Annotated in this window: 48 protein-coding genes and 1 pseudogene (1 of these 49 running past the window's edge); 29 read left to right on the forward strand and 20 right to left on the reverse strand. The window is 70.7% G+C overall.

From position 1 onward, the window contains the following. Positions 1–64: 64 nt before the first annotated feature. Positions 65–895: an ammonia-dependent NAD(+) synthetase gene (nadE, locus tag ETD85_RS10985; RefSeq protein ID WP_138689545.1), complete on the forward strand. Its 831-nt coding sequence runs from the start codon at positions 65–67 to the stop codon at positions 893–895. A gap of 253 nt (positions 896–1148) precedes the next feature. On the opposite strand, the pseudogene ETD85_RS67465 reads toward nadE, so the two are convergent. Then, a pseudogene (locus ETD85_RS67465) lies at positions 1149–1732 on the reverse strand (hypothetical protein). A gap of 124 nt (positions 1733–1856) precedes the next feature. On the opposite strand from ETD85_RS67465, the gene ETD85_RS10995 reads away from it, so the two are divergent. The 3 genes from ETD85_RS10995 to ETD85_RS11005 all read left to right on the forward strand — a co-directional run bounded on the left by ETD85_RS10995 (position 1857) and on the right by ETD85_RS11005 (position 4508). Then, positions 1857–2246, forward strand: coding sequence for a hypothetical protein (locus tag ETD85_RS10995; RefSeq protein ID WP_170246621.1), 390 nt, complete (start codon positions 1857–1859; stop codon positions 2244–2246). A 617-nt stretch (positions 2247–2863) separates the two neighbouring features. After that, positions 2864–3379, forward strand: a complete 516-nt coding sequence (locus ETD85_RS11000) for an RNA polymerase sigma factor (RefSeq protein ID WP_138689547.1) — start codon at positions 2864–2866, stop codon at positions 3377–3379. Positions 3380–3428: 49 nt separating this feature from the next. Next, a complete protein-coding gene (locus tag ETD85_RS11005; protein WP_138689548.1) occupies positions 3429–4508 on the forward strand; it encodes a Crp/Fnr family transcriptional regulator in 1080 nt (359 codons plus the stop codon). Positions 4509–5024: 516 nt separating this feature from the next. Here ETD85_RS11005 and ETD85_RS67470 read toward each other — a convergent pair. Both ETD85_RS67470 and ETD85_RS11015 read right to left on the reverse strand, forming a co-directional pair. Continuing rightward, positions 5025–5486, reverse strand: a complete 462-nt coding sequence (locus tag ETD85_RS67470) for an ATP-binding protein (protein WP_420847247.1) — start codon at positions 5484–5486, stop codon at positions 5025–5027. 751 nt (positions 5487–6237) lie between these two features. After that, positions 6238–6726 carry a hypothetical protein gene (locus ETD85_RS11015; RefSeq protein ID WP_138689549.1) on the reverse strand — a complete coding sequence of 163 codons (489 nt, stop codon included), beginning with the start codon at positions 6724–6726 and terminating at the stop codon, positions 6238–6240. Between the two features lie 410 nt (positions 6727–7136). Here ETD85_RS11015 and ETD85_RS11020 point away from each other — a divergent pair, with 410 nt between their 5' ends. The 3 genes from ETD85_RS11020 to ETD85_RS11030 all read left to right on the forward strand — a co-directional run bounded on the left by ETD85_RS11020 (position 7137) and on the right by ETD85_RS11030 (position 10795). Continuing rightward, the gene (locus ETD85_RS11020; protein WP_338087134.1) at positions 7137–8312 is read left to right on the forward strand and encodes a trypsin-like serine peptidase; all 1176 of its coding nucleotides are present in this window, start codon (positions 7137–7139) and stop codon (positions 8310–8312) included. A gap of 157 nt (positions 8313–8469) precedes the next feature. After that, on the forward strand, positions 8470–9210 hold the full coding sequence (locus tag ETD85_RS11025; protein ID WP_138689550.1) for a response regulator transcription factor: 741 nt from the start codon (positions 8470–8472) through the stop codon (positions 9208–9210). 28 nt (positions 9211–9238) lie between these two features. Further along, positions 9239–10795 (forward strand): sensor histidine kinase, encoded by a 1557-nt coding sequence (locus tag ETD85_RS11030; protein ID WP_138689551.1) that lies wholly within the window; start codon positions 9239–9241, stop codon positions 10793–10795. Here ETD85_RS11030 and ETD85_RS11035 read toward each other — a convergent pair. Together ETD85_RS11035 and ETD85_RS11040 are read right to left on the reverse strand one after the other, a co-directional pair. Beyond that, positions 10697–12262 (reverse strand): hypothetical protein, encoded by a 1566-nt coding sequence (locus tag ETD85_RS11035; protein ID WP_138689552.1) that lies wholly within the window; start codon positions 12260–12262, stop codon positions 10697–10699. The genes ETD85_RS11030 and ETD85_RS11035 overlap by 99 nt on opposite strands. Before the next feature lie 29 nt (positions 12263–12291). Beyond that, entirely contained in the window at positions 12292–13197 is a 906-nt protein-coding gene (locus tag ETD85_RS11040; RefSeq protein WP_138689553.1) for an ABC transporter ATP-binding protein, read from the reverse strand. Between the two features lie 64 nt (positions 13198–13261). On the opposite strand from ETD85_RS11040, the gene ETD85_RS64575 reads away from it, so the two are divergent. The 4 genes from ETD85_RS64575 (at position 13262) to ETD85_RS11060 (ending at position 16322) form a co-directional block, all read left to right on the forward strand. Beyond that, positions 13262–13840 carry a TetR/AcrR family transcriptional regulator gene (locus tag ETD85_RS64575; RefSeq protein ID WP_206058233.1) on the forward strand — a complete coding sequence of 193 codons (579 nt, stop codon included), beginning with the start codon at positions 13262–13264 and terminating at the stop codon, positions 13838–13840. 68 nt (positions 13841–13908) lie between these two features. After that, a complete protein-coding gene (locus tag ETD85_RS11050) occupies positions 13909–14487 on the forward strand; it encodes an NADPH-dependent FMN reductase (protein WP_138689554.1) in 579 nt (192 codons plus the stop codon). 21 nt (positions 14488–14508) lie between these two features. Next, positions 14509–15483 (forward strand): ATP-binding cassette domain-containing protein, encoded by a 975-nt coding sequence (locus ETD85_RS11055; RefSeq protein WP_138689555.1) that lies wholly within the window; start codon positions 14509–14511, stop codon positions 15481–15483. Beyond that, on the forward strand, positions 15480–16322 hold the full coding sequence (locus tag ETD85_RS11060) for an ABC transporter permease (protein WP_138689556.1): 843 nt from the start codon (positions 15480–15482) through the stop codon (positions 16320–16322). The genes ETD85_RS11055 and ETD85_RS11060 overlap by 4 nt, the downstream gene beginning before the upstream one ends. 72 nt (positions 16323–16394) lie before the next feature. On the opposite strand, the gene ETD85_RS11065 is transcribed toward ETD85_RS11060, so the two are convergent. From ETD85_RS11065 to ETD85_RS11085, 5 genes are all read right to left on the reverse strand, one after another. Further along, positions 16395–17024, reverse strand: coding sequence for a DNA topoisomerase subunit B (locus tag ETD85_RS11065; RefSeq protein WP_138689557.1), 630 nt, complete (start codon positions 17022–17024; stop codon positions 16395–16397). 145 nt (positions 17025–17169) lie between these two features. Further along, a complete protein-coding gene (locus ETD85_RS11070) occupies positions 17170–17943 on the reverse strand; it encodes an alpha/beta hydrolase (protein ID WP_138689558.1) in 774 nt (257 codons plus the stop codon). A 239-nt stretch (positions 17944–18182) separates the two neighbouring features. Beyond that, positions 18183–21683, reverse strand: coding sequence for an ATP-binding protein (locus tag ETD85_RS11075; RefSeq protein WP_138689559.1), 3501 nt, complete (start codon positions 21681–21683; stop codon positions 18183–18185). A 120-nt stretch (positions 21684–21803) separates the two neighbouring features. Next, the gene (locus tag ETD85_RS11080) at positions 21804–22994 is read right to left on the reverse strand and encodes a cytochrome P450 (protein ID WP_138689560.1); all 1191 of its coding nucleotides are present in this window, start codon (positions 22992–22994) and stop codon (positions 21804–21806) included. A gap of 141 nt (positions 22995–23135) precedes the next feature. Then, a complete protein-coding gene (locus ETD85_RS11085) occupies positions 23136–23342 on the reverse strand; it encodes a cold-shock protein (RefSeq protein WP_138689561.1) in 207 nt (68 codons plus the stop codon). Between the two features lie 296 nt (positions 23343–23638). On the opposite strand from ETD85_RS11085, the gene ETD85_RS11090 reads away from it, so the two are divergent. After that, positions 23639–25165 carry an FAD-dependent monooxygenase gene (locus tag ETD85_RS11090; RefSeq protein WP_138689562.1) on the forward strand — a complete coding sequence of 509 codons (1527 nt, stop codon included), beginning with the start codon at positions 23639–23641 and terminating at the stop codon, positions 25163–25165. An 8-nt stretch (positions 25166–25173) separates the two neighbouring features. Here ETD85_RS11090 and ETD85_RS11095 read toward each other — a convergent pair whose 3' ends face one another. Continuing rightward, complete coding sequence (locus tag ETD85_RS11095; protein WP_138689563.1) at positions 25174–26097, reverse strand: AEC family transporter; 924 nt, start codon at positions 26095–26097, stop codon at positions 25174–25176. Positions 26098–26176: 79 nt separating this feature from the next. Between ETD85_RS11095 and ETD85_RS11100 the strand changes: the two genes are divergently transcribed. After that, the gene (locus ETD85_RS11100) at positions 26177–27130 is read left to right on the forward strand and encodes an NAD-dependent epimerase/dehydratase family protein (RefSeq protein WP_138689564.1); all 954 of its coding nucleotides are present in this window, start codon (positions 26177–26179) and stop codon (positions 27128–27130) included. Between the two features lie 27 nt (positions 27131–27157). Here ETD85_RS11100 and ETD85_RS11105 read toward each other — a convergent pair whose 3' ends face one another. The 5 genes from ETD85_RS11105 to ETD85_RS11125 are packed head-to-tail and all read right to left on the reverse strand — an operon-like array spanning position 27158 to position 31866. Then, positions 27158–28426, reverse strand: coding sequence for an ABC transporter substrate-binding protein (locus ETD85_RS11105; RefSeq protein ID WP_138689565.1), 1269 nt, complete (start codon positions 28424–28426; stop codon positions 27158–27160). Between the two features lie 5 nt (positions 28427–28431). Further along, complete coding sequence (locus ETD85_RS11110) at positions 28432–29445, reverse strand: branched-chain amino acid ABC transporter permease (protein ID WP_138689566.1); 1014 nt, start codon at positions 29443–29445, stop codon at positions 28432–28434. Next, a complete protein-coding gene (locus ETD85_RS11115) occupies positions 29442–30323 on the reverse strand; it encodes a branched-chain amino acid ABC transporter permease (RefSeq protein ID WP_138689567.1) in 882 nt (293 codons plus the stop codon). Before ETD85_RS11115 ends, ETD85_RS11110 begins: the two co-directional genes overlap by 4 nt. Positions 30324–30325: 2 nt before the next feature. Next, complete coding sequence (locus ETD85_RS11120) at positions 30326–31042, reverse strand: ABC transporter ATP-binding protein (RefSeq protein WP_138689568.1); 717 nt, start codon at positions 31040–31042, stop codon at positions 30326–30328. Beyond that, on the reverse strand, positions 31039–31866 hold the full coding sequence (locus ETD85_RS11125) for an ABC transporter ATP-binding protein (RefSeq protein WP_138689569.1): 828 nt from the start codon (positions 31864–31866) through the stop codon (positions 31039–31041). Before ETD85_RS11125 ends, ETD85_RS11120 begins: the two co-directional genes overlap by 4 nt. A gap of 178 nt (positions 31867–32044) precedes the next feature. Between ETD85_RS11125 and ETD85_RS11130 the strand changes: the two genes are divergently transcribed. Then, entirely contained in the window at positions 32045–33358 is a 1314-nt protein-coding gene (locus ETD85_RS11130; RefSeq protein ID WP_138689570.1) for a PucR family transcriptional regulator, read from the forward strand. Between the two features lie 61 nt (positions 33359–33419). Beyond that, positions 33420–34916: a long-chain-fatty-acid--CoA ligase gene (locus ETD85_RS11135; RefSeq protein WP_138689571.1), complete on the forward strand. Its 1497-nt coding sequence runs from the start codon at positions 33420–33422 to the stop codon at positions 34914–34916. Here ETD85_RS11135 and ETD85_RS11140 read toward each other — a convergent pair. Further along, entirely contained in the window at positions 34894–37203 is a 2310-nt protein-coding gene (locus tag ETD85_RS11140) for a M28 family peptidase (protein WP_138689572.1), read from the reverse strand. The genes ETD85_RS11135 and ETD85_RS11140 overlap by 23 nt on opposite strands. A gap of 76 nt (positions 37204–37279) precedes the next feature. After that, a complete protein-coding gene (locus tag ETD85_RS11145) occupies positions 37280–39652 on the reverse strand; it encodes a glycoside hydrolase family 2 protein (protein ID WP_206058234.1) in 2373 nt (790 codons plus the stop codon). Between the two features lie 288 nt (positions 39653–39940). On the opposite strand from ETD85_RS11145, the gene ETD85_RS11150 reads away from it, so the two are divergent. From ETD85_RS11150 to ETD85_RS11195, 10 genes are all read left to right on the forward strand, one after another. Next, complete coding sequence (locus tag ETD85_RS11150; RefSeq protein WP_138689574.1) at positions 39941–41263, forward strand: ABC transporter substrate-binding protein; 1323 nt, start codon at positions 39941–39943, stop codon at positions 41261–41263. Between the two features lie 59 nt (positions 41264–41322). Then, positions 41323–42246 carry a carbohydrate ABC transporter permease gene (locus ETD85_RS11155; RefSeq protein ID WP_138689575.1) on the forward strand — a complete coding sequence of 308 codons (924 nt, stop codon included), beginning with the start codon at positions 41323–41325 and terminating at the stop codon, positions 42244–42246. After that, positions 42243–43091: a carbohydrate ABC transporter permease gene (locus ETD85_RS11160; protein ID WP_138689576.1), complete on the forward strand. Its 849-nt coding sequence runs from the start codon at positions 42243–42245 to the stop codon at positions 43089–43091. The genes ETD85_RS11155 and ETD85_RS11160 overlap by 4 nt, the downstream gene beginning before the upstream one ends. Before the next feature lie 30 nt (positions 43092–43121). Beyond that, positions 43122–44144, forward strand: coding sequence for a LacI family DNA-binding transcriptional regulator (locus ETD85_RS11165; RefSeq protein WP_138689577.1), 1023 nt, complete (start codon positions 43122–43124; stop codon positions 44142–44144). 62 nt (positions 44145–44206) lie between these two features. Continuing rightward, positions 44207–44956, forward strand: a complete 750-nt coding sequence (locus tag ETD85_RS11170) for a sulfite exporter TauE/SafE family protein (protein WP_138689578.1) — start codon at positions 44207–44209, stop codon at positions 44954–44956. 45 nt (positions 44957–45001) lie between these two features. Continuing rightward, positions 45002–46528: an ABC transporter substrate-binding protein gene (locus ETD85_RS11175; RefSeq protein WP_138689579.1), complete on the forward strand. Its 1527-nt coding sequence runs from the start codon at positions 45002–45004 to the stop codon at positions 46526–46528. Beyond that, positions 46525–47475 carry an ABC transporter permease gene (locus ETD85_RS11180; RefSeq protein ID WP_138689580.1) on the forward strand — a complete coding sequence of 317 codons (951 nt, stop codon included), beginning with the start codon at positions 46525–46527 and terminating at the stop codon, positions 47473–47475. Before ETD85_RS11175 ends, ETD85_RS11180 begins: the two co-directional genes overlap by 4 nt. Before the next feature lie 20 nt (positions 47476–47495). Then, on the forward strand, positions 47496–48269 hold the full coding sequence (locus tag ETD85_RS11185; RefSeq protein ID WP_240779085.1) for an ABC transporter permease: 774 nt from the start codon (positions 47496–47498) through the stop codon (positions 48267–48269). After that, on the forward strand, positions 48266–49726 hold the full coding sequence (locus ETD85_RS11190; protein WP_240779086.1) for an ABC transporter ATP-binding protein: 1461 nt from the start codon (positions 48266–48268) through the stop codon (positions 49724–49726). Before ETD85_RS11185 ends, ETD85_RS11190 begins: the two co-directional genes overlap by 4 nt. Beyond that, positions 49723–50301 (forward strand): GNAT family N-acetyltransferase, encoded by a 579-nt coding sequence (locus ETD85_RS11195; protein ID WP_240779087.1) that lies wholly within the window; start codon positions 49723–49725, stop codon positions 50299–50301. Before ETD85_RS11190 ends, ETD85_RS11195 begins: the two co-directional genes overlap by 4 nt. Here ETD85_RS11195 and ETD85_RS11200 read toward each other — a convergent pair. Then, a complete protein-coding gene (locus ETD85_RS11200; protein ID WP_138689582.1) occupies positions 50252–50953 on the reverse strand; it encodes a hypothetical protein in 702 nt (233 codons plus the stop codon). The genes ETD85_RS11195 and ETD85_RS11200 overlap by 50 nt on opposite strands. Positions 50954–51071: 118 nt before the next feature. Further along, the gene (locus tag ETD85_RS11205; protein ID WP_138689583.1) at positions 51072–52085 is read right to left on the reverse strand and encodes a LacI family DNA-binding transcriptional regulator; all 1014 of its coding nucleotides are present in this window, start codon (positions 52083–52085) and stop codon (positions 51072–51074) included. Positions 52086–52215: 130 nt separating this feature from the next. Here ETD85_RS11205 and ETD85_RS11210 point away from each other — a divergent pair, with 130 nt between their 5' ends. The 4 genes in view from ETD85_RS11210 to ETD85_RS11225 are tightly spaced (at most 25 nt apart) and all read left to right on the forward strand, a layout consistent with a single transcriptional unit that may run on beyond the window. Next, entirely contained in the window at positions 52216–53580 is a 1365-nt protein-coding gene (locus tag ETD85_RS11210) for an ABC transporter substrate-binding protein (protein ID WP_138689584.1), read from the forward strand. Next, on the forward strand, positions 53577–54494 hold the full coding sequence (locus ETD85_RS11215; protein ID WP_138689585.1) for a carbohydrate ABC transporter permease: 918 nt from the start codon (positions 53577–53579) through the stop codon (positions 54492–54494). Before ETD85_RS11210 ends, ETD85_RS11215 begins: the two co-directional genes overlap by 4 nt. After that, the gene (locus ETD85_RS11220) at positions 54491–55333 is read left to right on the forward strand and encodes a carbohydrate ABC transporter permease (protein WP_138689586.1); all 843 of its coding nucleotides are present in this window, start codon (positions 54491–54493) and stop codon (positions 55331–55333) included. Before ETD85_RS11215 ends, ETD85_RS11220 begins: the two co-directional genes overlap by 4 nt. A 25-nt stretch (positions 55334–55358) precedes the next feature. Continuing rightward, a protein-coding gene (locus tag ETD85_RS11225) for a glycoside hydrolase family 2 protein (protein ID WP_138689587.1) crosses the window boundary here: on the forward strand, positions 55359–57347 show its 5' portion. Its footprint extends 51 nt past the window's final position; only the first 1989 of its 2040 coding nucleotides appear in the window; its start codon is at positions 55359–55361; the stop codon falls past the right edge of the window.

The raw sequence follows: 57347 nt of genomic DNA on the forward strand, positions 1-57347 counted from the left end.
CGGCATACGAGATGTCTTAGGGTCTCGTGGGCTCGGAGATGTGTATACGAGACAGGGAGCAACCGTGACCGACCTGGCGTCCACTTCCCTGCAGCAGGAGATCGCCCGGGATCTCCAGGTGAGCGCGTCCTTCGACGCCGAGCAGGAGATCGAGCGCCGGGTGGCCTTCCTCGCCGGCCAGCTGACCTCCACGGGCCTGCGCTCGCTGGTGCTGGGCATCAGCGGCGGCGTGGACTCCATGACGGCGGGCCGCCTGTGCCAGCTCGCGGTCGAGCGGGTCCGTGCCACCGGGCGGGACTCGACTTTCTACGCGATGCGGCTCCCGTACGGCACCCAGGCCGACGAGCGGGACGCGCAGCTGGCGCTGGAGTTCATCCGCCCCGACCAGATCCTGACCGTCGACGTGAAGTCCGCCAGCGACGCCGCACTGGCGGCGCTGCTGGCCGGTGGCATGGTCTTCCGCGACGCGCACCAGCAGGACTTCGTGCACGGCAACATCAAGGCCAGGCAGCGCATGATCGCCCAGTTCGCGGTGGCGGGCGCGCATGAGGGGCTGGTGGTGGGCACCGACCACGCCGCCGAAGCGGTCTCCGGCTTCTTCACCAAGTTCGGCGACGGCGCGGCCGACGTGACCCCGCTCACCGGCCTCACCAAGCGCCGCGTACGCGCCATGGCGCAGGCGCTGGGCGCGCCGACCGCGCTGGTCCTGAAGACTCCGACCGCAGACCTGGAGTCCCTGAACCCGGGCAAGCCCGACGAGGAGGCGCTCGGCGTCACCTACGACGACATCGACGACCTCCTGGAAGGCAAGCCGGTCGACGAGGCCGCCTTCACGGCCATCGTCCGCCGCTACCGGCTCACCGAGCACAAGCGGCAACTGCCGATCGCTCCCTGAGCGCACCTCTCGCACGCTCTCGGATCGAGCAGGGCCTCTCGCACGAACTTCCATCGAGCAGGCCCCCAGCTCGACCTTTCATCGAGCGGCCACGCTCCGCCGGACGGCCACGGCCAGACACATGAGAGGGTGCTGGCCTCGAACCCGGCGAGCATGGACACGGTCTCTGGTGATGCACCCGCCTTCGTGCCTCCGGGGACACGACCGGCTGGAGGACCGTCACGGACTCCACCCGAAGCCGCTACCTCTGCGGCTACCCTCGCGCCTCTAGATGAGCTATTCCAAGGGGCCAGTGATCGTAGGCGATCAGTGAGCGTAGGACGGTCTGTCCGGTCGCGTCGTTGTGCCAGATCACGGCGGTCAGCGCGAGGATGCGTTGCTGACGCGGGCTATGACACCTCCGGGTGTGCGCCCTCGGTGCCGTTCGAGGTCAAGCTGCCCCCTTGAAGGTCTCGTTGATTCGATGACCTGCCTCAGCGGCTTGAACAGAGCGGCACCAGGCCGTTCCCGTTCACCGTTACGGGCAGGCCGCAGCAACCGGACTCTCATGCTCAGACAGTTCGCGTTCGAAACCACGGCCGAAGTAGTTCTTGTCGCCGAAGAGAGTCTGTCGGGGGCGCTCTCGCAAGCTCGCGTTCGGCGGTCAGGAGGTCGAGGAGGGTCTCGCGGGAGCGGCCGCATTCCACCCGGGTGGAGTCCACGACCCATACGTCGTCGCTCCACCCCGAGGTGGTGGCGGTCAGGATCCGATTGACGCTTCGCATCAGACCGGCGGCCTTGCGCGGCCGCTTGTCGTAGCCGGGCTGCTGGGGCCAGCCCAGGATGCTCCTTCAGGATGTCGTCGGTCGTTGCATAGAGTGCTGTCGCGAGGGTGTCCACGTCGTTCGTCACAAAACGATCTTGGACGCCCTTGTTCTCGTCTCCGCAGGCACCCCTTGGACCACATCACCAGGAGGAACCAGTGTCATACCCGCAGGTGCTCACCCCGGAGGAGAGGCTCGCCGACGCGAAGAAGCAGCTGAGCCTTCCGCGTATCGTCGTGATCTGCGGCTCCACCCGCTTCATGACCGAGATGACCGAGGCCGATCTGCGGGAGACCAAAGCCGGAAAGATTGTCGTCAAACCGGGCTGTGACATGAAGTCGCCGCACGAACTTTGGTCAGATCCTGTCGAGGCCGAGGCGCTGAAGGTTCGCCTGGACGATCTGCACCGGGCGAAGATCCGGCTCGCTGATGAGGTGCTCGTAGTCGGCGACTACATCGGAGACAGCACCCGAGCCGAAATCGCCTACGCCCGGTCGCTGGGCAAGCCCGTGCGGTTCACGCACCCCGAAGTCACCCCTGACGCCTGACCGCCCGCTTCGCCCGCTGCCACCTCGACAACCAGGGCCGGCAGCCTGCCGCCTGACCGTCTCGCGGTGGCTTCGGCCGCCGCGCACCCCACACCCTCCGCAGACATCCCCTGGAATTGATCATCTAGGCAAGGCGTTCCCGGACCGAAGCTGACGTACGGACGCTCGGGGTCACTAGTGCGACAGCGAAGCTGCCCTCTCTCAAAGAGGTAGACGTACGCGCAGTCGCAAGCCTGACGTGACCAATCGGAACTGAAACAAGATCATGTTCGAGACCAGGCCTGACCTGCGAACTCACTGCTTCACCCTTACGTATTGAAGCGTCTACGGGCGATCTGCGCCGATATGCCTCCCGTAGCGTAAAAAATCATGAAGAATGCTCTGAACCCTGGCCTCCACATCGTGCAATACAAGTCGAGCGCCAACATCGGGGACATGCGCCGACAGGACCAAGCCGATTCGTCCTCGTCGACCACGAGCACCAGTCAGGTCGACACCGCCGCACTCCATACCATCGGCCGGCCTGCCGCTTGCCACCTCGGAGCTCTCAGACAGTCGTATTCGCCGGAGGCTCACCCCCTCCCCCTAACCATCTGAAGGCGTTGGTGAAGCATCAAATGGCAGTGGAGCCATATTCGCCACTCGGCAGCGACTGGTCGGGAGCGATGGAGCTGGCCGAGCGGATGAAACCGAAGATCACCGCTTATGTCCGCGCCAAGTGGCCTGACCCCACCGTAGCGGACGATGTGTATCAGGAGGTGTTCGTAGTGCTCACCAAGAAGTGGGACAGAGTCAAAGATCATCCGAATCCCGATGCTTGGATCATGACAACTGCTAAAAAGGTGTTCTGGGGGATCATCCGCAAGGAATTGCAAAGCAATAAGGTTGTTGCAAAACTGGAACAAGCCCAGAGTTTTACGTCCACCCAGAGCTCGGAAAGCACTATTTGCGACAGGTTGGATGTGACACGGGAGCTACACAAGCTGACCTCTCGACAGTTGCACATGATATACCTACACTATTTTGCTGACTATTCAATTGAAGCGATCGCGCGACAACTGGGCGTCCGCAACGGCACAGTGAAATCTACGTTGCACGAAGCACGCAACGTGCTGGCCAGAACCTTCCGATGAACATCACAGAAAGAATGCCTCTCCCTCTGCCAGAAGGTAAGTGATCCAAATGAGCATCCGCGACTACTGGGATTCCTACCCGATTTCCGACGGCGAAAATCGCAAGAAGCTCTTCTCACGCCTGGTCGGGAGCGATGATTTTGACATCGAGCTGGATGAAGACGTCGAAGATGAGATCGCCAAGGCAATCGATCGCGCACACCTGCGCCGCGTCGCACGTACGATCACGGTGTACCGCATTGGCGAACCCGGTGACATCTCGGCCGTCAACACTCCGGGAGGAACGCCCGCCCCGCTTGTGCGCGGCAGCTTCTGGCAACGCCTGGATGAGGTCACCAAGTCCGAGTTGCTTGCTCTAGGAGAGGTACGTCATATTCGGGAGGGCGAGAACCTTTTCCAGGCGGGCGATGAGTCCTCTTGCACCTACATCATCCTGTCCGGATGGGTCAAGGTGTTCTCTCAGCCGCAGTGCGAGAAATACGAGGTCACGGTGGCCCTGCGCGGGCGAGGCGACATCGTCGGAGAGGTCGGGGCGCTGTGCGGAACCCCACGATCAACCACCGCCGTGGTCCTGCAAGATTTGTCGGCGTTAGTGATTCACGCAGATCTGTTCAACGCTCTGCTCATGGCGAACCCCTACGTCGTCAAGGAACTCGAGAACATAGCGAACCAGCGACTCAAGGATTCCAGAAATTTCGAGTTGAGCCTGGGAAAGCCAGGGGCACAGCGCTTGGCATGCATCATACTCACTATCGTCGAGCGGTATGGGCAGCACATATCTTCGGACAGCAGGCCGGCCAGCCGAGCCTATGTCCCTCTGAGCTTCGAAGATGTCGCCAGCATGGCCGTGGTTCCAGAGTTGATTGTGACGGACATCATGAAACTGTGGAGCGCAGGCAACATCGCACAGTTAGACGCCGGATCGTTTGTTAGCGTTCTCGACCGCCAACTGATGCGTTCCATCGCGAGGGGGGAATGCCTACAGTCCGCCCCCCGTAGAATGATTCAGCAAAGGGCCTGCCGAAATTGGCGTTTCGATCATGCCAGTTATGCCTGGGAGCAGTTTCGCGAGACGCAGGTGAAACTCTTGGACGAGCTCGAGCATCTTCCGCAGGTATTATCGGGCTAACAGGTGACACAGAGTTGAGGACGGGTGAGGGAGATGCATTGCCATCTTCCTCACCCTCCCATCACGGCTTACACGACAGCCAGAATCAGTGCGGCCACCGCTGATGCGACGATCAACATCGTGCAGAGCCGCCCCGTTTCTGCCCAGCTTCGCAATGCCAGACGCACTATCCGGGCCGTCTCAACGATGAGGCGGTTAAAGTACGGCATCCCTGTTCCCTCCGTTCACCCTGTTACGTTAGTGAAATGCGCGTTCACCGCCGATCGGTTCAGCCCGAGTTGGATTTTGTTCATCTCTTTCCTGTGGCTGCCCGGTCAGGTGCGGGTCAGCGTTACAGCTCCGTATTCCTTCGGGCCTTAAGGTCGAGGGAGGTCTCTCGGGGTCTGAACGGCGTTGCAGCCCGAATTTGCCCGCCAGCTCCCCACCACGGGCCTCGGACCGTCCAGGTCGCCGCATGCGCACGTGTTGGTCGAGGTACCTCCGCGTGCCGCCCTCCACGTGTCTGGGAGTGGTCGCCTACGTTCGGGCCCAGTGAGCGTCCAGGTAGTGACTGTTCAGTGCAGTTGGACAATGACACACCGAATGCGGCGTGCCAGCCCAGTCGGCCTGTCGTGCCTCCAACATGGCAACCGACGATTCCGGCGCAGCGGCGGACGGCGAGTCCTCCAGCGTGAGCACCTCGGCCCACACCGTGCTTCCGATGGAGCCCCGTCGCCCACCCCAGCGGACGGAGACCGCCTCGACCAGCAACCCCCGGCCGTGGTCGTCCTCGCTGTTCGGCCGACGGGAATGGGGGAAGGTCCGTGATCCCGCGTCCGTGACCGCAATGCGCAACAGCCTGTCGCTGATCTCGGCCACCTCCAAGGCGACGAGTCCGCCATGCCGGCCAGAGCGGCTGTGCACCGCAGCGTTGCTCACCAACTCCGAAAACACGAGACGCACGTCATCCAGGTTCCTGTGTCCGGCCGACGTCAGCACCAATGGGAGTGGTCGAACGATTTCTCGCCGAGGTGGTGGTGCCAGGGGACGTGTCCTCAGTGACGCTGCTTCGGCAGTACGTCACCGTATCGACTCCAAGATCATCCCGATGGAGAGTGCTGTACCCGCTTCTTCGGGGCTTGTCCCCAACCCGGCAGACCTGTCCGGTCACAGCACTGGAGGCTGCTGACGGCGCGTCGCCATGGGCCGCATCCCGCCGCGAGGGCCATCGACACCACATTGGGCATCGGCCGCATCCTGCTGTGAAGCGAGGTCGAGCGGGCCATCGCGGCGTGACCAGGTGGCCGCGTCAACCCGGATCCAGTCTCCATGCTGTACCTGGCAACAAGGGTCAAAGCCGGAGAGACCGGGCAACGCAGATGGCCAGGGCGCTGGAGGGACCCGGCCGGCCCTTTCTACTCAGGTTCACAAGGTTGCGGATCGCGGGCCGGTCGGTGGTGGGCATCGAACGGCCCACCACCCAACCGGTCAACGGGCGGGCCCGCGCTGGCGCCGAAGGCGCGGGAGGTGCACGATAGCGCCGAAAGGCCCGGGGGTGCACGACAGCGCCGGAGGCGCGTGGGGTGCGCCGGAGGCGCGTGGGGTGCGCCGGAGGCGCCCCGATGTGGGCGCCTGAGCGCTCGCGCGCGAAGCGCTCTCCGGCGAAGCCCGTTGTGAGGGGCGGGCATCAGCAGGCCCACCGCTCAGACGGGCAAGGGGAGGGCGCCCGCCGGCCCACCTACCTAACTGCCTACTTGGCGACGTGGCGACGGTCGTCGTGCTTCCGGTCCTTGCCGGCCACCACGGTGAACGAAGCGGTGGCGACCTTGTTGCCGACCTTGACGCTCACGGTCTTGCTGCCGGCCTTGGCCCTGGCGGGCACGGACAGGGTCTTGGTGGCCCGGCCGCCCGAGAGCGAGACGCGGTAGCTCTTGCCCTCGGGGCTCGTCACGGTGGCCGTACCGGTGGAGGAGCCCTTCACGACGATCGTCACGCCATAAGAGGAGCCCGCGCGCACGCGGCTCGGGTTGACCGCCACCTTGAGCGAAACCTCCTGGTGCCTGGCGTCCTTGCCGGGCCGGTCCTGGGTCTTGGCGGGAGCCGAGTGCGTCGGCTGCGGGGCCTTCACGGTCGCCGTCGGCTGCGGCCTGGCGCCATCGGCCAGTGCGGAGCCCGCGAAGGGGAGGGCGACGAGGGCCGCGCTGGCGAGGGTCACGGTCAAAGGCTTGGCGAAGCGCATCAGTAGAGCATCCAATCCGCGGCAGACCTGGCCGAACCTCTGAATTCGGCCCCGAAGGTCATCCGCTTGACCTGAACTCTGCCGACCGAATCTTAAAACCGCCTGATTTGCGGTTATGTATTGGATAAGTGCAGGTAGGAGCACCAGTGGCAGCGGAGTGATCTGCAACACATAGGTTCTCTTACGTAATTCTCAGCGTTTTATCGGCTGCGCTCTCAGGATCCATTCCGGCCTCGGAGAACGCGTACGACGAAATGATCTTCCCCGGATCACGGCGCGATCACGGCCCGCTGTGTGCCAGCTAATACCGGACAAAGGGGACATAAAGCCAAGGTCAAGAGGGATAGCTTCCTGCCTCATAGACGCACCGAACGCTCATGGCGTTCCCGCGACGACCAAGGAGTACCCCCTTGAAGATCAAGCACACCCTCGTTCCCCTCGGTGGCGGCCTGGCCGCCACGGCGCTGCTCGGCGCCTCGCTGGCCGGCGCCGCGCAGGCGGCCCCACACGTGAAGCCGTCCGAGAGCGTCAGCATCACCAGCGCGAAGGGGATCGCCGCCTACTGGCTGGAGAGCAACGGCGCGGCCCTGAAGGCCGCCACCTACGTCGAGGAGGACACCACCGACGTCGACAAGCTCACCTCCACGGGCACGCCCTCCACCGACACCAAGGCCGGCTCGGTCGCGCCGACCGGCACCACCACGACGACCACCAAGTCGAAGAACGTGAACCTGCCGAAGACCATCGGCAAGGTCTTCTTCGTCGACTCGGCGGGCAAGAACCGCTGGTGCTCCGCCTCGTCCATCCAGGGCAAGTACGCCAACGTGGTCGCCACCGCCGGCCACTGCGTGTACGACACCTCCAACGACGAGCAGCTCCTGGACAACTGGGTCTTCGTGCCCGGCTACTACCAGGGCAAGACCCCGTGGGGCATCTACGTCGGCAAGCAGGCGTTCGTCCACTACGACTACAGCGTCTACGAGGACTACGACCGCGACTATGGCTTCGTCTCGGTCTACAACGGCGTCACGGTCAAGGACTCGACCGTGACCAGGTCCGAGTACGACACCGACCGCGCCAAGTCCGGCACCGACACCACCAAGGGCGACCACGGCTACTACGACCGCGACTCGAACACCTACCACGTGCTCGAGGCCTCGGACGCGGGCCGCCTGGGCGACAACGTCGGCGGCCAGGGCATCGCCTGGAACCAGCCGCTGAAGAAGGCGCACTACGTCTTCGGCTACCCGCAGGCCGCGCAGCCCGACGGCAACAAGCCGTTCACGGGCGTCACGCCGAAGTGGTGCTACGGCACGACGACGGCCAAGACCGTGGGCTCGGCCGCCAAGAAGATCGAGGAGCACGTCGGGCTCAAGTGCTCCATGACCGCCGGCGCCGACGGCGGGCCGTGGCTGCTGAAGTACAGCAGCGCCAAGCGGCTCGGCTACCTGAACGGCGTCACCAGCGCCTTCTACGACCAGGACGAGAACGACCGCGTGGACTACATCAGCTCGCCGTACTTCGACGCCGAGACCTACAGCGTCTACGCGTCCGCCGCCAACGTCTGGTCCGGAAAGCTGTTCTGAAAGGCGATTCAAGGGAAGGGGGATGCCCTTGGGTAGCGCTGACAGCGTCTTAAAGGGATAGGAAGGGCCCGGCCTCGGCCGGGCCCTTCCGCTGCTCATAGCCGATTCATACGCAGGCATCATCAAACACTCATCAAGGCACGTCATCGTCACGAACATGCACACGACCCGCCCGAGCTTCCGGTCCGAGCCCGTGCGCCGGCCGGACGGCAGCTCCATCAACATCCTCGTCGTGGACGACGAGCCTCCGCTGACCGAGCTGCTGTCCATGGTCATGCGCCAGGAGTACTGGGACGTCCGCAGCGCGCACAACGGCACGGAGGCCATCCGCGCGGCCCGCGGCTTCCGCCCCGACGCCATCGTCCTGGACGTCATGTTGCCCGACATGGACGGGATCCAGCTCCTGCCCAGGTTGCGGGCGGTGCTGCCGGGGGTGCCGATCCTGTTCCTGACCGCGCTGGACTCGGTCCAGGACCGGCTCACCGGCCTGCGCGCGGGCGCCGACGACTACGTCACCAAGCCGTTCAGCCTGGAGGAGGTCGTCATCCGGCTGCGCGGCCTGCTGCGCCGCTCGGGCGCGGCACAGGCACGGCCCGACGCCGGGCTCGTGGTCGGCGATCTCGTGATGGACCAGGAGACCCACGAGGTGAGCAGGGACGGCAAGGAGATCAGGCTGACGCCCACCGAGTTCGAGCTGTTGCGCTTCCTCATGCACAATCCCGGCCGGGTGCTGAGCAAGACGCAGATCCTCGACCGGGTGTGGGCCTACGACTTCGGCGGCCAGAGCAACGTCGTCGAGCTGTACATCTCCTACCTGCGCCGCAAGATCGACGCGCACCGCAAGCCGATGATCCACACCGTGCGCGGCGTCGGCTACACGCTCAGACCCGCCGGATGACCGCGCGGCCCGAGCCGGGGGCTCCGCGATGACGATGACGATGTCGCTGGAGACGAAGCTCGTGATCTCCTCGATCGCGTTGCTCGCCACCGTCTCCGCCGTCATCGCCACCGCCACGACCCTGCTGTTCAACGACTTCCTCATCGACCGGCTCGACAGCCAGGTCAGCTCGGCCGCCCGCCGCTCGGCCAGCGGCGCGCTGCCGCCGGGCAGCGCGCCGCCCGAGGCGCGGGAGGTGTCGTTCCTGCTGCTCCCCGGGCAGTCGGAGGGCACGTTCGGCGCCCGGATCCGCCAGGGAGCGGTACGCCGGGCCGCCGTGCTGACCGATGTCGGCTCCGTGCGCGAGGTCCCGTCGCCGCCCTCGCTCGTCCACGTCACGAACGCGCCCGTCACCGTCGAGCTGGGCCCGCTGGGCGACTACCGGATGGTCAGCACCCGGGCGCCGGACGGCGACCTGCTGGTCACCGGGCTGCCCGTCACCGGGGTCCGGTCCACGCTGACCAGGCTCGTCGTGGTGGAGGCCGTGGTGACGCTGGCGGCCGTCGCGCTGACGGCCGTCGCCTGCACCCTGCTCGTACGCCGGGCCGTACGCCCGCTCGGCCGGCTGGCGGCCACCGCGACCAGGGTGTCCGAGCTGCCGCTCGCCACCGGGGACGCCGTGCGGCTGACCCGCGTGCCGGAGGTGGACACCGACCCGCGTACGGAGGTCGGCCAGGTGGGCGGCGCGCTGAACCGGATGCTCGGGCACGTGGAGACGGCCTTCGCGGTCCGGCACGAGAGCGAGACGAGGCTGCGGCAGTTCATCGCGGACGCCAGCCACGAGCTGCGCACCCCGCTGGCCTCCATCGTCGGCTACGCGGAGGTGAGCGGGCGCGGCGGCGAGCGGCACGGGCCGCAGACGGCGCACGCGCTCGGGCGCATCCGCTCGGAAGCCGGCCGGATGACCACGCTGGTCGAGGACCTGCTGCTGCTGGCCAGGCTGGATGCGGGCCGCCCGCTGGAACGGCTGGAGCTGGACCTGTCCCCCCTCGTGGTGAACGCGGTCAGCGACGCCAACGCGGCCGCGCACCGGCACCGCTGGCTGATCAGCCTGCCCGACCAGCCGGCCCTGGTTTCGGGGGACGCCGACCGGCTGCACCAGGTCGTGGCGAACCTGCTGGCCAACGCCCGCACCCACACGCCGCCCGGCACCACCGTCACCACGACCGTGCTGCTCGCCCCCGGGCAGGTCAGCGTCCGGGTCGCCGACGACGGGCCGGGGATCCCCGGGCATGTGCTGCCGCACGTGTTCGGCAGGTTCGCGCGGGGCGACGGCTCGCGCTCGCGCCTGGCCGGGGGCAGCGGGCTCGGCCTGGCCATCGTCTCGGCGGTGGTGGCGGCGCACGAGGGCCGGGTCGAGGTGACCAGCGCGCCGGGGAACACGGTCTTCACGCTCGTCCTGCCCGCCGCGCACGACCACGATCCAGGCGATCGGGTCCTGCTCGCATCAAGCCATCAGGTCCCGCCGCCGGAACGCGACCCCGCCGACGACCAGCAGCACGGCCGCCGACAGCGCGAACGCCGCGGGAGCCACCGGGCCGGGTGAGATCGTGGGATGGCCGTAGCCGAACGGCGTCAGCAGGAACACCTCCCTGCCGATCACCTTCGCCTCCCACAGCGCCACGAACGCGACCGAGGCGACGACCACCGTCCAGCTCGCGGGCACCACGAGGCGGGGGCGCAGGCCGTACAGGGCGATCGTGAGAGCGGCGATGGACCAGGCGGCGGGCAGGAAGAGCAGGGTCGTGCCCGTCTGGGCGAGGACCGCCCACGGGCGGCCGGCGCCCAGCCCGGTGCCGAGACCGACGGCCAGCAGCATGGCGGCGGGGGCCGCGAGCCCGAGCGCGGCGTGCCCGGCCAGCCAGCGCGTCCTGCCGGTGGGCGCGGCCAGCAGCGGCGCGGCCCGCCCGCGGCTCTCCTCCGTGTACGGCCGCAGCGCGCACACCACGGTCAGGCAGGCGACGACCAGGCAGAAGACGTACGTGAAGATCGCGATCAGGGCGTCGCCCATCGTCTCGCGGCCCAGCCTGCCCAGCAGCTCCCCCACCAGCGGCAGGTCCCCGAACCGGGCGTCGAACGAGGCCGACACCCAGCCGACTCCGACCGACATCACGGCCAGGGTGAGGCTCCAGCTCACCACCTGGCCGCCGGACAACCGCCAGGCCAGCGCCGCGGGGCCGCGCAGGAGCCGGCCCGCGCGTACCGGTCCAGTGCTGCCACCGCGATCGGGCAGCAGGCCCGCGCCGATGTCCCGGCGGGCGGAGAGCGCGTACGCGGTCAGGACGAGCGCGACGGTCAGCGCCAGCGGGACGAGCGGCACCCACCACCGGCCTTCCGCGTACGGACCGGCGATGCGCGGCCAGCCCGCGGGGAGCAGCCCGATCCGGTCGTCCGGCACCACCACGCCCGGCATCACCCCGGCGACCAGCACCCCCACGGCGAGGCTGCGCGCGAGGGCGGCGCTCTGGGCGAGCTGCGCCGTCACGAGGCCGCACGCGGCGAACACCAGGCCGCCCGCCCCGGCCGTCAGGCTGAAGAGCAGGGATCCGGCCAGGTCGTAGCCGGGTCCGAGGGCCAGCGCGGCGGTCAGCAGGAGGGTGACGGCGGCGTTGACGGCCGCGATCACGGCGAGGGCGGCGGTGACGGGGGCCTGCCTGCCGATCGCGCCGGCCGCCATCAGCTCCCTGCGGCCCGCGTCCTCCTCCGCGCGGGTGTGCCTGACGGCGAACAGCAGCCCGGCGAGCCCGGCGATGAGCAGGCTCTGCAGGCTCGACCGCCACGCGACGACGCCCTCGATGGAGAGGTCGTGGATGGGGCCGAGGAGGGCGGCGGTGATGGGGTTCGCGGCACTGGCGACGGCGAAGTCGGCACGGGCCTGGCGGGTGGGGAGCAGCGCGCTCAGCGAGTACGCGTTGAACAGCGGCACCGCCACCGCCACCGCGGCCCAGGCGGCGAGCAGCCACCGATCCCGCCGGACGACGAGCCCGGCCAGCGTCAGGGTGCCGCTGAACACACCAGATGTGGATCGCTCCTGGCCGGCCGTCACCGGGTCGCCGCCCGCTCCGCGTCCTGCCGGTAGTGGCGCAGGAACAGCTCCTCCAGCGTCGCCGGTTGCGCCGTGATGTCCCGCAGCCCGAACGCGGTCAGCCGGTTGAGCACCTCGCCGACCCGCCCGGCGTCCGCCCGGAGGCTCACGTGGGTGCCGCGCACCTCCAGACCGTGTACGCCGTCCGCCCCCGCCAGCCCATCGGGCGGGCGTTCGAGGTGAGCGGTGATCGTGGTCCACGTCAGGTGGCGCAGCTCGGCCAGGGTGCCCGACTCGACGATGCGCCCTTCGCGAACGATGCTCACCCGGTCGCACAGGGCCTCGACCTCGGCCAGGATGTGGCTGGACAGCAGCACCGTGACCCCCTGGCCGCGCCGCTCCCCCAGGCACTGCCTGAACTCGGCCTCCATGAGCGGGTCGAGCCCCGTGGTCGGCTCGTCCAGCAGCAGCAGCTCGGCCTCCGAGGCCAGCGCGGGGATCAGCGCCACCTTCTGCCGGTTGCCCTTGGAGTAGACGCGGACCTTCTTGCCCGGGTCCAGCTCGAACCTGCCGATCAGCTCGTCCCTGCGCCGCGGGTCGAGGCGGCCGTGCACCCGGCCGAGCAGGTCGATGGTCTCGCCCCCGGTCAGGTCGTCCCACAGGGCGACGTCGCCGGGCACGTACGCCAGGCGGCGGTGCAGGCGTACGGCGTCGCGCCAGGGATGCCCGCCCAGCAGCCGCACCTCGCCCGCGTCGGCGCGCAACAGGCCGAGCAGGACGCGCAGCGTGGTCGTCTTCCCGGCGCCGTTGGGCCCGAGGAAACCGTGGATCTCCCCCGCCGCCACGTGCAGGTCGAGCCCGTCCAGCGCGCGGGTCCGCCCGAAGTGCTTGACCAGACCCGACACGGCGATCGTCCGCTCCATGGGGCGGACGCTACGTCAAACTTGCAGACCTGTAAATATGCATTGGATGCAATAATGTTTCCGTATGTCGTTGCGGGAGCGGAAGAAGCAGCAGACCCGGCAGGCGCTCATCGACGCGGCCGGGCGGCTGTTCGACGAGCAGGGCTTCGAGGAGACGACGGTCGAGCAGATCGCGGCGGCGGCCGGGGTCTCCACCCGGACGTTCTTCACCTACTTCCGGCACAAGGCGGACGTGCTCTACGACAACAGCGTCCAGCGGGTGGACGCGGGCGTCCGGGTGATCGGCTCGCGCGACCCCGGTGAGCGACCGGCCGCGCTCCTGGCCCGGGCGTTCGACGAGATGCTCGCGGACAGCTGGGAGATGGGGCTCACCGTCGGGCTCGTCGGCGAGGCGTACAAGCTGCCGATCTTCTCCCCCCAGGCCACCATCGACCGCTCGAACACCCGGCTGGAGCGGCTCGCCGTCGCGCTGGCGAGCGCGTGCGAGATCGACCGGGCGACGGCGTACGCGATGGTGGGGGCGGCGATCGGGGCCGTGAGCGGGGCGGTCGCGGTGACCCTGGGCGAGGGGCGCTCCGACGCGGAGGCCCTGGCGGTCGCCCATCGAGCCTGCCGCCAGGCCCTGGCCGGCTTCGACGCCTGACCCGCTAGATCGGATCTAGCGGGCCGTCTGGCGCCTAAGAGGTGAAGGCGCGAGACGGGAGGGCGGACATGACGATCGGCGACAACCCGCTACAGGTCGCGGTGATCATCGGCAGCACCCGGGCGGGCCGCGTCTGCGACACGGTCGGCGAGTGGTTCGCCGCGCGCGCCGCCCGCCGCGAGGACCTCGCCATCGAGGTGCTCGACCTGGCCCGCTACGCCTTCCCCGGCTGCTACCCGCAGGAGGCGACGCCCGCCATGCGGCGCTTCACCGAGTCCGTCGGCGGCGCGGACGCGTTCGTCGTGGTCACCCCCGAGTACAACCGGAGCTTCCCCGCCTCGCTCAAGCAGGCGATCGACTTCGCCTATGACGAGTGGCAGGGCAAGCCGGTCGGGTTCGTGTCCTACGGCTCGGGCTCGGCCGGCCATTACGCGGTCGAGCAGCTCCGTACCGTCTTCGGCGCCCTGCACACCGTGACCGTGCGCGACTGGGTAGGGCTCGACCTGCTCGGCGACGACCTCGACGAGCAGGGCAGGCCCCGCGACACCGACGACCGCCTGCGGGCGGTCGCGGCCCTGCTCGACCAGCTCACCTGGTGGGGCAGGACGCTGCGCGCGGGCCGGCACGCCCAGCCGTACGTCTCCTGATCTCTCTTCGAAAGGAACACCATGCCAGATCTGGCGATACAGACCTCCGGCCTGGTCAAGGTCTTCGGCGACACCCGCGCCGTGGACGGCCTCGACCTCGCCGTGCCCGCCGGCGCCGTGTACGGCGTGCTCGGCCCCAACGGCGCGGGCAAGACCACCGCCGTGCGCATGCTGGCCACGCTGCTGCGGCCCGACGGCGGCGAGGCGACCGTGTTCGGGCACGACGTCGTGCGCGAGGCCGACGCCGTACGCAGCCGGGTGAGCCTGACCGGCCAGTACGCCTCCGTGGACGAGGAGATGACCGGGGCCGAGAACCTGATCCTGCTCGGCCGCCTCCTCGGCCACCGCAAGCCGGCCGCCAGGGAGCGGGCGGCGCAGCTGCTGGAGGCGTTCGGGCTGACGGAGGCCGCGGGGCGGCAGGTCAAGACGTACTCGGGCGGGATGCGGCGGCGGATCGACATCGCGGCCAGCATCCTCAACACCCCGGACCTGCTCTTCCTCGACGAGCCCACCACCGGGCTCGACCCGCGCAGCCGCAACCAGGTCTGGGACATCGTGCGCATCGTCGTCGCCCACGGCACCACGGTGCTGCTCACCACCCAATACCTGGAGGAGGCCGACCGGCTCGCCGCGAGGATCGCGGTCATCGACCACGGCAGGCTCATCGCCGAGGGCACGCCGGGCGAGCTCAAGTCCTCCGTCGGCGCGGGCTCGGTGCACGTACGGCTGCGCGACCCGGCCACCAGGCCGCAGGCCGAGCGCGTACTCGCCGAGACGCTGGACGCGCCCGTCTACCTGGAGTCGGACCCGGTGGCGCTGACCGCCCGGATCACCGGCGCCGGTCGCGACGCGGCCGCCGCCGAGCAGGCCTCGCGCGCGCTCGGCCGGCTGGCCGAGGCCGGCATCGTCGTCGACGACTTCTCACTCGGCCAGCCCAGCCTGGACGAGGTCTTCCTCGCCCTCACCGACCACCCCGCCACTGAGGAGGCAGCATGAGCACCACCACCGAGAACGCCACCGCCTACGTACCCGCCGCCGAGGCGCTCAGCACGGTCCTGGCCCCGACGGCGAGACCGCCGCGACCTAGCGCGTGGTCGGCGTCCATCACGTTCGGCTGGCGCGCCATGTTGAAGATCAAGCACGTGCCTGAGCAGCTGTTCGACGTGACGGCTTTTCCGCTCATGATGACGCTGATGTTCACCTACCTGTTCGGCGGCGCCCTGGCCGGCTCGCCGACCGAGTACCTGCAGTACCTGCTGCCGGGCATCATGGTGACGAGCGTCGTGATGATCACCATGTACACCGGCCTGGAGGTGAACAAGGACATCGAGAAGGGCGTCTTCGACCGTTTCCGCACCCTGCCGATCTGGCGCCCATCGACCATGGTGGGCTACCTGCTCGGCGACATCCTGCGCTACACGATGGCCTCGACGGTCATCCTCCTGGTGGGCCTCCTCCTCGGCTTCCGCCCCCAGGGCGGCCTCGTGGGGGTGGTGGCCGGGATCCTGCTGCTGCTGGCGTTCTCGTTCGCGTTCTCGTGGGTGTGGACGATGTTCGGGCTGCTGATGCGCAGCGAGAAGTCGGTGATGGGGGTCAGCATGCTGGTGCTGTTCCCGCTGACCTTCCTGAGCAACGTCTACGTCGAGCCTTCGACGATGCCCGGCTGGCTCCAGGTGTTCGTCAACCTCAACCCGATCACGCGGCTGGTGGCGGCCGTCCGGTCGCTGATGGCGGGGACGCCGGATGTGGGGGAGCTCACGTGGGTGCTGGTGTCGTCGGCGATCCTCATCGTCGTCTTCGGCACCCTCACCATGCGCCTGTACAACCGCAAGTAGGTCGCTGCGACAGCACTCTGTACGAGCGGCCTCCGGCGTGTCCGGGACCGGCGCGAACGACGCAACTCGCCCTCAGTCGTACCTGCTCTCCCTTGGCTCGCCGTTGCGGAGGTCTCGGATGGTGACGCGTCCCGATCCGCGAGCCTCGGCGCAGTAGGGGCCGTGCACGTCCAGCGAGCTCAGATCGGCTGCGATGGCGGCCTCCCGGCCGAAGTACGAGCGGTCGAGTTCGAAGGCGATCCGGGTTCCGCTGCCTGCCGGGGCCTGGAAGGGTTCGGGCGCGTTGAGGGGCCGCAGGTGGCTGAGCTCCTGGCGGAAGCCTTGGCCGTCCCGCCAGATTTCGACGATGGCTCGCGAGCTCATGGCGGCTGCGGCGGCGCTCAGCCAGCGGTCCGGGCCGAGCAGAGAACGGTGGTAGCCCAAGTGGGGCAGACCGTCGTCCGCCGGAGGGCCGGCGTGATCATCTGCCACCGAGAAGGCGAGGTCAGCGGAGACCTCGGCCTCGATCCGTAGCGCGTGTGCTGGGGCGACACTCGTCGCGGGATGAAGGCCATGAGCCAGAACGCAGCAGAGCACCTCGGTGGCCAGTCGCGGGTCCTCCTTGCCCACCCCGAAATACATGCCCGGTCGCGTGCGCACGACCTGGTCGAACTCCAGCACCCGAATGTCGGCGGCGCTGTAGGTGGGCTCCGGCGGCGGCATGCGATTCACGCTATCGCCTTGCTCAATGCCTGCGTCGTGGCTCCGAGCGCGGTCTTCCCCAGCTTGCGGCCCCGCCGAAGGACGGGGTCCGGGAGCGGTATCGGCGTCCGGTGCGGAGCCGGACGCCGATACCGGTCGGGTCGGGTCAGGCTGGTGAGGTGCTTACCCGGCCGAGATGCCGGGCCATGAACTCGTTGTCGATCCCGACCCAGCGGATGTTGCGGTGATCGCCAGGGTTGGCGTGCAATGTCTTTTCCGTCGAGGCGAAGGCGTCGAACAACGCGAGAGCGGATTGGCGGTCGACGTGCTCGTCGTCCCACGGGAGCAGGAACTGGACCGGAACGGTGATGCGCCTCGCCGCCTCGATCAGGGCCTCGTGCACGACGAACCCGCCGCCGAAGATCGCGGCCGTGATCCTGGGCTCGATCGCCGTCAGCGGTATCCCGATCCCGGTGCCCAGCGTGATGCCGCCGCCGTAGCCGATCGGCGCCTCGGTGCCGATCTCCGGCAGGTGCTGGAGTGCGTCCAGGGTCGCCTGCCATTCCGGCACGGCACGCTGCGCCACCGCGGCGCCGTACCGGGCGGTGATCGACTCGACGTGCTCGGTGTCGCCCGCCGCCATAGCCTGCCTGAGGTCGGCGCGGGCCTGCTCGTCCTCCGCCGTACGCGGGCGGTCGCCGTGTCCGGGCGCATCGATGGCGACCACGGTGAAACCCCAGGTGGTCGCAGCGTCGTGGGCGCGGGCCATCAGGGCCGGCGTCTTCTTGTGCTGGCCGCCACCGTGACCCATCAGCACCAGCGGGGCTTGCTCGGAGCCGGATGCGGGCGACCAGAGCACGCCGGGGATGTCGCCCACGGTGAAGTCGCGTTCGAGGACACCGTTCGACGATGTCTCCGTGGTGAAACGTACAGAATGCATGGGTTGTTGCCTTTCGGGAGTGCCTTGGTGTTGAGGCGCTCCCGGCGACCTCTACGGCAATCGCCCGGCCATGACGGCGAGGGGGAGCACCCACGTGCGTGCAGCGTTCATGGGTCTCACCTCCTCAAGCGTTGTCACGGCTCCGGGAACGCTACCAACCCGGACGCGCACCTCCAAGCCGTTTTCCTGCCGAGGAAAGGGGCGGGCCGCCCGGCCACTGGGATTGACGGCGTGCTCTGTCAGAGGCGCCAGGTGAGGTTGGCGTCGTCTGGCTGGTAGCGGCAGGTGGCGCCGGTCGAGACTGACGCGCGCAGGTGGGCGGCCAGCTCCGGGTGGGCTCGGTCGAGCTTGCGCAGCACGTCGCGGATCCTGGCGGTGACGGTCTTGCGAGCTCGCTCCGCCTCGTCGCCCAGCCGGCGGGTACGGCCCCCGAGCCCCGCCGCGGCCCGCAACTCCGCCAGCAACGCCGCCCGCTCCTCGTCGAACTCGGCCGCCCGCCGGTCGTCCCCCAGCTCAGCGGCCCGGTCGATCTCCTCGTCCAGCATGGCCAGTCGGCGGCGGTAGCGGCTCTTGGCCTCCTCGTCGAGCACCTCGTCACCGCCCATCCGGGCCGCCGCCACGACGAGCGGGCCGCCTTCCGGGTCGAGCAGCAACACGGCGGGCACGTCGTCGCCGGGGCGGCTCAGCAGGGTGTGCAGGTCGCGCAGTCCTTTGGCGTCGGGCAGGTGGGCGACCCGCCCCGCGAACGCCAACGCCCAGACCGCACCCTCCTGCCTGAACTCCCCACGCGATGCGCCAACTCGCCCACTGTCTCCGTCCCCGCCTCGCCCACTGTTTCTGTCCCCGCCTGGCCCACTGCCTTTGTCCCCGCCTGGCCCACCGTCTTTGTCACCGCCGCCGTCACTGCCTCTCTTGGTGCCTCTGCTAGTGGCGGCTTCTGCGGCGGCGCCGGGGCCTGGGCTGTCGCTGCCCCTGGGTGCGTCCCGGCCGCCCGCAGGCGTGTCCCGCGTCGAGCCGGTCGGGCCGTGTCCGTCCAGGTGCCAGGCCGGCTCAGGCCGGGCGGGGTGTACTGAGCCGAGCCCGCCCGGGTGCCACGCGGCCGGCTCTGGGCGACCCGGGCCGAGCCCGTCTTGGTGCCATGCGGCGGGCTCTGGGCGGGCGGGGCGTACTGAGTCGAGGACCTGGGGCATGCCCAGCTCCCCCGCCTCGCGCCGCACCCCTTCCAGCAGCGACTCCGCGGCGGCCGCGTCGCCCGAGGCGTCCCTGGCGAGGAGGGCGTCGGCCAGGTGGGCCCTGGCCACGACCGCCCACGGGCGGGCCTGCATCTGGTCGGCCGAGCGGGCGGCGGCGGTGAAGCCCTCGACGGCCTCCGCCCAGCGCTCCTCCGCCGCGTCCACCATGGCCAGCCACAGGTCGTAGGGCCCGCTGACGTCCCAGCCGAACAGCGACACCACCCACTCCCCCCGATGCGGCGTCAGCTCGGCCCGCGCCCTGGCGCACAGCTCCGGGTCGTGCGTGGCGGCGGCGATCTCCGCCAGGAAGCGCAGCCACAACGGCCGGGCCATGCGGTCGCGCGGCTCCCCGTCGGCGAGGCGGCGCAACGCGGTGTCGAGGTCGCCCGTCTGCAGGGCGGTCAGCGCCTCCAGCACCGGCAGGCACGGATGGCTGGTGCCCCTGAGCTCGTGGAGCGCCTCCGACTGCGCGTCCAGCCTGCCCTGCAACGCCATCAGGGCCCAGCGGTGGTGCACCAGCATGAACCGGTAGTGGTCGTGGCGGCTGTCGATGTGCAGGCCGGACAGCAGCGACTCGGCCTCGGCGAAGCGGCCCGCGAGGGTCGCGATGATGCTCGCGTCGATGGAGGTGGACATGGTCAGATGCGGCTGCTCGCTGCGCCGGCCCTGGGCGGCGTAGTGGTGGAAGTCGTCGAGGTAGCGGGGATCGCCCTGCTCGATCATGGCCACCCAGTGCAGCGCGGCGGCGAAGTGCGCCAGCTCCGGATCGGCGGTGCGCCGGGCCACGTCGATCAGCTCGCCGGTGAGCGCCACCCGCTCCCCCGCCGTGCCCGGCCCCCAGATGATGTCGTGGTGGGTCCACAGGCTGAACGCCAGCGCGTCGTCGTCGCCGCCCTGCCTGGCCAGCGCGACGAGGTGGAAGACGAGACCGAGCGCGAGACGGTCGTCGGGCACGGAGCCGCCGACCAGCCGGTCATGGGCCTCCCTGAGCTGGTCGAGCGAAGCGGCCAGGCCGTAGTGGGCGTGCAGGGTGAGCGCGAGCCTGGCGGTCAGCTGGGGGTCGTCGAGATCGCGCGCGCCGCTGACGGCCCGCTCGAAGATCCGCCGGGCCAGGTCGCGGTCGCCGAGGTGGTGCAGCTCCCTGCCCAGATCGAGGGCGATCATGATCTGTCTGCGCGGATCGACGCCGGCACTCAGGTCGTACGCCCTGCGCAGGTGGCCGAGCTGCTCCTCGTCGGCCAGCCGGCCCCGTGCGTCACGGGCGGCGGCGAGCAGGAGGTCGAGCGCCCGGCCCCGATCCACGCGGTCGCCCGCGACGTGGGCGTGCCGCGCCAGGTCGCCCGGCAGCACCTTGCCGGCGAGCCCGGGCGAGCGCTCCACCGCGGCGACGACGGCGGCGTGCAGGTCGCGCGGGTCGTCGAGCGAGTCGTAGAGGGTCTCGCGCACCAGATCGTGCGCGAACGCGAACACGCCCCCGCCCCTGGTCGTCACGAGCTTGGCCACCACGGCCAGCTCCAGCAGCCGATCGACGTGGGCGACGGGGAGTGCGATGGTCGCCGCGAGCACCTGGCGGTGGAACTCCCTGCCCAGGACGGCCGCGACGGGAAGCAGCTCGGACACCGGCCGGGGCAGCAGCGACAGGCGCCGCAGCAGTGCGTCGCGGACGCCGGGCGCGACGGCGCTGGCCGAGCCGCCGCTGCGCCAGAGCCTGGCGGTCTGCTCGACGAAGAACGGGTTTCCGCCCGTGCGCAGGTGGACCTCGGCGACCAGGCCGGGGGGTGGCTCGTGGCCGGCGGTGCGGGTCATGAGGGCGCCGACGCCTGCCTGGTCGAGCCCGGTGAGCGTGATGGTGGTGGCCTTGGCGACCAGCGGCGACAGCAGGTCGCGCAAGGGATGGTCGACGGGCTCGACCTCGGTGTCGCGGTAGGTGCCGATCAGCAGCAGCCGCTCGAACCAGGTCTGCCTGGCCGCGAACTCCAGCAGCCGCAGCGAGGCGGGGTCGGCCGCGTGCAGGTCGTCGATGACGACCACCACCGGGCGCCGCTGCGACAGCGCGACCAGGGTGGAGGTGACCGCGTCGTAGAGCCGGAAGCCGTCGGAGGGCTCGGCGGCCTGCGCGTCGCCGAGCAGGACGGTCAGCCCGCCGGCCGTGGCGTCGTCGGCCGGCGCCTCGCCGAGCAGGGCGGCCAGGCCGCTGCCCGCCGCCTTCTCGGCCGTGGCCCACTCGGCGGGCTCGACGCCGCGCCGCAGGGCTCGGAGGACCTGCACCCACGGCCAGTAGCCAGGGGCGCTGCCGGAATCCCAGCACGCGCCGCCGACCACCAGCGCGCCCTGCTGCCTGGCCTCCGCCGCGGCGCTGGTGACGAGCGTGGTCTTGCCGATGCCCGCCTCGCCGGTGACCAGCACCAGGCCGCCGTGGCTGCCGATCACCCGGGAGATCTCGGCACGCAGCAGCGCGGCGGGGTGCTCCCTGCCGATGAGCTCGTGTGCCGCGAGGTCGATAGGCATGACGCTTGCACGCTATCCGGCCCGGCCGACAATTTCCCGCCGGCGGCGCGTGCCTCGCTCCGCAAGGGCGCAGTGGCTCCGGCCCGGTCGCGTCGGCGGCTGGCTCCCAGGCGGCGGCTGCTACCAGGCGACCTCCAGCGAGCTCAGCCCGTAGATGATGTGGGAGGAGCGGAACTGGGCCGGGTTGTCCGTCAGCCGCAGCCCGGGGAAGCGCTTGAGCAGCTCGGGGAAGGCGATGCGCAGCTCCATGCGCGCCAGCGGCGCCCCCAGGCAGTGGTGCACCCCGTGGCCGAAGGCGACGTGACCGGGCGTGCCCCGGTGGAGGTCGAAGGTGTCGGCGTCGGCCACGAGCTCCGGGTCGCGGTTCGCGGTCGGCAGTGCGCAGACCACCAGCTCGCCGGCCTCGATGACCTGGCCGCCGAGCTCGACCCGGGTCGTCGCGGCCTTGGTGGTGCCGGAGTTCACGACGCTGAGGTAGCGCAGCAGCTCCTCCACCGTGGCGTCGATCCGCTCGGGCTCCTTCTTGAGCGCTTCGAGCTGCTCGGGGTGGCGCAGCAGGGCGAGCGTGCCCAGGGAGAGCATGTTGGAGGTGGTCTCGTGCCCGGCGAACAGCAGCAGGCCGCCGATCCCCACGAGCTCGTCGGTGGACAGGTCGTCGCCGTGCTCGCGCACCAGCATGCCGAGCAGGTCCTCACCGGGGTCGGCCTGGATGCGGGTGACCAGGTTCTCCATGTAGGCGCGCGCCTCGAACTGCAGCATCAGCCGCTCGTCGCCCGGCACCGCCATGTCCAGCATCCTGCTCGTACGGTGCTGGAACCCCTCGCGATCCTCGTACGGCACGCCGAGCAGCTCGCAGATGACCAGCGACGGGATCGGCAACGCGAACGACGACACCAGGTCGGCGGGCGAGCCGGCGGCCTCCATGGCGTCCAGGTGGTCCTCGACGATGCCCTTGATCCGCGGCTCCAGCCGGCGCATGCGGCGGATGGTGAACTCGGGGGTCAGCATCCTGCGCAGCCGCGTGTGCTCGGGGGGATCGACGCCGAGCAGGTTGCCCGCCATCACCTTGGCGAGCTGCTCGGGGGTCATCTCCGGCGCTCCGGGCAGCCGGGCGAGACCCTGCGGGGCGATCTTGAAGCGTTCGGCGTCGCCCAGCACCTCGCGCACGTGCGCGTAGCGGGTCACCAGCCAGGCCGGATCGCCGAACGCGTTGACGATGCGCTTGATCCCCTCTTCCCGCGCGGCCGCCAGCTCCGGCGCCGGATCGAACTCCACCCGCCGCATTTGCAGCGGCATCGAGGACTCGCTCATGCAATCTCCTGGATCTTCCTGGATAGTGCGTAGAACGGTAACAATCCCCCCGGGACGTCCTCTAGAGCGATCTCCGTGCTGAAACCCAAGCGACATGCAAAAGCCGGGACCATTCGGGCCCCGGCTTTGCCTCGCGTCGCGTCAGGGGATGGGAACGATGTTTTCCGCCTGAGGTCCCTTTTGCCCTTGAGTGATGTCGAAGCTCACCTTCTGACCTTCCCGCAGCTCGCGGTAGCCCTGGGCGGCGATGTTGGAGAAGTGGGCGAAGACGTCGGCGCCGCCGTCGTCCTGGGCGATGAAGCCGAAGCCCTTTTCACTGTTGAACCACTTCACGGTTCCGGTCGCCATGCCGATCTCCTTTGATTGGCGCGCTGCATGGATTCCATGTCGCCGCAATGACCCGTCCGGAAATGACCGGCGAAAACAAAAATGCGCCCGCCGGGCGCACACGAAGTCGTGGGTACCAGAACTGCAACGCCACCAAGCTAGCACGCACCACCCCGGAAAAAGCCGCTGCCTGATCGTCGTGTCGGCGCGTCCCAGCCATGAGGTCACGCCCTTCTGGTACGGCCCACCCCGCCTTGACGCGGTCCGTCCCCCGCGAGCACCATGCCCCTGATCATCACTATGAAGAGGATGTGCCCATGGATGCGCGAGTCCCCGAGTCGGCGCCCGTTCCCGAGTCGGTCCCCGTACTGATCGCCGGAGGCGGGCCCGTCGGGCTGGCGACAGCCGTCGAGCTGGCGCATCACGGCGTGCGCAGCCTGGTGGTCGAGCCGCGTGAGACGGTGTCGTGGCTGCGGCCCAGGGCCAAGACGACTTCCGCCCGCTCCATGGAGTTGCTGCGCAGGTGGGGGCTGGCGGAGACGGTACGCGCCCGCGCGCCGCTGGCGGTGTCCTGGTCGGACCAGGCGGTGTTCGTCAACAGCCTGCTCGGGCGGGAGATCACCAGGATCGGCGGCTGCTTCGGGCTCGACCTGACCGGCTCGGACCTGGCCGCCGAGCCGGGCCAGCAGGCGCCCCAGCCGCTGGTGGAAGAGGTGCTGCGGGAGGCCGCGGGCGACGCGCTGCTGACCGGGTGGCAGGTGACCGGGCTGCGCGAGGACGCCGACGGCGTGACGGTCGGCATCGTCTCGGCGGACGGGGAGGAGCGCGAGGTACGCGCCCAGTACGTCGTCGGCTGCGACGGCCCGCGCAGCGTGACCAGGGCGGCCATCGGCGCCCGCTACGAGGGCCGCCAGGACGCCAGGCCCAACTTCAACATCGTCTTCCGTGCTCCTGGGCTGGCCGAGCGCATGCCGCACGGCCCGGCCGTGCACTACTGGGTGCTGAACCCGGCCCAGCCCGGCATCGTCGGCCGCCTCGACCTCAAGGAGACCTGGTGGTGCATCGCCATGGGCGTGCGCGCCGACGACGCCGACCCGGTGGGCCTGATCCACAACCTGGTGGGCGCCGGCGTCGAGGTGGAGATCCTGGCCACCGACCCGTGGAGCGCGCGGATGCTGCTGGCCGACCGGTACGCGAGCGAGCGCGTGTTCCTGGCCGGTGACGCGGCCCACCAGAACCCGCCCTTCGGCGGCCACGGCTTCAACACCGGGGTCGGCGACGCCGTCAACATCGGCTGGAAGCTGGCCGCCGTGCTGCACGGGTGGGCTCCGGCCGGCCTCCTGGCCAGCTACGAGGCCGAGCGCCGCCCGATCGCCGCCGACACCATCGAGGCCGCCGCGGCGAACATGGCCACCCTCGCCCCCGAGCTGGCGGACCCGGCGCTCATGGGGGACGAGGCCGAGTTCGAGCGCGTGCGGCCGGCGGTGGCGGAGGCCGTGCTCAGGACCAAGGACAGCGAGTTCCACAGCCTCGACCTGGTGCTCGGCTACACCTACGAGGGCTCGCCGATCGTCTCCACCGGCGCGGGCGAGCGGCTGCCGCACCGGTGGCTCGGACCGGGCGAATCCCTCTATGACCGGCTCGGTCCGGGTTTCAGCCTGGTCGGGGACCAGCGCTCGCCCGGGGCAGCCGCGCTGGTGGCGCAGGCGCGCGAGCTGGGGGTGCCGTTCCAGGTCGTCGACCTGCCCGGCGAGCCGCTGGCGCTGGTCCGCCCCGACCAGCACGTGGCCTGGCGCGGCGAGGACCCGGGCGACGCGCTACGCGTGGCCGTGGGCGCCGCCTGAAGCCGGGCTCAGCCGAGCACGGCGCCGATCCCGGTCATGATCGGGATGGACAGTACGGTGGTCAGCAGCACCGCCCGGCGGGCCAGCCGCCGGCCGGTGTCGTAGTTCACCGCGTACACGTAGATGTTCTGCGCCGTGGGCAGCGCCGCGAACAAGGTGGCGGCCAGCAGCGCGCTGCCGTCGAGCCCGAGGCCGAAGCGGGCCATCAGGTACGCGAGCGCCGGCTGGACGACGGCCTTGAGCACGACGACGAGGTAGACGTCCCCGCCGAGCCCGTTCTCCTCGGAGGGCGTGGCCGTGCGCTGGGAGCCGTACAGGCTGAGGCCGTAGGCGAGCAGCGCGACGGGGACGGCCGCGCCGCCGAGCAGCTCGATCGGGCGCATGACGATGACCGGCAGGGAGACCCCGCTCAGCGCGAAGGCGAGCCCGAGCAGCGAGGCGACCGTGAGCGGGTTGCGCACCGGCAGCAGCAGCGCGGCCCGCACCGACCTGCCTCCCTTGTCGAGGATCAGGAACGAGATCGGGGTGATCACGATGAGCTGGAAGAGCAGGATGGGCGCGACCAGGGCGCCGTCGCCGAGCACGTAGATCGAGATGGGCACGCCGAGGTTGCCCGCGTTGACGTACGACGCGGCCAGCGCGCCGATCGTGGCCTCGCGCCGGTCCCGCCGCCAGACCAGCCTCGCCACGAAGACGTACACGAGCTGGACCACGGCCACGGCGACGACCTCGGTCAGCAGCACCGGCGAGAAGATCGAGTCCAGGTCCGCCTTGGACACGGTGGTGAACATCAGCGCGGGAGTCGCGACGAAGAACGCCAGCCGCGACAGCACCAGCTCGTCGCTGGCCCGCAGCAGCCCGCCCACGCCGACGAGGTATCCGAGCACGGCCACGGACACCAGCGCGACGAACGCCGCAACAACCCCGGACAAGCTCCTGACCTCCAAAATCGGACGTTTAGGAGCGTATCGGGTCCCTCTGGATGCCAGCGGCCGGGCTTACGCTGGGCCCATGCGAGTAGTGGTGATTGGCGCCAGCGGTCATATCGGCACCTACCTGGTTCCCCGGCTCGTGGACGCGGGCCACGACGTGGTCGCCGTGAGCAGGGGCAAGCGCGACCCCTACAGCCCTCACGGCGCCTGGCAGCGCGTCACCGGAGTCAGCGCGGACCGGGAGGCGGAGGAGGCCGACGGCACGTTCGGGCGGCGCATCGCGGACCTGGAGGCCGACGTCGTCATCGACCTGATCTGCTTCAAGGAGTCCAGCGCCCGCGACCTGGCCGCCGCGCTGGCCGGGCGGGTCAGGCAGCTCCTGCACTGCGGCACGATCTGGGTGCACGGGCCGAGCGCCCGCGTGCCGACGACCGAGGATCGCCCGCGCAGGCCCATCGGCGAGTACGGACGCCAGAAGGCGGCCATCGAGACCTTCCTGCTCGACCGGGCGCACCGCGACGGGCTCCCCGCCACGATCATCCACCCTGGGCACATCACCGGGCCAGGCTGGGTGCCGGTCAACCCGGCGGGCAACATCAACCCCGCCGTCTACCAGGCCCTGGCGGAGGGCACCGAGGTGGCGCTGCCGAACCTGGGCATGGAGACCGTCCAGCACGTGCACGCCGACGACGTGGCCAGGCTGTTCATGGACGCCGTGAACAACCCGTCCGCCGCCGTCGGCGAGAGCTTCCACTCCGTCGCCACCACCGCCCTCACGCTGCGCGGTTACGCCGAGGCGGTGGCGGGCTGGTTCGGGCGGGAGGCGCGGCTGACCTACCTGCCGTGGGAGCAGTGGCGGGACACGGTGTCCGAGGAGGACGCCCGGGTCACCTACGACCACATCGCGCACAGCCCGCACTGCAGCATGGAGAAGGCTGAGCGGCTGCTCGGCCACCGCCCCCGCTACACCTCGCTGGAGGCCATATCGGAGGCGGTGGACTGGCTGGTCAGAGCCGGGACGGTCAACCCCTGAACCGAGCTCCCTGACCCGGACGGGGGCTCAGCCCGTCAGCGGGCCGAACTCCTTGCGGGTGTCGATCACCGAGCCGAACAGCTCCCATCGCTCGCCCTTGAACTTCATGAGCTGCATCGACTCGATCGGGAACCCGTCTCCCTGCGCGGTGTTCAGCGTCACGCCGGGCAGCAGCATGTCCACCTGGACGCCCTTGAGATCGCGTACGGAGTCACGCAGCCCCTCCCTGGTCGGGCACTTGGCCGCCTCCATGGCCTTGTGGAAGCTGCTCGCGACCGCCCAGCCGAAGGTGTGGTACGGGATGTTCGGGTCGGCGCCGGGCGCGTACTGCTGCATCTTCTGCCGGTACAACGTCATCTCGGGATCGCTCTGCCACGTCGGGTCGTTCGGGTCCTTGTAGTACGAGCTGGACACGATGCCCTGGACGTTCTCGAAGCCCACGGGCTTGAGCACGGTGATCGAGGCGGCGACGTTGTTGATGATGTGCACCGGGTTCCAGCCGGTGTTCTTGGCGTCGGCGGCCAGCGCCTGCGAGCCGAACTTGGGCGTGGTGATGTTCAGGAACACATCCGCCTTCGACTCCGCGAGGTTGCGCATCTGGGGATCGATGCTGGGGTCGGAGACCTCGTAGCTCTGCTCGGCGACGATCTTGATGTTGGTGCCCTCGGCGGCCCGCTTGAACCCGCCGAGCAGGTCCTTGCCGAAGTCGTCGTTCTGGTAGAGGACGGCGACCTTGGCGTCGGGCTTCTCCGTCTTGAGGTACTGGGCGTAGACGCGGGCCTCGGAGATGTAGTTGGGCTGCCAGCCGATCGTCCACGGGTGCGCGGTGTCGGTGCCCCACTTGGAGGCGCCCGTGGCGACGAAGATCTGCGGCACCTTGCGCTGGTTCGCGTAGTCCCAGGTGGCGCTGGTCGAGGGCGTGCCGAGCGTCTGGAACAGCGCGAACACCTGCTCCTGCTCGACCAGCCGGCGCGCCTCCTCCACGGCCTTCGGCGGCTGGTAGCCGTCGTCGCGCACGACGAACTCGACCTTGCGCCCGCCGATGCCGCCCTTCTCGGCGTTGACGTAGTCGAAGTACGCCTTGATGCCCTTGGGGATGTCACCGTAGGCGGAGGCGGGGCCGGACAGCGGGTAGATGCCGCCCAGCTTGATGGTCTTGTCGGTGATGCCGGTGGTCTGCTGTCCCTGGCACTGGCCCGACGCGGCCGTGCCGGTGCCGCCACCGGCGTCCCGACCACCGCAGGCGGCGACGCCGGCCAAGAGCAGCGCCGCAGCGCCGATCGCGGATAAACGCATCCCTCTTACTCCTTCCGGGGAATCTTCCTGATCAAGCGCCCGGCCAGCCCCGCCAGTCCCGTCGGGGCCACGTACATCACCGCGATGATCAGCAGGCCGAAGATGACGCCGGGCGCGGCGTCGTTGATGTCCTGCGAGATGCTGGGCACGAACATCACGAACAGCCCCCCGAGCAGGGGCCCGAACAGCGAGCCGAGCCCGCCGACGACGATGCCGGCCAGCAGGGTGATCGACAGGTTGACGGTGAACGAGTCAGGCGAGACGAACCCGATCACCCACGTGTAGAGGCAGCCCGCCGCGCCGGCGAACATCGCGCTCCAGGCGAACGCCAGCGTCTTGTACGACGACAGCCGCACGCCCATGACCTCCGCCGCGGCCTCGTTGTCCCGCAGGGCGTGCAGCGCGCGGCCCACGCGCGAGCGCAGCAGGCTCGCGGCCACCGCGAACGCGGCCACGGCGACGGCCAGGGTGAGGAAGTACAGCCACTGGTCCTCGGCCAGGCCGCTCCACGCGGGCGGCGCCGGCTTGGCCAGCGTCAGCCCCATCGAGCCGCCGGTCACCCCCTCGAACCGCTTGAGCAGCGGCACCAGGAAGATCGCGATGGCCAGCGTGACGAGTGCCAGGTAGAGGCCGCGCAGCCGCATGGCGGGCACCCCGAGCGCCAGCCCGATGACGAACGCCACCCCGGCCGCGATGGGCAGCGTCAGCAGGTGCGGCACGTCCCAGCGGTCGAGCAGGATGGCGGCCCCGTACGCGCCGATGGCGAAGAACGCGCCGTGGCCGAGCGAGATCTGACCGGCGTGCCCGACGAGGACGTTGAGCCCGAGCAGCGCGACCGCGTAGATCAGCACCATCGTGAGCTGGAAGACGTGGAAGGGCACGAGCTGGAACGGCGCGTAGCAGGCGGCGGCGAGCGCCAGGGCCGCCACGCCCCACCGCCAGCGGCCGGGCAGCGCCCGGGACCGCGCGGGCGGGGCGTCCACCTCGGCGGGGCTGGTCACCCGCGTGGAGCCGCTCATGCCCGCTCCACCACCGCTCGCCCGAACAGCCCCTGAGGCCGCAGCAACAGCACGCCGAGGATGATCACCAGCGGCACTCCCACCTTGAGATCGGAGCCGATGAAGCCGACGTAGGCCCCGGCGAGCGTCTCGGCGACGCCCACGATCAGGCCGCCCAGGACCGCGCCCACCGGGCTGTCGAAGCCGCCGAGCGTGGCCGCCGCGAAGGCGTAGATGAGGACGCCGCCCATCATGTTGGGCTCCAGGAACAGCAGCGGGGCCACCAGCACCCCCGACACCGCGCCGACCGTGGCGGCCAGGCCCCAGCCGAGCGCGAGCGTCCAGCCGACCCGGATGCCGACCAGCCGGGCGGACTCGGGGTTGGTGGCCACCGCGCGCATCCCCAGCCCGATCTTCGTGTGCTGGAAGAGCACGTACAGCAGGCCCATGACCAGTGCCACCACGCCCATCACGCCGATCGTGGAGAAGCCCGCGCTGATCCCGCCCACCTCCAGCGCGCCGCTGGGGAACGGGTTCGGGAAGTCCTTGATGAGGAAGGTCCAGATCCACCCGGCGGCGGCGTTGACGAAGATGAACAGCCCCACGGTGACGATCACCAGCGTCAGCTCGGGCGCGCCCTCGACCGGCCGGATGATCACCCGTTCGATGAGCATGCCGCCCGCGAACGACACCACCAGCGTGAGCGCCAGCGCCAGCCAGAACGGCAGCCCGGCGGCCACGCACTGCCAGGCGACGTAGGTGGAGAACATGGCCAGCTCGCCCTGGGCGAAGTTGACGATCCCGGTGAACTGGTAGATGAGCACCAGGGCCAGCGCCAGGCTGGCGTAGATGGCGCCCGCGCCGAGCCCTTCGATGATCTGCTGCAGGAAGCCGGCCATGTCTACACCCGGTATCCGAGGTAGGACTGCGCGACCTGCTCGTCGGCCCTGATCTCCTCGGCGGTGCCCGACAGGACGATCCGCCCGGTCTCCAGGACGTGCGCCTGCTGGGCGATGCCGAGGGCGAGATGGGCGTTCTGCTCGACGACGACCACGGTGGTCCGCTCCTCTGCGTTGATGGCCTGGACGATGCGGAAGAGCTCCCGGGTGACCAGCGGCGCCAGGCCCAATGAGGGCTCGTCGAGCAGGAGCAGCCGGGGGCGCAGCATGAGGGCCCGGCCGATGGCCAGCATCTGCTGCTCGCCGCCACTGAGACTGCCCGCGGTCTGCTTGAGCCGGGTCTTCAGCGCCGGGAAGTACGCGTGGATCCGCTCCAGGTCGGCCTCCACCTCCGCCTTGCCGCGCCGGACGAACGCGCCGAGCCGCAGGTTCTCCTCGACGGTGAGCGGCATGAACGTGCCGCGCCCCTCGGGCACGTGCGCGACGCCCTGCCTGGCGAGCGCGTCGGGCGGGCGGCCGATCAGGTCGGCGCCGCCCAGCCGGACCGTGCCACGCGCCTTGACCATGCCGGACAGGGCCCGCAGCAGCGTCGTCTTGCCCGCGCCGTTGGGCCCGAGGATGGCGCAGATCTCTCCCTCGCGGACGGTCAGGCGGACGCCGTGCAGCACGCGGGCGTCGCCGTACCCGGCCACCAGGTCCTCGACCACAAGCTCGCTCATACGCCCTCCTCCGTCGGGCGTATGAGTGAAACGCTGCTGTGTCCAATTGTTCGCTCGCTGCGCTCGTTCACGGCGGTCCCCAGGTAGGCCTCGATGACGCCGGGGTCTCTCTGCACCTCGGCCGGCGAGCCTTCGGCGATCTTGCGGCCGAAGTCCAGGCACACGATCCGCTCGCAGATCCCCATGACGAACCCCATGTGGTGCTCGACCACGATCACGGTCAGGTCGTACTCGGTGCGGATCGCGCCCAGCGTGCCCGCGAACTCCTCGACCTCGGCCGCGTTCAGCCCGTTCACGGGCTCGTCGAGCAGCAGCAGCCGGGGCTTGCCGACGAGCGCGCGGGCCAGCTCGACCCGTTTGAGCGTGCCGAACGGCAGCCCGGTTGCGGGATGGTCGGCGACCCCGGTCAGGCCCAGCCGCTCCAGGACCCCGTCGGCGTCGGCGCGCAACGCGCGCTCCTCGCGGCGGACGCCCGGCAGGCGCAGCCCGGCGGACAGGAAGCCGGCGCGGCCCCGGTGGTGCGCGCCGACGAGCACGTTGTCGCGCACGGACAGGCGCGGGAACAGGCCCAGGTTCTGGAAGGTCCGCGCGATGCCGAGCTGCGCGATGGCGTGCGGCGCGACGGCGGTCAGGTCCCGGCCCTCGTACGCGATGGTCCCGGAGCCGGCGTCGTAGCGCCGGGTCATGCAGTTGAACAGGGTGGTCTTGCCGGCGCCGTTCGGCCCGATGAGCCCCACCATCTCGCCGCGCGCCACCTCGAAGCCCACGCCGTCCAGCGCCGTGATGCCGCCGAATTGGACGGTGAGATCGTGCACCTCCAGCATCCGGCCTCCTGGAGAATAATGTTCTATCGTTGGGCTCAGCGTAGGAGCCGCCGCTGAAGGGCCGCATTGGGCACGGTGACCCAAGATGTTTCCGGCAAGTTGTCCTCTGAGCACAGCGAGGGTCTCGGACCGGTTACGACCCGTTGACCGCCCGGCACAAGCCATGGATCATCCCGGCATGTCCACTGGTTCGAGCACCGTGGAAGCCGTCCGCGCGCAACGCACCCGCATCCTGTCCGAGTTGCTCGGCGATCTGCAGGGGCTGGCCGACGCCGCGGTGGCGACGATGCGCGAGGAGATCCCCGCCTACGCGGCCAGAGGGCCTGACTTCCAGGCCGACGTACGGGACCAGGTGATCAAGCACTACCGCGCCAAGCTGGCCGTGCTGCTGGAGGAGCGCACGGTGACCTTCGAGGACATCTCCTTCACCCGGCGGGCGGCCATGCGCCGGGCCAGGGCCGGGGTCGCGCTGGCCGACTACATCAACGCGTTCAGGGTCGGGCAGCAGGTGTTCTGGGAGTCGGTGGTCGAGCGGGCCGGACCCGCCTTCGCCGGGCGCGAGGCCGCTCTCACGCTCGCGGCCCCGCTGATGCGTTACTGCGACTTCGCCAGCACGCACGCGGCGAACGCGTACATGGAGTTCCAGCAGTACGCCGCCGCCGAGGCGGTGCGCGAGAGCCGCGACCTGCTGGAAACCCTGCTCGCGGGGGTCATGCCGACGCGCGGCAGGGAGCTGGCCGCGGCGCAGTCGCACGGCCTCGGGCCCGACGCCCGCACCCCGCTGCTCGTGGTGATCGCCATGCTCATCGGCTCGCCCGCCGCCGTGACCACCGGCCCCGACCAGGGCGCCGACGCCCGCCACGCGGCCTGCGCGGCGATCGCCAGGACCGGCGGCAACGGCACGCGTACGCTGTCGGTCGTCCGCCAGTCGGAGATCGTGGCCATCCCCGTGCTGAGACCCGGCTCCGAGCTCGGCACCGGGCCCGGCGAGCTGTGCGACCGGCTGCAGGCGGTGCTGGAGAGCCTGGCGGGCGAGGGGATCAGGCTGGCCATGGGCGTCAGCACCGTGGCCGCGGGCGCCGCGCAGATCCCGCAGGCCTACCAGGAGGCCAGGGCCGTGCTGGACTTCGTGCCGGAGGAGGGCGGGCTGGCCGCGCTGCCGCGGATCACGCCGTTCCAGTATCTGGCGCTGAAGGCCGACGACACCGCCAGGAATCTCGTGGACCCGCGCATCACCTCGCTGCTCGCGGAGGACCGGGCGCGGGGCGGCGTGCTGACCGCCACGATCAGGGCGTTCGCCGCCGCCGACCTCAACCTGCGGGCCGCGGCCGAGCAGCTGCAGATCCATCCCAACACCGCCCAATACCGGATGCGCCGGATCCAGGAGCGCACCGGGCGCAGCCTGCGCTCGATCAACGACCTCGTCGAGCTGCTCGTCGCGATCGCGCTGCAGGACTCCCAGCCCGTTCTCGGCGGGCCGACCAACGGCTGACCGGAAAGACTGGCCACCGCGACCAATGAGGGCCGTGGGAAAGCGGGCGTACGGTCTTTCCATGAACCTCGCTGACCGGCTCCACACCGCCGCCCGGCGGCTCGGTGGCAGAGCGGTTCTCACACTGGACGGGGCGGAGCTCACCTACGGCGCGCTGGAGGAGCTGAGCGCCCGGCTGGCCAGGCTCCTGCTGGCCCGGGGGGTCGGCGCGGGCGACCGGGTCGCAATGATGCTGCCGAACGTGCCCGAGTTCGGCGTCGTCTACTACGGGGTGCTGCGGATCGGCGCGGTGGTGGTGCCGCTCGACCCGCTGCTGAAGCGGCGGGAGATCGCCGCCTACCTGGGCGACTGCGGGGCCCGGCTGCTGATCGCCTGGCACGCGTTCGCCGAGACCGCGGAGGCCGGCGCGGCGGGCACGGGGGCGGACGTCTTCTTCGTGGTGCCGGAGGAGTTCCGGCGGCTGCTGCGCGGCGTCGGGGCCGAGCCCGAGATCGCCTCCATGGCCGACGGCGACACGGCCGTCATCCACTACACCTCGGGGACGACGGGCCGCCCGAAGGGCATCGAGCTGACCCACGCGAACCTGGGCGGCAACGCCGCCGCCGTGGCCCGCATGCACGCGCTCGGCGTGGACGACGTGGTGCTCGCCGCGCTGCCGCTCTACCACACGTTCGGCCAGACGTGCTCGCTCAACGCGACCGTGCACGCGGGCGCGCGGCTGACGCTGCTGCGGCGGTTCGAGGCGGGCCGGGCGCTGGAGGTGATCAGGCGCGACGGGGTGACCGTCTTCCAGGGCGTGCCGACCATGTTCATCGCGCTGCTGGATCATCCCGGCGCCTCCGACATGTCGATGCTGCGGGTCTGCGTCTCCGGCGGGGCCGCGTTGCCGCTGGACGTGCTGCGGGCGTACGAGACCCGGCTCGGCGTCGAGATCACCGAGGGGTACGGGCTCAGCGAGACCTCCCCCGTCGCCGCGGCCAACCGGGGCGGGCACCACCGGCGGGCGGGCTCGATCGGCTGGCCGATCAGGGGCGTCGAGATGCGGGTCGTCAGCGAGGACGGCCGCGACGTGCCGTGCGGCACGATCGGCGAGATCGTCGTACGCGGCCCCAACGTGATGAAGGGCTACTGGAACGACCCGGCGGGCACGGCCGAGGCCATCCGCAACGGCTGGTTCCACACCGGCGACCTCGGCAGGACCGACGAGGACGGCTTCTTCTACCTGGTGGGCCGCCGCCGCGACGTGATCATCCGGGGCGGCTACACGGTCTACCCGCGCGAGGTGGAGGAGGTCCTGTACGAGCACCCGGCCGTGCGGCAGGCCGCGGTGCTCGGCGTGCCGCACCCGGAGCTCGGCGAGGAGATCGAGGCCGTGGTGGCCCTGCGCGCGCCGGTGACCTGCGAGGATCTGCGTGACTTCGTGAAGGAGCGGGTGGCCGCCTACAAGTACCCCAGGCACATCACGTTCCTGGACGAGCTGCCGATGAGCCCCACCGGCAAGATCCTCAAACGCGCGCTCGCCCGCCCGTCCGCGGTCAGAGCCGGTAGGTCCGCGTGATCGCGACGAGGTCGCCGTCCTCCCGCGTGGCCGCCACCACGCCCGGCGGCCGCTCCACGTAACCGGGCACCGCGGACAGGCCGTCGGTCTCGGAGATCGCAGTCAGCCTGAAGCGGCCCGCGCCCGGCACCCGCAGGGTGATCTCCGCGCCGCCGCTGGGCAGGCCGCGGAAGCGGACCTCGCCAGGCCAGGTGCCGAGCCGCGTGCCGGTGACGGGGACGGTCACGGGGGTCATCCCCTTGACCGCCGCCGTCGCCTCGGTGATCGGGCGCTCGGTGCGCAGGGTGACGGAACGGGCGCCCCGGCCGGCGCTGACGCGCAGCCTGATCGTGCCGCCGGCCCGCGAGAGCACGGTGACCTGGGGCCCGGCGGCCTCGATCGCGGGCGCGCGGCCGGTCCACAGGGTGCCTCTGGCGTAGCCGGGCGGCAGCGCGCCGGTGTCGCGACCGGAGACGTACCGGCGGGTCCAGGCCGGTGGCTCCGGGTCGGCGCTGACCCAGGCGGCGCTCTTCGTGCCGGCGTCCATCACGTACGCCAGGTGGGTGCGCTGCGGGTCCCGCGCGTCGAAGGCGTTCCCGGCCAGGCCGCCCGCGATCAGCGCCGCCGTGAGCACCGTCGCCACCAGCGGCACGCCGACCACGACGGGACGGCCCTGCTCGCGGGCCGGATCGGGCAGGATCAGCTCCAGGATCGGCGGCACGGTCAGCCCGAAGAGCGCCAGCACCAGCGCGCTCACCCCGCCGAGCGCCAGGCCCATGCCGTCGAAGGTGTTCCCGGCCAGGGCGGGCAGCAGCGCCGCCGCCGGCACCGCGCCGAGCGTCAGCGCGGCCACGCGCCATCGGGCGTCGCGCAGCGGGAGCGCGGCCAGCGCGCCGACGGCGCACAGCAGCACGGGCAGGGTCAGCACGAACGAGGCCCCCGGCGCGGCCTGCGCGCTCAGCGCGCCGAGCAGCGCGGGCCAGGTCAGCGCGCCGATGCCGAGCGCGGCGGGCCCGAGCCGGCGCCGCAGCGGCAGGTACCAGCCGAGCAGCACCAGCGCCGTCACGACCGCGACGGCCGCGCGGAAGGCGAGGGGGTGGTGCAGCAGGCCGCCCATCCCGTCGTACGCGGGCCGCCAGCTCACCAGCAGCTCCCACAGCCCCTGCGCCAGGACCGCCGGGAGCACGAGAGGCACGACGGCCGACACCGCGGCCACCGCGATCCGCGGCAGGCTCGCCACCCGCCTGCGGCGGGCCAGCAGCGCCAGCCCCGCGACCGCCGCCAGGGCGAGCCCGGCCAGCGGCCAGGCGAGCCCGGCCGGGTACGTGACCATGACCCCGAACAGCCGGAAGTACGTGGCGTCGTGATCGGACTCCAGCGTCCGCAGGTCGGTCGCCCCGAGCGCGCGGGCCAGCGCCAGCATGTTGGTCCCGTGGTGTTGCAGGCTCCCCCGGTCGAGGTGGTCGAGGGAGTCGTCGGCGGTGTGGTAGCGCGAGGAGTCCTGGATGTAGGCGAAGTTCATGCCGGCGAACCCCGCCTTGCTCAGCGGGGTGAAGTCGGTGTTGTTCGGCAGCAGCCGGTACAGCTCCACCATCATCGAGTCGCCACGCGGGTGCGGCACGGCGTCGGCGAACAACCCGACCAGGGCGGCGTTGTCCTTCGACGTCTCGAACATCAGGGACGGCCCGCTGACGCCACGCGCCTCCCAGTTCAGCAGCACGCCGCCGGCCCGGCCCAAGGGGTGCTCCCTGACGAACGCCTGGGCGCCGAGGACGCCGTCCTCCTCGCCGTCGGTCATCAGGAACACCAGGTCGTTGCGGAGCGCGGTGCCGCCGAGCGCCCGTACCGTCTCCAGCATGGACGCCACCGCCGCGGCGTCGTCGGAGACCCCCGGGCCCATCGCCGCGGAGTCGTAGTGGGCGGCGACCAGCACCGTTCCCGTGGAGTCCGTCCCCCTGCGGGTGGCCACCACGTTGTCCACCTGGCCGAACGACGCCAGGCCCGTCGAGGCGTTCGAGCCCACCGCGCGCTGGACCTCCACCTCCAGCCCGGCCGCGCGCAACTGCGCCACCAGGTACCGCACGGCGCTGTCACCGGCCGCGCTGCCGATCGGGCGCGGCTCGGTCGCGAACTTCTCCAGGTGCCGCAGCGCCCGCCCGGCGCTGAACTCCCCGTCCGGCGCCGAGGCGGGCAGCGGCTGCATCGTGCTGTCCGCCATGGCCGTCAACATGATCACTCCGGCCAGCGTCAGCATGGCCGCCAGACCCGCCAGGACGCGGCGGGGCACATCGAACAATTTCCCGGTCATGACCAGGAACGTTAGGTTTTCGGCCTTCGTTGATGAATGAGGTCCGTGCCCGAATCCTCCTGCGGTTTTCCTCAGGTCAGGAAGCGACGGCGCAGGTCGGGGCGGAGCCGGGCGGCCGGGGGCGCTCGTTGACGCAGCGCAGCACCGGATGGGCGGTGAGCGCGGCGGGGTCCAGCTCCTGCCCGGTGGTGACGTGGAAGGTCACGCTCTCGCCGGGCAGGAGGGTGACGAGCTGGTCGTCCACGGTGGCCGCCGGGTCGAGCCGGTCGGGGAAGAGCGCCAGCTCGCGCAGGATGGTGGTGGCGGTGACGGTGACCGCGTAGCCGCCCTCCTCCTCGGCGACGGTGGCGGCGAACTCGGCCGGCGGGTAGCCCATGACCGGGTCCTCGGCGAGCGCGAACAGGGCCCGCTCGACGCCCAGCTCGGCGGTGAGCACCCGGGCCTCGCCGTCCTCCGGCGGGGTGAGGCGCAACGTGGCGCGGGCGGGCACCGCGACCGGCTCGGCCCGCGCGGCCAGCACCCGGCCCGACAGGTCGCGCGCCGCCAGCCCGAGCGTGCCGGCCCACTCCTCGTCGGTGTCGTTGACCAGGACGACCTCCGTGCCCTGGCGGGTGATGAGCCGGTCGGCGAAGGAGCGGCGCAGGGCGTACCAGAGGGGCTTCCTGCGGCCCGCGCCGTCGACGGCGGCCCACGAGGTCACCGGCCAGCAGTCGTTGAGCTGCCACACCACGGTCCCCATGCAGTACGGCATCAGCGAGCGGAACCGCTGCACCCCGAACGCCATCGCGCGGGCCTGGTTGAGCTGCGTGAAGTAGTGCCAGTCGTCGAACGTGTCCGGCGCCGGCAGGTGCTCGCCCAGGCCGCGCAGCAGCTTGGCCTGCCCGTCGTCGGCCTTCTGGTGCGAGGAGTCCGGCGTCAGCGGCTCGTCGGAGGAGGCCGCGCGCAGGGTCGCGTAGGCGGGCGGCCCCTGGAAGCCGAACTCGGCCACGAAGCGCGGCGTGTAGTCGGCGTAGTGGGTGTAGTCGCGCGACCCCCACACGGTCCAGATGTGGATGGTGCCGGTCGAGGGGTCGTGCACGTCGCGGTCGGGCGCGCCGGAGTAGGGGCTGCCCGGCCAGTACGGGCGGCTCGGGTCGAGCTCGGCCACGATGCCCGGCAGCAGGTCGTAGTAGAACCCGGCGCCCCAGCTCTTGCCCTCCAGCGGTGCGAGCCAGTCCCAGTGCTGGTGGCCCTCGATGTTCTCGTTGTTGCCGCACCACAGCACCAGGCTGGGATGCGCGGACAGCCGCGCCACGTTGTCGCGGGCCTCGGCCTCGACCTCGCTCCTGAACGGCTCCTCCTCGGGGTAGGCCGAGCAGGCGAACGGGAAGTCCTGCCAGATGAGCAGGCCCATGCGGTCGGCCAGGGAGTAGAAGTCCTCCGACTCGTAGACGCCGCCGCCCCACACCCGCAGCGCGTTGGCGCCCGAGCCGACGGCCTGGCCGAAGCGCTCCGCCAGCCGCTCGGGGGTGACCCTGGCGGGGAAGCAGTCGTCCGGGATCCAGTTGTAGCCGCGGACGAACACGGGCCGGCCGTTGACGATCAGCTTGAACGCGTCCCGGTCCAGCTCCACCGTGCGGAAGCCGATCTCCCGCCGCCACTGGTCGGCGCCCGCGCGGACGGTGAGCTCGTAGAGGGGCTGCGCGCCGTATCCGCGCGGCCACCACCGCTCGGCGTCCGGCACGGACAGGCGCAGCACGGCCTCGCTCTCGCCCTGCTCCAGCTTGGTCTCGACGCTCACGCCCGCCACGTCGGCGGTGACCGTCACGGGCGCGTCGCCGGTCCGCTCGACGCGCACGTGCACGTCGACGCCGTCGCTGCGGACCATCGGGCGCACCTCGGCCAGGCGCGCCCCCGACCACGAGTGCAGGCCGAGCGGCCGCCAGATGCCGCTGGTGACCAGCGTCGGCCCCCAGTCCCAGCCGAAGTTGCAGGCCATCTTCCTGATGAACGGGTACGGCTCGTCGTAGGGGCCGGGGCGGTCACCGTGCCGGGCCCGCTGCTCCTCGGCGTAGGCGTAGGGGGCGCGGAAGCGCACCTGGAGCGTGTTGTCCCCCTCGCGCAGCAGGTCGCGCACCGCGAAGCGGTAGGTGCGGTGCATGTTGGCGGTCGTGCCGGCCTCCTGCCCGTTCACCCACACGGATGCGATCGTGTCGAGCCCCTCGCACACCAGGTCGGCCCGCTCGTGGCCGTCGTCGTGCCAGTCGAACACGCTCTCGTAGACCCAGTCGGCACGCCCGATCCAGCCCAGCCTGGCCTCGTTGTCGTCCTGGTAGGGGTCCTCGATCAAACCGGCGGCGAGCAGGTCGAGGTGCACGCTGCCCGGCACGCTCGCCGGTATGCCGGCGAGCCCCGGGGGGTCGTCGCCGCCTGCGCGGAGGGTCCAGCCGTCGTGCAGCGGACGGTACACGTGGTCTCCCGATGTCGAAGGGGTCACGGAGGGAAGCTTTCACTAAACCGTTTAAGCGAACCCGACTTTACGACCGCCCGACATCATCGTCAACGGTCAGTCGGCCTGCCCTCCCATCAGGGAGATCGGCCGTTCCAGCCAGGTTGACGAAACCTAAGTGTAACGGTTAAGCAACGAGCGCGCCACACGGCTTTACAGCCCCCACGTCGGAGGCGCACGATCTCGACCACTCGAACTGAAGCGCTTTAGTTCCTCTCTCCCCCCACCTTGTCCCTGAGGACGGAGACAATGGATAAGCAACGCAAAGCACTGACCGGCGTCGCACTGGTCACGGTGTTCCTGATCACGGCCTGCGGCGGCGGGACGAGCCAGAGCGAGACCTCCCCCAGCGCCTCAGCCCCCGCGGACCCGGGCAAGGTGACCGGCGAGATCACCGTCCTGACCAACCGGACCGACATGGTCACCGACGGCACGCTGGAGAAGTACGCAGCCGAGTTCAACAAGGTCTATCCGCAGGTCAAGGTCAAGTTTGACGGCATCACGGACTACGAGGGCGAAGTCAAGATCCGGATGAACACCGAGAACTACGGTGACGTCCTGCTGATCCCGAGCACCATCAGCCGCGACGACTATCCCAAGTTCTTCTCCTCGCTCGGACCGGCCGCCGAGCTGAGCAAGAAGTACCAGTTCACCGAGAAGGGCACCGTCCAGGGCACCGTGTACGGGCTGACCTCGTTCGCGGTGGTCAACGGCTTCGTCTACAACAAGGACGTCTGGACGAAGGCCGGAGTCACGGAGTGGCCCAAGACGCCCGACGAGTTCCTCACCGCGCTCCAGGCGGTCAAGGACAAGACCGGCGTGATCCCGTACTACACGAACTACAAGGACGGCTGGCCGCTGAGCGGCTGGCAGGGCGCGGTCGGTTCGATCAGCTGCGACCCCAAGGCCAACGACAAGCTGGCCACCTCCGACAACCCGTGGGCAGCCGGCAGCGACCTCAACGTCTCCGACACGCTGCTGTTCAACATCGTCAGCAGGAAGCTCTCCGAGCCGGACCCGACGACCACGAACTGGGAGGACTCCAAGGGCATGCTGGCCAACGGCAAGATCTCCAGCATGTTCCTCGGCTCGTGGTCGATCGCGCAGATGCAGGACGCCGCGAAGAAGGCCGGCAAGAGCGCCGACACCATCGGCTACATGCCCTTCCCCACGCAGGTGAACGGCAAGTTCTGCGCCCCCACCACCCCTGACTACGTCTACGCCGTGAACAAGCACTCCAAGCAGCAGCAGGCGGCCCGCGCCTGGATCGACTGGCTGCTCGACAAGTCCACGTTCACCGGCGACATCCAGGGCATCTCCAGCGTCCGGGGCGCGGCGCTGCCGTCGGCGCTCAAGCCGTTCGAGGAGGCCGGGGTGCAGGTCTTCGAGCTCTCGCAGGCGGAAGCCGGCAAGGTCACCACGATCGACAACGCCGCCGAGGTCGGGCTGACCAAGCCCGAATACCGCCAGCACCTCGTGGACATCGCCCGCGGGGCCGCCAAGGGCGACCTCAACGGGGACTTCGGCACGCTGGCCAAGAAGTGGGCCGAGGCCGTAGCGCTCGGCGGATAGCCGCTCAGGCGCCCGGGGCGGTGCCGGCCCCGGGCGCGTCGCCCGTCGAAGGAAAGCCGATGACCAGCACTTCCGTCCGCACGTCCAGCGCCGCGCCCCCGCGGCACGCCGCCGCGCCGCCCTCGCGGTGGCGGCGGCTGACCCCCTGGCTCTACCTGGCCGTCCCGCTGATCATGCTGGTGACGTTCACGTACGTCCCAGTCGCCAGCATGATCTCCTACAGCTTCACCGACTGGGACGGCGTCAGCCCCGACCGCGCGTTCGTCGGCGTGGACAACTACCTGCGGCTCTTCACCCGTCCCGAGCTCTTCTCCGTCTTCTACGTCAGCCTGTTCTACCTGGTCGCGTCGTTCGTCCAGATCGTGCTGGCGCTCTACTTCGCCGCCGTGCTCAGCTTCGACGTGCGCTTCCGCAGCTTCTTCAAGGGCGTCATCTTCTTCCCCTACCTGCTGAACGGGGTCGCGGTCGCGTTCGTCTTCCTCTACATGTTCCAGCCGGGCGGCACGCTCGACCAGCTGCTCAGGCTGGTGGGCGTGGACGCGGAGATCCTCTGGCTGGGCAACCCCGACCTGGCCAACGTCTCCCTCTCGGGGGTGTCGGTCTGGCGCTTCCTGGGGCTGAACTTCGTGCTCTTCCTCGGCGCCATCCAGTCGGTGCCGTCGGAGCTGCACGAGGCCGCCATGCTCGACGGGGCCAACCGGCCGCAGATCCTCTGGCACATCATCATCCCGAGCATCCGGCCGATCATCAGCCTGAGCGCCATCCTGGGCGTCGCGGGCTCGCTGTCGGTCTTCGAGATCCCGTACATCATGACCGGCGGCTCGGGCGAGACCAAGACGTTCGTGATCCAGACGGTGAAGCTGGCCTTCCAGTTCAACAAGACCGGGCTGGCCTCGGCCGCGGCCGTCGTGCTGCTGGTCGCCATCCTGCTGATCACCTGGGTCCAGCGGCGGCTCGTACCCGAGGAGAGGACCCCCGCATGACCGTCCAGACGCGTCCCGGAGCGGTGCGGCCGGCCGTGACGGCGCTGAAGTATCTGTCGCTGGTGATCGCGACCGGGGTCGTGGTGGTGCCGCTGCTGACCATGTTCGGCACCTCGTTCAAGACGCCGGAGGAGATGGCCGCGGGCGACATCCTGGCGCTGCCCGCCAGCTTCTTCAACTTCGAGAACTACCGGATCGCCTTCGAGAACGGCAACATGCTGGTGGCGTTCGGCAACACGGCGTTCATCCTGCTGTTCTCCATTGCCGGGACGATTGCCATCGGCTCGATGGCGGCGTACGCGATCGACCGTTTCACGTTCCGGTTGAAGAAAGTCGTGGTCGCGTTGTTCCTGATCGCCACGCTGGTGCCCGGCGTGACGACTCAGGTGGCCACGTTCGAGGTGATAGACGCGTTCGGGCTCTTCGACACCAGATGGGGGCCGATCCTGCTCTTCATGGGCACCGACATCGTTTCCATCTACATATTCCTGCAGTTCATCAGGAACATCCCCGTGTCGCTGGACGAGGCCGCCAGGCTCGACGGCGCGACCTCGTTCGGTATTTACCGCAAGGTGATCCTGCCGCTGCTCAAGCCCGCCATCGCGACGGTCGTCATCATCAAGGGGATCACCGTCTACAACGAGTTCTACATTCCTTTCCTGTATATGCCGTCGGAGGAGCTGGGCGTCATCTCCACCTCGCTCTTCCGGTTCAAAGGACCTTTCGGCGCGCATTGGGAGGTCATCTCCGCCGGCGCGGTCCTGGTGATCCTGCCGACCCTCGCCATATTCCTGGCGTTGCAGCGGTTCGTCTACAACGGGTTCACCGCGGGAGCGACGAAGTGACGCCGGCCGATGTCCACCTACGATAGGCGCGTGAAGCGACTGACGATCAGCGATATCGCCGAGCGTGCGGGGGTGTCGATCGGTGCGGTCTCCTTCGCGCTGAACGGCCGGCCCGGGGTGTCCGAAGCGACCCGGAGCCGCATTCTGTCGATCGCCGCCGAAATGGGCTGGCGGCCCAATGCCGCCGCCCGCGGGCTGTCGGAGTCGCGCGCCCACACGGTGGGCCTGGTCATCGCGCGCAGCGCGGACACGCTCGGGGTCGAGCCGTTCTTCATGAAGTTCATCGCCGGGCTGGAGAGCGAGCTCGCGCTGTCGCGCACCGCCCTGCTGCTCCAGGTCGTGCCCGACCATCCCCGCTCGATCGAGGCGATCTGCGACTGGTGGGCCGAGCGGCGGGTGGACGGGCTGATCGTCATGGACCTGTGGACCGACGACTCGCGGCTGCCGCTGCTGGAGTCGATGGGGATCCCCGCGGTGCTGGTAGGGCGGCCGCGGCCGGGCGGCATGCCCGCGGTCTGGAGCGACGACGCGGTGGCGGTGACCGAGGCCGTCGACTTCCTGGTGGGGCTGGGGCACCGGCGCATCGCCAGGGTGGCGGGGCTGCCCGCGCTCGAGCACACCCAGGTCCGCACGGCCGCCTTCCACGCGGCGATGGCCAGGCACGGGCTCTCGCCGGTCGCCGTCGTCGACACCGACTACACGTGGGCGGCGGGCGCGGAGGCGACCAGGGCGCTGCTGTCCGCCGCCGAGCGGCCGACCGCGATCACCTTCGACAACGACGTCATGGCCACGGCCGGGATGAGCGTCGCCCGCCAGCTCGGCGTCGGGGTGCCGAACGAGCTGTCGATCATCGCGGGCGACGACTCGCAGCTCTGCGAGATGGTCTTCCCCGCGTTGACGGCGCTGTCCAGGGATGTGCAGGCGTACGGGGCGCACACGGCCCGCACGCTGCTGCGGCTGCTGGACGGGGGCGCGCCCCAGTCGTACGAGGACGCCGCGGCGCGGCTGCTGCCCAGGGAGAGCACCGCGAGGGCGCCCGGCCCCGCGCATTGAGATAAGTCTCACTTATTGACACAAGTCGTCTTAAATCCTAAGACTTGCTCTAGTCTCGCGCCATGACACCTTGGGAGATGGTCGCGGTGCTCGCGGCCGGCATCGCGGGCGGCGCCATCAACACCGTGGTCGGCTCAGGATCGCTGATCACCTTTCCCACGCTGCTGGCCGTCGGCCTGCCCCCGATCACCGCCAACGTCTCCAACAACATCGGCCTGGTGCCCGGCGGGCTGACCGGCGTCATGGGCTACCGGGCGGAGCTGAAGGGCCAGCGGGGACGCCTGCTCCGGCTGGCCCCCGCCTCCGTCGCGGGCTCGCTCATCGGCGGCCTGCTGCTGCTCAACCTGCCCGAGCAGACGTTCACCGCGGTCGTCACCGTGCTGATCGCGATCTCCTGCGCGCTCGTCGTGATCCAGCCCAGGCTCAACCGGCTGCTGGCCGACCGCCCCCGGCGGGCGCACGGCGGGCCCTGGCTGCTGCTCGGCGCGCTCGCGGCCGGCGCCTACGGCGGCTACTTCGGCGCCGGCCAGGGCATCCTGCTCATCGGCCTGATGGGCATCCTCCTCGACGAGGAGCTGCAACGGATCAACGCCGCCAAGAACGTCCTCGCCCTGCTGGTCAACTTCACCGCCGCCATCCTGTACATCCTGGTCGCCGACGTCGACTGGACGGCCGTGCTGCTGGTGGCGCTCGGCTCCATGGTGGGCGGGTTCCTCGGCGCCAAGGTCGGCCGCCGGCTCCCGCCCGCGGTCCTGCGCGGCGTGATCGTGTGCATCGGAGTCGTGGCGATCGTCAAGCTGCTGGCCGGGTAGCCGGGCGATTTGCGCCACAAATGAAAATCGTTACCATTGTCGGTCATGCGCCTTGATCGTCGTACCTTCCTGTCCGCGGCCGCCGTCGCCCTGGCCGGTTGCGCGGCCCAGCCCGCCCCGGGCACCACCACGTCGTCGCAGCCCAGGCGGGGTGGCAGGCTGCGGGTGGCGTTCGCGGGCGGCGGTGCCCAGGAGAGCCTGGACCCGCATCTGGCCAACCTGTTCCTGGAGGCGTCGCGGTCCAAGGCGATGTTCGACAAGCTCGCCGACTACGGGACCGACGTGTCGATCGTGCCGCGCCTGGCCTCCGGGTGGGAGGCCGGCAAGGAGCTGACCACGTGGCGGGTCACGCTGCGCGAGGCCGCCTTCCACGACGGCCGGCCGGTACGCGCCGCGGACGTGCTCCACAGCTACGCCCGCATCGCCGACGAGAAGCGCACCTTCCGCGCCAAGGCGAACCTCGCCCTGATCGACCTCCCCAACAGCCGCGCGGCCGGCGAGCGCACGGTGGAGTTCGCGCTGAAGCGGCCCTACGCCGAGTTCCCCAACGTGCTGGCCGCCTTCGGGGCCTACATCGTGCCGGAGGGAGCCGACGAGTTCAGCCGGCCGGTCGGGTCGGGGCCGTTCGCGTTCGGGTCCTTCCAGCCGGGCCGGTCGCTGCTGCTCAAGCGCTTCGCCGGTCACTGGGACGGCGCGCCGTACGTGGACGAGCTCGAATACCTCGTCGCCAACGAGGAGTCCGCCCGGGTGAACGCCGTGCTCGGCGGCCAGGCCGACTACGCGCACGACCTGACCCCCGCCACGGCCCGCACCCACGAGGGCGGCGGCCGGATGGCCGTGGTCCGCCTGAGCAACAGCGGCATGCAGGCGTTCGCGATGAAGGTGGACCGGCCGCCCTTCGACGACCTGCGGCTGCGCCAGGCCATGTTCCTGCTGGCCGACCGCTCGCAGATGGTGGACAGCGTGCTGGCGGGCGCCGGGCAGGCCGGCAACGACCTGTTCGGCAAGGACTACCTGTACTACGCGGCCGACCTTCCCCAGCGCACCCCCGACCTTGAGCAGGCCAGGTGGCTGATCGAGCGGGCCGGGGCGAAGGGGCTGCGGATCCAGCTCGACACCTCGGCCGCCGCCAGCGGCTTCATCGAGGCCGCCAGCGTCTTCGCCGACCAGGCCAGGCAGGCCGGTCTGGAGATCACCGCGAAGACCGGCAACAAGGACACCTACTGGGCGGACGTGCTGAACAAGGGCACGATCTGCTGCTACCGCTCCGGCGCCATGCCGATCGAGACGCACATCTCGCAGCGGCTGCTCTCCCACTCCACCACGAACGCCACCAAATGGGCTCGCCCCGAGTTCGACGCCCTCTACGACCAGGCGGTCGGAACCGCCGACGAGACCCGGCGCCGGGCGCTCTACCTGGACATGCAGCGCACGCTGCACGCCGAGGGCGGCTTCCTGGTCTGGGGCTTCGCCGACTGGCTGCTCGGCACCTCGCCCAGGCTGCGCGGCGTCGTCAACGCCCCCGCGAACACGCTCGACTGGGCCCGCTTCGACAAGGTGTGGCTGGCTTGAGCCTGACCCGGTACGCGCTGCGGCGGCTGCTGCTCGGCGTCGCGCAGGTCGTGGCCGTGGCCACGCTGGTGTTCGCGCTGACGGAGGCGCTGCCCGGCGACGCCGCCGTGGTGCTGGCCGGCGACATCCCGGACGAGGAGCGCATCGCCCGGCTCCGCGAGTCCCTGGAGCTGGATCGGCCCGCCGTCGAGCGGTGGGCGGACTGGCTGGCCGGGCTCGCGGGCGGCGACCTCGGCGGCTCGCTGGTCTCCGGCCGCCCGGTGGCCGGGGTGCTGGCCGACGCCCTGCCGCCGACACTGGTCCTCGCCGGGATCACCCTGCTCCTGCTCGTGCCCGTCTCGGTGGGAGCCGGGGTGGCCGCGGCGGTGTGGCAGGGCGGGCTGCTCGACCGGGTGCTGACCACCGTGACCGTGGGCCTGTACGCCATCCCCGAGTTCGCGCTCGGGGTGGTGCTGGTCGCGCTGTTCGCGGTGCGGCTCGGCTGGTTCCCGCCCACGGCGGTGGGCGCGCCGGCGAACCTGCTCGAACAGCCCGCGCTGCTGGTGCTCCCGCTCGTGGTGCTGCTGGCCCGGCCGGTCTGCTCGATCAGCCGCCTGGTCCGCGCGGGCCTGATCGACGCGCTCGGCTCCGGTTACGCGGCGCACGCCCGGCGGCTGGGGCTGTCCCCTTGGCGGGTACGCCTCGCGCACGCGCTGCCGAACGCGCTCGCGCCCGCCGCGCAGCAGCTGGCCAGGACGACGGACTGGCTGCTCGGCGGGGTGATCGTGGTCGAGTCGGTGTTCGTGATCCCCGGGCTCGGGACGCTGCTGAACGACTCGGTGGCGGCCAGGGACATCCCGGTGATCCAGGCGTTGTGCGTGCTGTTCGCCGCGACCACGGTGGCCGTGAACCTGGCCGCCGACCTGGCGGCGTACCGGCTGGCCCCGGCGACGGCGGGCGCGCGATGACGGGCCCGGGGAGCGGCGCGGTGCATCGGGGGGCCGGGGTGTCGCTCATGGCGGTGCCGCTGCTGATCGCGCTCCTGGGGCCCTGGCTGGCGGGAGCGCCCGAGCCACGTGGCGTCTCCTTCGCCGCCGTGCCCCCGCTGGGCACGGACTTCGTGGGGCGGGACGTGTGGGAGCAGGTGCTGCTCGGCGGCCGTTCCGTGGTCTCCGTCGCGGTGCTGGCGACGCTGATGGCGTACGCGGCCGGGGTGCCGCTGGGCCTGGCGGCGGCGCTGGCCGGCCGGCGGTGGCTGGACGAGGTGCTGATGCGCCCGCTCGACCTGCTGCTGGCGGTGCCTTCGCTGCTGCTGCTCGTCATGCTGGCCGCGCTGTTCTCGCCGGGCCCGGTGGCGCTGGTGCTGATCGTGGCGCTGATCGGGCTGCCCGAGGTGGTGCGGATCTCCAGGGCGGCGGCGCTGGAGGCGGCGGGCGGCACGGCGATGCAGGCGCTGCGGTTGCAAGGGGAGACGTGGTGGCGCAGGGCCGTCGGGTACGCCGGCCGCTCGATGCTCTCCACGCTGGTGGCCGACGTCGGCGTACGGCTGGTCGGCGCGCTCTACCTGGTGGCCTCGGCGAGCTTCCTGGGCGTGGGCCTCGCGCCGGACGCGAGCGACTGGGCGGTCATGGTCGATCGCAACAGGACGGGGATGTTCCTGCAGCCGTGGGCCGTGCTGGCGCCCGCGCTGCTGATCGTGGCCCTCTCGGTGGGGCTGAACCTGACCTTCGACCGGGCGGCGGGAAAGGGCGGCAGGCCGTGATACTCCAGGTCGACGGGCTGCGGGCCGAGGTTGACGGGCGGGCGCTGGTGGACGGCGTGTCGTTCGAGCTGGCCGCGGGCGAGGTACTGGCGCTGGTGGGCGCCTCGGGCAGCGGCAAGACCACGGCGGGGCTGGCGCTGCTCGGGGAGCACGCGCCGGGGGTGCGGCTGTCCGGCGCGGTACGGCTCGCCCCCGGCGTGGTCGCGTACGTGCCCCAGCATCCGGCCGGCGCGCTCAACCCGGTGCGCCGGGTGGGCGGCGTCCTGAAAGAGATCGCCCGGCAATGTGGGAAGGCCGACGAGGGGGTGCGGGAGGCGGCCCGCCGTCGCGGGGCGGTCGATGAGCGGGTGCGGGAGGCGGCTCGGCGGGCGCGGCTGCCGGTCGAGCTGCTCGGCCGCTACCCGCACCAGCTCTCCGGCGGCCAGCAGCAGCGCGTCGTGCTGGCCCAGGCGCTGCTGCTGGACCCCGTGCTGATCGTCGCCGACGAGCCGACGACCGGCCAGGACGGCCTGATCCGGGCGGAGGTCATCGAGGAGTTCCGCGGGCTGCGCGCGCAGGGCATCGCCCTGGTGCTGCTCAGCCACGACCTCGCCATGGTGCGGGCGCTGGCCGACCACGTGGCGGTCATGCGGGCAGGCCGCGTCGTCGAGTCAGGCCCCGCGGACGCCGTGCTGAACACCCCTCGCCACGACTACACCCGCCGCCTGCTCGCGACGCGCCCCATCCCCAGAGCCCCCATACCCAGAGCCCCCATCCCTGGAGCCTCCGTCGCCGGGGCCGCGGCGACGCCGTCGATCGAGGTGCGCGACCTGGTGGCCGGGCACCGGCGCACGCCCGTGCTCCGGGAGGTGAGCCTGAGCGCCGCCGCCGGGGAGTGCGTGGCCGTGGTCGGCAGGTCGGGCAGCGGCAAGACGACCCTGGCCCGGTGCGTGGCCGGCCTGCACAGGCCCGCCTCCGGCACGATCACCATGAACGGCGAGCCGCTCCCGCGCCGCCTGCCCGCCCGCGCCCGCGACGTCCAGTACGTCTTCCAGGACGCCCGCGCCTCCTTCGACCCGTACCGTGGCGTGTCCGCCCAGGTCGCCCGCACGGCCGTCAGGTTGCGCGGCGCCACCCCGGCCCAGGCCGCGGCGGCCGCGCGGGCCATGCTGGAGCGGGTCGGCCTCGACGAGCACACGACGGGACGCCGTCCCGCGGCGTTGTCGGGGGGCGAGCTGCAACGGGCCGCGCTGGCCCGCGCGCTGCTGGCCGAGCCGAAGGTGCTCATCTGCGACGAGATCACCTCCGGCCTGGACGCGCTCGTCCAGGCCGCCATCCTCGACCTGCTTGACTCGCTGCGCCGCGACCTCGGGCTCACACTGCTGCTCATCAGCCACGACCGGGACGTGGTGGCCAGGCTCGCCGACCGGGTCGTGGCGCTGGAGGGCGGCCTGATCACCTCGGAGAGTGCACAGTGAACGGCTACACCGTCACCACCGCCGCGCCCGGCCACCTGGAGGGCGCGCGCCGGGTCATGCTCGACACGTTCCACCGCGAGTTCGGCTACGGCTACCAGCCCCGATGGCACTGGGACGTGGTGGACCTGGAGGAGGTCTACCTGCGTCCCGCCGGGCACACGCTGATCGTCGCGCTGCACGACGGCGAGGTGGTCGGCACCACGGCCGTGCGCGCGGGCGGCCCGAAGAGCCCGCCGCACCCCGAGTGGCTGGCCCGGCTCTACCCGGACGACGTCACGGCCCAGCTCTTCCGCGTGTACGTGGACCCCGCCCACCGCCGGCACGGCCTGGCCGGGGAGATGGTCCGGCAGGCCGGCCGCTTCGTCGCCGGGCACGGCGGTTACCGTGCCCTCTACCTGCACACCGACACGCGGGTCCGGGGTGCGGAAGAGTTCTGGCGCTCGGTGGCGGAGCCCGTGTTCGACGCCCGCGACGGCGACCCCGGCCACTTCCAGACCCTCCACTTCGAGCTTCCGCTGACCGGTCTCAACCGGACATCCCGAGCAGGAAGGCGGCGGGGATCAGTGCCACGGTGAGCCCGACGGCCCACCAGCGGGGCGCGGGACCGTCGCGCAGCACGGCGACGCCGGCGGGCACCAGGGCCACGGCGAGCCCGGCGAGCGCGAGCAGCGCGACCGGGTCGCTGCTGCCCTTGAGCACCCCGAGCGGCAGCCCGGCCGCCAGCCCGAGCGCCACGCAGCGGACCGGGCCGAGCGCCCTGGACAGGTGGGCGCCGATCGCGAGCACGATCCAGCCGCCCATGATGGCCACGTTGACCGCCTTGAAGACGTGGAACGCGCCGTAGGTGGATGCGACCGCCCGCTGCGCCGCCTCCAGGCCGAACGCGTCCACGAGCTGGAAGGCCAGGTGGCTCACCCCGGCGTGGAACACCCGGCCGAACAGCCCGAGCACCACCAGCGTGCCGCCCCACCTGGCCCAGCCGGGCCTTGTCGCCCCGATCGTCCGGGTGAGTGCGCTCACCCCGGGCCACAGCAGCACGATCCCCGCCGCGAACAGGCTGTAGGACAGGACCATCCGCCCGGGGGCGGCGGCGTAGGCGGCGAGCTGGCCGGGGAAGAAGTCGTCCGCGCCGGTCCGGGCGAGCACTCCGGCCAGGAGCAGCAGCGGCCCGAGCACCAGCCCGGCGCCCTCGACCCAGCGACCGGGGAACGTGTGCGTGATCGTCATGCCGTCGATTCAACCGGCGGCCCCGCGCCCGCACACGGGCGCTGCCACGAGACCTGGAGGTAGTCCGGGCACTACCGTCACTAGCGCGCGATGCCCTCCCTGACGGCAGGCACTACCGTCACTCCCCGGCGGTGCTCTCCCTGACGATCAGCCGGTGCGGGACCACGATCTCGGAGGGCGCGGCGGCCGTGCCGTTGATCGACTCCATCAGCGTGTCCACCGCCGCCCGCGCGATCACCCCCTTGTCGGGCGCGACCGTGGTCAGGCTCGGCGTGCTGTACTGGCCCTCCTCGATGCCGTCCAGCCCGACCACTGCCACGTCGTCGGGCACGCGGCGGCCCGCCCTGGTCAGCGCCCTGATCGCGCCCAGCGCGAGCAGGTCGTTGTAGCAGAACACGGCGTCGGGCGGCTCGGGCAGGGCCAGCAGCCGCTCCATGGCCTCGGCGCCCAGCCGCCGGTGGAAGTGCGGGGTGGCGGCCACGAGCCGGTCGTCCACCTCCAGGCCCGCGTGGGCGTGCGCCTGCCGGTATCCGGCGGTCCTGAGCTGGGCGGTCTCGCCGGTCGCGTACGGCTGGTCGCCGATGGCGGCCACCCGGCGCCGGCCCAGGCTCAGCAGGTGGGCGGTGGCCTCGCGGGCGGCGGCCACGTTGTCGATGGCCACGTGGTGGAAGCTGCCGTTGAAGATGTGCTCGCCGAGCAGCACGATCGGGATCCGGTTGCCCCGGGCGCGCAGCTCGTCGGCGGAGACGGCCAGCGGGCTGAGCAGCAGCCCGTCGAACAGCGTGGCCCGCGAGTCGCGCCCGAGCAGCTCCCGCTCCCGGTCACCGTCGCCGTCGGTCTGGTCGATCATCACCACGTAGCCGTGCGTGCGGGCCGCGGTGATCACCTCGCGGGCCAGCTCGGCGAAGTACGGCACGTCCAGCTCGGGCACCACCAGGGCGATCATCCCGGTCCGCCCCTGCTTGAGGTTGCGGGCGATCAGATTGGGACGGTAGTCGAGCTCGTCCAGCACGGCCTGCACGCGGGCACGCAGCTCGGCGGAGACCGGCGCGTAACCGTTCACCACGTTGGACACGGTGCGAATCGATACGTTCGCCCGTTTGGCAACGTCACGCAGGGTTGGACCGGCCATGCGTCTCCTATACCTCCGACTGCTCCGCTTGGGAAGATCCTAAATCTTCTCTTGCATCGTTGCAGACAAGTATGCATGATGTCTGCATCGTTGCAGAGCTCTCACTGGAGCCCAGGCCGAGGAGTCAGAGATGTCCACACCGCCCATAGACCGACGCGGCTTTCTCAAGGGAGCCCTGGGCATCGGCGCGCTCGCGGCCACCGGCTCCCTGGCGGCGTGCGCCCCCGGCGGCCAGAGCACCGCCCCCAGCAAGCTGGCCGCGCCGACCGCCTCGGCGTCGTCGGCCAAGGGCGAGATCACGATCTGGAACCGGTCGGGCGACCTGTTCAAGGTCTTCGACGCGGCGATCGGCAAGTTCCGGCAGGCGTACCCGAACGTCAAGGTCAACCACCAGGCCGTGGACATCGACGCCAAGCTCGCCAACACCCTCATCAGCGGCACCGACGTGCCCGACGGCAGCTTCTGGGACGACGCCAAGATCGGCGGGCAGGCCGAGCACCTCTTCGACCTGACCGACCTGATCGCGCCGTACAAGGAGCAGACCTCGGCGTACAAGCTGTCGGTCAACACGGTCGAGGGCAAGATCTACGGCGTGCCCTGGGACCTGGACCCCGGGCTGCTCTGGTACCGCGAGGACGTCCTGGAGGGCGCCGGGGTCGATCCCGCGAGCCTGGCCACGTACGACGACCTGCTCAACGCGGCCAGGACGGTCAAGGAGAAGGACCCGAAGACCAAGCCCATCCACCTGGAGAAGACGCCGTTCCTCAGCCAGCTCTGGCTGGAGATGCTGGCCAACCAGCAGGGCACCAGCCTCACCGACGCCCAGGGCAAGCTGCGGCTGGACTCGGAGGAGTACCGGCGGATCTTCACCTGGATCCAGGGCGCGGTCAAGGACGACCTGGTCACCCACGCCCCCTACCTGGAGCCGGCCGACGTCAACTCGCTCGACAGCGGACAGCAGGTGTTCGTGCCGTGGGCGATCTGGTGGTCGTTCGCGCCGCAGCAGCTGCTCAAGTCCACCAAGGGCAAGTGGCGGGCCGCGCCGCTGCCGGCCTGGACGCCGGGCGGCGCGCGCAGCGGCGCGATGGGCGGCAGCAGCTTCGTCATCCCCGCCAAGGCCAAGAACCCGGAGCTGGCCTGGCTGCTGTACGAGTTCCTGTGCTTCAAGGAGCCCGGCTACACCGCCGTGTACGGCCCCAACGACATCTACCCCGGCGGCCTGTCCACCTCGATCCCCAGCTACACCCCGGCGGCCGACCCGGCCAAGCCGCTGTTCCAGCCGATCGACGCGCTCGGCGGCCAGGACCTGTGGAAGGTCGCCGTCGAGGCCGGCGCCACCATCCCGGCCGCCGCGCCGATCCCGTGGTGGTGGGCCCAGTCGGTCGACTACCTCGGCAACAACATGCAGCGCCTGATGGAAGGCAAGATGTCACCCGACCAAGTGATCTCCGAGTCGGCCGAGAAGATCCAGCGCAACCTGATCGACCGGTCATGACGGTGAGCCTCGCGAGCGGCGTCCGCACGCGGCGGCGGGCGAGGGGCCCGCGCACCACCCGGCTGTCGCCGTACCTGTTCATCGCGCCGTTCTTCGTGGTCTTCGCCGCGTTCGGGATCTACCCGCTGATCTACGCGCTGCAGCTCAGCTTCATGCGCTGGCGCGGCGCGGGCGCGGCCCACTGGGTCGGCGCGGACAACTACCTCTACCTGCTGACCAGCCCGGACTTCTGGGCCTCGCTCGGCAACAGCGCCGTCATGTGGCTGCTGATCGTGCCGATCCAGGTCGTCGCCGGGCTGGGCGGCGCGGTGCTGCTGGCCAACGCCAAGCTGCGGCTGCGCGGGTTCTTCCGGGTGGCGTTCATCGCGCCGTTCGTGACCCCGCTGGTGGCCATGGCGCAGGTGTGGATCGTGGTGTTCGACCAGGACTACGGCCTGATCAACTACGCGCTCAACCTGGTCGGGCTGCCCGACGTGGGCTGGCTGACCTCCACGACCTGGTCCAAGCCGACGCTGGCGCTGCTGTTCCTGTGGAAGACGACCGGGTTCGCGATCATCATCCTGCTCGCGGGCCTCCAGGCCGTGCCGGGCGGCGTGTACGAGGCCGCCTCGCTCGACGGCGCCTCCCGCTGGCGCCAGTTCTGGTCGATCACCGTGCCCCTGGTGCGGCGCAGCATGGCGTTCCTGGTGGTCATCCAGACGCTGGCCGTCTTCCAGATGTTCGCCGAGCCGTTCGTGGTCACCGAGGGCGGCCCGTACGGCTCCACGACCACCGCGGGCCTCTACCTGTACGACCACATCACCGCCTCCGACCTGGGCACCGGCGCCGCGAACTCGTTCCTGCTGGTCCTGCTGGTCTTCGGCCTGTCGCTGATCTCCGTCAGGCTGCTCCGCCCGAAGGACGAGGTGTCATGAGCCAGACCAGACCGGGCCTCGCGCAGTACGTGCTGCTGGCGCTGCTGGCCATCGCGTTCCTGTACCCGATCTTCTGGGCGGTCAGCTCCTCGCTCAAGCCCGCGGCCGAGATCATCTCCAGCCCGCTGTCGCTCGGCGCGCCGACGCTGGACAACTACCGGGCCATGTTCGCCGACGTGCCGATCGGCACCGGGTTCGCGAACACGGCGCTGGTGCTGGTGGTCAAGGGCGCGATGACGATGTTCTTCTGCCCGCTGGCCGGCTACGCCTTCGCGAAATACTCCTTCCCCGGCAAGAACCTGCTGTTCGGCGTCGTGCTGCTGACGCTGATGCTGCCGACCCTGGTGCTGATCATCCCGCTGCTGCTGGAGATGAGCGCGCTGGGCTGGGTGAACACCTACCAGGCGCTGATCCTGCCGGGCAGCATCGACGCGTTCAGCATCTTCTGGATGCGCCAGACCATCGCCGCCATCCCGGACGAGCTGATCGACGCGGGCCGGGTGGACGGGGCCGGCGAGTTCGGCATCTTCTACAAGGTCGTGCTCCCGGTCATCCGCCCGGGGCTGGCCGCCCTGGCCGTGCTGACCACCATGAACGTCTACAACGACTTCGTCTGGCCGGTCGTCGCCGTCAACGACACCTCGCACCAGACACTGCAGGTGGTGCTGTCCACGCTGGCGCAGAACGTCACGGGCAACCGGATCGGCGCGGACTTCGCGACCGTCTGGGGCGAGCTGCTCGCCGCGGGCAGCATCGCCATGCTCCCGCTGCTGGTGATCTTCGTACTCCTGCAGCGCCACTTCATCAACGGCATCCTCGCGGGCAGCGTCAAGGGCTGACCGCCATCCCATGAAAGAGAGCACCATGACGCCGCGTGCGGAATATCCCCGGCCCCACTTCGACCGGTCGCACACCTGGTCGAGCCTGAACGGCGACTGGGACTTCCGGGCCGACACCGAGCAGGACTGGACCAGGACCATCACCGTGCCCTTCGCCTGGGAGACCCCCGCGTCGGGCATCGAGGCCCACTGGCTGCCCGTGGCCTGGTACCGCCGCCGGATCAGCGTCCCCGCCGCGTGGGCGGGGCAGCGGATCGTGCTCCATTTCGGGGCCGTGCACCACGAGGCCACCGTCTGGGTCAACGACACCGAGGTGGTCACGCACCGGGGCGGCTACACGCCGTTCGAGGCCGACATCACCGCCGCCCTGCGCCCGGAGGGCGAGCAGGAGATCGTGGTACGGGTCTCCGCGCCGCTCGACAAGCGCGAGATCGCGCACGGCAAGCAGCGCAGCATCCCGCGCGACGACTTCGACGGCGTGTGCTTCACCCCGTCGTCGGGGATCTGGCAGAGCGTCTGGCTGGAGGCCCGGCCCGCCACGTACGTGGCCGCGCTGAAGCTGCGCCCCTCGGAGGGACTGGACGCCATCGAGGCCGAGGTCAGCGTCGCCGGACCGGCGGGGGGCACGCTCCGGCTGACCCTGCGCGGCACGGGGACGACCGTCGAGCTGCCGGTCACGGCGGGGGTCGTGCGGGCGGACCTGCTGGTCGCCGAGCCGCGCCTGTGGTCGCCGGAGGACCCGCACCTCTACCACGTGGACGCCGAGCTGGTCTCGCCCGACGGCACCGACCGGGTGGCCGGCTACACCGGGCTGCGGCGGGTCGAGGTGATCGGCGAGGACCTGTACCTCAACGGCCGCCGCCTGTTCGTGCGCGGCGTGCTCGACCAGGGTTACTGGCCGCGCACCGGGATCACGCCGCCCGACGACGCCGCGCTGCGCCACGACATCGAGCTGGCCGCCGCCCTGGGCTACAACCTGGTGCGCAAGCACCTCAAGCTGGAGGACCCGCGCTTCCTGCACCACGCCGACGTGCTCGGCATGCTGGTGTGGGCCGAGCCGGCCGCGACAGGGCGGTTCTCGGCGGAGTCGGTGGCCGCGTTCGAGGAGCAGATCGCGCCCATGGCCGAGCGCGACGGCAACTCCCCGGCGATCGTCATCTGGGGCCTGTACAACGAGGAGTGGGGTCTCGACTGGGACATCCCGGGCGACCCGGCCAAGCAGGAGGCGACCGCCCGGGCGTACGACCTGCTCAAGGCGCTCGACCCGACCAGGCCCGCCGTGGACAACTCGGGCTGGGAGCACGTCAAGACCGACCTGCTCGACTGGCACTACTACGACGAGTCCGCCGCCTCCTGGGCGAGCACCCTCGCCAGGCTGGTGGACGGGGAGCAGGACGACTTCCCCGTGCGGCTCGGCCCCGACTACGTGGTGCGCAAGAAGCTGGCCGGCGCGCCCGGCCAGCCGCTGCGCGGCCTGCCCAACCTCAACAGCGAGTACGGCGGCGGCCACACCAGCGTCCAGCGGGCCTGGCACCTGCGCTGGCAGACCCAGGAGATGCGCCGCCACGACCGGCTGGCCGGCTACGTCTACACCGAGCTGTACGACATCGAGCACGAGTCCGCCGGCCTGCTCGACTTCGAGCGCCGCGCCAAGGACCTGGCCGGCGTGGATCCGGCCGACGTCAACGCCACGACCACGCTCGTGCTCGACGTCGTCCCCGTCGCGCCGGGCCGCGACCTGGTGAGCGAGTCCCGCGAGGTGAGCGTGCCGGTTCGCGTGTCGCACCACGGCGCCGAGCCGGTCAACGGCCACCTGCACACCGCCTGGACCCCGGTGCTCGGAGCCACCCCCGGCGCGCCCGGCGACGAAGGCCCGTGGATCGAGGCCAAGCCGTTCCTGCTGAGCGGCGCCGCCGAGGTGCGCGCCGAGCTGCCGGCCGGCTGGACGAGCGGGCGGCTGCACGTCGCCCTGGTCAGCGACGGGGCCGTGGTCGCCCGCTCGGCCGTGGACGTG

The organism is Nonomuraea zeae (assembly GCF_005889725.1).
Classification (GTDB): Bacteria; Actinomycetota; Actinomycetes; order Streptosporangiales; family Streptosporangiaceae; genus Nonomuraea; species Nonomuraea zeae.

Excerpts from the sequence above, each read along its gene's own strand:
- ETD85_RS11000 (WP_138689547.1), top strand. The coding sequence starts at position 2,864 with ATGGCAGTGGAGCCATATTCGCCACTCGGCAGCGACTGGTCGGGAGCG.
- ETD85_RS11005 (WP_138689548.1), top strand. The coding sequence starts at position 3,429 with ATGAGCATCCGCGACTACTGGGATTCCTACCCGATTTCCGACGGCGAA.
- ETD85_RS11015 (WP_138689549.1), bottom strand. The coding sequence starts at position 6,726 with ATGCGCTTCGCCAAGCCTTTGACCGTGACCCTCGCCAGCGCGGCCCTC.
- ETD85_RS11025 (WP_138689550.1), top strand. The coding sequence starts at position 8,470 with ATGCACACGACCCGCCCGAGCTTCCGGTCCGAGCCCGTGCGCCGGCCG.
- ETD85_RS11030 (WP_138689551.1), top strand. The coding sequence starts at position 9,239 with ATGACGATGACGATGTCGCTGGAGACGAAGCTCGTGATCTCCTCGATC.
- ETD85_RS11040 (WP_138689553.1), bottom strand. The coding sequence starts at position 13,197 with ATGGAGCGGACGATCGCCGTGTCGGGTCTGGTCAAGCACTTCGGGCGG.
- ETD85_RS64575 (WP_206058233.1), top strand. The coding sequence starts at position 13,262 with ATGTCGTTGCGGGAGCGGAAGAAGCAGCAGACCCGGCAGGCGCTCATC.
- ETD85_RS11050 (WP_138689554.1), top strand. The coding sequence starts at position 13,909 with ATGACGATCGGCGACAACCCGCTACAGGTCGCGGTGATCATCGGCAGC.
- ETD85_RS11055 (WP_138689555.1), top strand. The coding sequence starts at position 14,509 with ATGCCAGATCTGGCGATACAGACCTCCGGCCTGGTCAAGGTCTTCGGC.
- ETD85_RS11060 (WP_138689556.1), top strand. The coding sequence starts at position 15,480 with ATGAGCACCACCACCGAGAACGCCACCGCCTACGTACCCGCCGCCGAG.
- ETD85_RS11065 (WP_138689557.1), bottom strand. The coding sequence starts at position 17,024 with ATGCCGCCGCCGGAGCCCACCTACAGCGCCGCCGACATTCGGGTGCTG.
- ETD85_RS11070 (WP_138689558.1), bottom strand. The coding sequence starts at position 17,943 with ATGCATTCTGTACGTTTCACCACGGAGACATCGTCGAACGGTGTCCTC.
- ETD85_RS11075 (WP_138689559.1), bottom strand. The coding sequence starts at position 21,683 with ATGCCTATCGACCTCGCGGCACACGAGCTCATCGGCAGGGAGCACCCC.
- ETD85_RS11080 (WP_138689560.1), bottom strand. The coding sequence starts at position 22,994 with ATGAGCGAGTCCTCGATGCCGCTGCAAATGCGGCGGGTGGAGTTCGAT.
- ETD85_RS11085 (WP_138689561.1), bottom strand. The coding sequence starts at position 23,342 with ATGGCGACCGGAACCGTGAAGTGGTTCAACAGTGAAAAGGGCTTCGGC.
- ETD85_RS11090 (WP_138689562.1), top strand. The coding sequence starts at position 23,639 with ATGGATGCGCGAGTCCCCGAGTCGGCGCCCGTTCCCGAGTCGGTCCCC.
- ETD85_RS11100 (WP_138689564.1), top strand. The coding sequence starts at position 26,177 with ATGCGAGTAGTGGTGATTGGCGCCAGCGGTCATATCGGCACCTACCTG.
- ETD85_RS11105 (WP_138689565.1), bottom strand. The coding sequence starts at position 28,426 with ATGCGTTTATCCGCGATCGGCGCTGCGGCGCTGCTCTTGGCCGGCGTC.
- ETD85_RS11110 (WP_138689566.1), bottom strand. The coding sequence starts at position 29,445 with ATGAGCGGCTCCACGCGGGTGACCAGCCCCGCCGAGGTGGACGCCCCG.
- ETD85_RS11115 (WP_138689567.1), bottom strand. The coding sequence starts at position 30,323 with ATGGCCGGCTTCCTGCAGCAGATCATCGAAGGGCTCGGCGCGGGCGCC.
- ETD85_RS11120 (WP_138689568.1), bottom strand. The coding sequence starts at position 31,042 with ATGAGCGAGCTTGTGGTCGAGGACCTGGTGGCCGGGTACGGCGACGCC.
- ETD85_RS11125 (WP_138689569.1), bottom strand. The coding sequence starts at position 31,866 with ATGCTGGAGGTGCACGATCTCACCGTCCAATTCGGCGGCATCACGGCG.
- ETD85_RS11130 (WP_138689570.1), top strand. The coding sequence starts at position 32,045 with ATGTCCACTGGTTCGAGCACCGTGGAAGCCGTCCGCGCGCAACGCACC.
- ETD85_RS11135 (WP_138689571.1), top strand. The coding sequence starts at position 33,420 with ATGAACCTCGCTGACCGGCTCCACACCGCCGCCCGGCGGCTCGGTGGC.
- ETD85_RS11140 (WP_138689572.1), bottom strand. The coding sequence starts at position 37,203 with ATGACCGGGAAATTGTTCGATGTGCCCCGCCGCGTCCTGGCGGGTCTG.
- ETD85_RS11150 (WP_138689574.1), top strand. The coding sequence starts at position 39,941 with ATGGATAAGCAACGCAAAGCACTGACCGGCGTCGCACTGGTCACGGTG.
- ETD85_RS11155 (WP_138689575.1), top strand. The coding sequence starts at position 41,323 with ATGACCAGCACTTCCGTCCGCACGTCCAGCGCCGCGCCCCCGCGGCAC.
- ETD85_RS11160 (WP_138689576.1), top strand. The coding sequence starts at position 42,243 with ATGACCGTCCAGACGCGTCCCGGAGCGGTGCGGCCGGCCGTGACGGCG.
- ETD85_RS11170 (WP_138689578.1), top strand. The coding sequence starts at position 44,207 with ATGACACCTTGGGAGATGGTCGCGGTGCTCGCGGCCGGCATCGCGGGC.
- ETD85_RS11175 (WP_138689579.1), top strand. The coding sequence starts at position 45,002 with ATGCGCCTTGATCGTCGTACCTTCCTGTCCGCGGCCGCCGTCGCCCTG.
- ETD85_RS11200 (WP_138689582.1), bottom strand. The coding sequence starts at position 50,953 with ATGACGATCACGCACACGTTCCCCGGTCGCTGGGTCGAGGGCGCCGGG.
- ETD85_RS11205 (WP_138689583.1), bottom strand. The coding sequence starts at position 52,085 with ATGGCCGGTCCAACCCTGCGTGACGTTGCCAAACGGGCGAACGTATCG.
- ETD85_RS11210 (WP_138689584.1), top strand. The coding sequence starts at position 52,216 with ATGTCCACACCGCCCATAGACCGACGCGGCTTTCTCAAGGGAGCCCTG.
- ETD85_RS11215 (WP_138689585.1), top strand. The coding sequence starts at position 53,577 with ATGACGGTGAGCCTCGCGAGCGGCGTCCGCACGCGGCGGCGGGCGAGG.
- ETD85_RS11220 (WP_138689586.1), top strand. The coding sequence starts at position 54,491 with ATGAGCCAGACCAGACCGGGCCTCGCGCAGTACGTGCTGCTGGCGCTG.